The sequence below is a fragment of the Spiribacter sp. SSL99 genome (genome assembly GCF_009805925.1).
GTDB classification, from domain to species: domain Bacteria; phylum Pseudomonadota; class Gammaproteobacteria; order Nitrococcales; family Nitrococcaceae; genus Spiribacter; species Spiribacter roseus.
The window spans coordinates 1-56385 of record NZ_MAOM01000022.1 but is presented as its reverse complement, the minus strand read 5'-3'; the positions used below and the strand labels follow the sequence as shown (position 1 = coordinate 56385).

The window sequence follows — 56385 nt, the reverse complement described above, 5'->3', positions numbered from 1 at the left end:
CGCCCGACCACGACTGAGGCCCCTGACGATGCTCGAGTAATGCGTCGTGACGGATGGGAGCAGACGGTTTTCGTCATCACGCAGCAGATCGCCGGCGATGTTCGCCATCTCGCCATCCCGGCCCGTGATCAGAGCCGTGCCGGGCTCCTGCCGGCGCGGCGCAACAGCGCCGGTCGGTCCATCCAGGGTGCATCGTGGCCCCGTGTAGGCCGTCGTGGCATCGCCCAGTGATGCCAGCAGCTCCCGTCCCGTGCGGGTTGAGATATCCGCGTAAGGGGCCCCATGGTTGATGCGCAGCTCGGGAATCGACCGCGTTCGACGGGTGGCGGCCCGGCCACCGGGGCCGCGACCGATTTCATACAGGCTGATCGGGCTGAAGGCATCGGGCCTGGTGAGGGCCAGCCGGCGCGCCACCGACGCGCCGGCGATGCCGTTACCGATAATGGCGACACTCGACATGTTCACTCCAGACCATACTGCTCGCGGGCATAGTCACCCAGACCCACCGAATCCAGTCGCGCCAGCGGCGCCAGAAAGGTGACCTGAATCACCCCGGGCGCCCGACCGATCTCGATGGCGCCGTTGACGGTGGCGCGGTTGCGCACCTCGGGCACGGACAGCCCGAGCAGCCGGGCCGCGCGTTCCAGCCCGTTATCGATGGCGTCGTTGAGGTTGGCGGCCGTGCCGATCACCGATATGGGTGCGGTCGGCTCAATGGGCCCAGTGCCCCAGCGGTTGGCGAGCCGCTTGCCCCTCGCCTTTTCATCGTCGCTGAATGGCCGGGCCATGGGCGGCAGGTCTTCAACCAGCGGAAAGAGGACCGGGCCATCGATGGGGTAGTCCTTCAGCACCTCCACCTGCAGAGTGACGCTTCCCGCCACGTCCATGGTGTGACCGGCGATTTCGCCATCGCCCTGTCCGGCATGCATGTCCCCCAGATAGAGCCCGCCCCCGTTGACCTTCACCGGCGCCACCAGGATCGCGCCGGCCCGCACCGCATCAATGTCGAGGTGGCCGTCGGTCTTGTGCTCGACCAGCTCCGCCTGGGTGATCGAGTAATCATGGGGCGCGCCCACCAGAAATGCGCCGAAATCGCCGGCGTTGTGACTGTCTGGCAGCGCCCGGGAGGGGCAGCTCCCAAGCTGGCCGAGGAATGGACGCATGCGGATGAGCGTCGCCGGCATGTCGGCCGGGGCGTAATGGAGCACGGAGTGCTGATGGCTGCCATCCGGTAGCGCCGCATAATGATCCGCATCGTGACCCACCGTTTCGGCGGCGGCCGGGGGCAGGGTCACGCCCACATGGCGGCTGTCATCAAAGGCGACGGTATAGCCATGGACGATCTCGAAGGGTTTTACCGGCTGATTGCAGGCATCACAGCGCACCGAGTCCTGTCCGATCCCCTCGATATGCGTCGCCGGCCAGAGGGTGTCGCACTGCGGACAGCGGGCGGCGACGTAGGGGTCACCCAGGCAGAACCCCTCGGGCGAACTGTCGTGGCCCGACGCGGTTGCCAGCGAGGTGACGGTGATGTCGCGGATGCGCACCACAAGCCCGTCTCCCACCCGGGCACCGACAACCTCGACGGGACGGGTGACCTCGTGCCCGCCCCGCAGGCTTGGCGTGATCATCGGGCCCCAGCAGCCGGGCGCCGTATTGGCGATGATGGTGCCACCATCCTCGACCGGACCGAGCATGCGGGCCTCGGGATCGATGACGCTGTTGGTGTACTCGTTCACGACGACACTGCGGTGTCCGGACGCTTTGACCTTGTCGAGCATGGCGACCTCTATTGTTTTGGAAGGGGATCGGTTCTGAGACTACCACCGCCCATCGTGGCTGTCGCGAGTGCTGACGGGCGGCGACCGCCGTCAGGATTTGTCAGTAAATTTCACCGTATTTTTCTGGCTTCGATGGGTACAAACGGGTATTACTAATCTGCGCCGTATTGAACATAAAAAAGGGGAATCGCATTCATGATGGTCCTGCCTTTTCTACTCGTTGCCATCGCGCTCGCGCTGGTCTTTTTCGACAAGCCCGCGCTGGCACACGCGACCTGGGGGGTCGGCCTGCTCTGGACGCTTTACCTGCTGAACGTCCATGCAACCGACAAGCTCAATCTCAACTTCTAGGGGTCGCGAAATGACAGAGTCACTCTCAAAAAACCTCAATGCCCTGGGATTGATCGCGATCACCATCGTGCTGGGGTTCGCATTCACCGATCAGCTAATCAACGATGATCTGCCCTGTCCGCTGTGCCTGCTGCAGCGCGCCGGGTTCGCCCTCGCGGGATTCGGCCTGGTCCTCAACCTGTTTCACGGGCAGCGGGCGCGGCACTATGGCCTCGTGATCCTGGGCGCACTCGCCGGATTCGCCGTCGCCGTCCGCCAGATCTTTCTGCACATCGCTCCCGGTACCGGCAGCTACGGTGATGCGTTCATCGGCCTGCACTTCTACACCTGGGCGGCGCTGCTGTTCGGCCTGATCGTGCTGGGATCGGCGGTGATGCTGCTCATCGATGGCGGATTCCGAACCACCAGCGAGCGGCGCAGCACCCACCCGACCGGGCTCGCATTGCTGGCATTCGGCCTGTTCAGCCTCATCGTCGTCGCCAATGCCGCATCGACCTTCGCCGAGTGCGAGCTGGGCCTGTGCGCCGATAATCCAACCCAGTACGAGCTGCTGGAGAACTAGGGCACCCGCGTATGGAACTCGATCCACTGATCCTGTCCCGGATCCAGTTTGCGTTCACGATGACGTTCCACATCATCTTCCCGTCCTTCACGATCGGGTTGGCGGCGTGGCTCGCGACGCTGGAGGGGCTGTCGCTCGCCACGTCGCGGCCGATCTATCGTGAACTGTTCGATTTCTGGCTCAGGATCTTTGTGATCGCCTTCGTCATGGGGGTCGTCTCCGGCATCGTCATGGCGTTCCAGTTCGGCACCAACTGGAGTGCCCTGTCCGCCCGCACCGGTCCCATTCAGGGCCCCCTGCTGGCGTACGAATCGTTTACCGCGTTCCTGCTCGAGGCGACGTTCTTCGGTGTCATGGTCTTCGGCCGTCAGCGTGTCTCGCGTGGCGTGTACTTCTTCTCGTGTCTGATGGTGGCGATCGGCACCACCGTGTCCTCGTTCTGGATACTCGCCAACAACACGTGGATGCAGGTACCGGTCGGCTACGCCATGCAGGGCAACCAGTTCGTGCCCACCGACTGGGGCGCCATATTTTCCAGCGAAGTCCTGTGGGTCCGCTTCCCGCACATGATTCTGGCCGCCTATCTGACCACCGCGTTCTGCGTGGCGGCGACCGGTGCCTGGTACACCCTGCGCCACCGACACGCCGAGGGGGCACGCGTCATGCTGCGGATGGGGCTGGGGTTGGCCGCGGTACTGATCCCCCTGCAGCTGGTGATCGGGCATCTGAACGGTGAATATGTCGAGGCCCATCAGCCGAGCAAGTTCACGGCCATCGAAGGCCGTTGGCAGACTGAACAACCCGCACGGCTGCTGCTCCTTGCCTGGCCGGATGAGGCCGCTGAGCGCAATGCCTTCGAGATCGGTGTGCCGGTCATGGGGAGTTTTTTCGACAGCCTGACCTTTGACTCGCGCGAGCCCGGCATTGTCACGGTGCCCGTCAATGAGCGTCCGCCGTTTCTCGTCCCCTTCTATGGATTCCGGATCATGGTCGGAATGGGGCTGGTGATGCTGTTCGTGTCGTGGTCAGGCGTCTGGCTGACGCGGCGGGCCCGCATGGACAAAGGGCGCGCACCGCCCCGGTGGTTCTTATGGGCGACGGCGATCAGCTTTCCGAGTGGTTTCATCGCGATCGTCGCGGGCTGGTTTACCGCCGAAATCGGGCGCCAGCCCTGGGTGGTGTTTGGCGCGCTGCGCACCGCCGACGCCGTGACGCCGTCGCTGACCACCAGCGCGGCCCTCACCTCCCTGCTTGTCTATGTGACGCTCTACTCGTTGATCTTCCCGGCCGGGACTTACTACATCTGGCGGGCGCTAAGGGCCGGCCCGGGGGCGGAAAAGATCACGGGCGATCCGGTTGACCGCGGTCTCATCGTCGAACCGGCGCGGGTGTAAGCGTGCCGTTGGATCTGATGCAGACCCTCGCGGCATTCAATCTAGTCCACTTCTGGGCACTGGTACTGGCATTCGCCATCCTCATCTACGGGCTGCTGGATGGCTTTGATCTGGGGGTGGGCATTCTCTTTGGGTTCAATGCCGATCCAGTCCAGCGTGATCAGATGATGCAGACCATTGAGCCGGTCTGGGATGGCAACGAGACCTGGCTCGTGGTGGTGGGAACGGTCCTTTTTGCGGCCTTCCCCGCGGCGTATGCGATCTTCCTCTCGGCGTTCTACCTGCCCGTCGTCATCCTGCTGGGCGCGCTCATACTCAGGGGCGTGTCCATGGAATTCCGTGGCCGCAGCGGGCGCCTGCGGGGACTCTGGAGCGGCTGTTTCAGTGGCGGCTCGCTGGTTGCCACCTTTGTGCAGGGGACGGCGATCGGCGCCCTGGTCGAGGGTATCGACATCAGCAACGGTGAGTACGCCGGCGGCGCCTGGGATTGGCTGTCGCCCTTCGCGCTGCTCGGCGGGTTCGGGCTTGTGGCGGGCTATGCGCTGTTGGGCGCCGGTTGGCTCGTCCTGAAGACCCGCGGCGGGCTGCGCGAATGGAGTTATCGGTGGCTGCCGCGACTCATGGTCCTCACCGTTGCCTGCGTACTGGCAAGCTTCATCTGGACCCTGATGGGATCGATGGACATCAGCCATCGCTGGGCCGACTCACCGGAGTGGGTGATGGTGCCGCTGGTGCTGGTCTTGTTGGGTGCGGGCGGCCTCGCATTGAGTGTGCGTCAGCGCCGGGACCGACTCGCCTACCCCATGGCCGCGATGATCTTCATCGCCGCCTTCTGCGCATTCATATTCAGCTTCTGGCCGTGGATCCTGCCCGGGGACCTGCGCTTCTATCAGGCGGCCGCGCCGCCGGCCTCCCTGCAGTTCCTTTTCTACGGCGCCGGGCTGGTGGTGTTACCCGTGGTGCTGATCTACACCGTCGGCGTGTACTGGATCTTTCGGGGTAAATCGCGACCCATTGACCCATAAAACGCCACTCACAAGCGTCGGGTCAGTTCGTTGTCGCAGACCTCGTCGCGGGAGACGGCGGCAACGTTCTGCAGCGTCACCTCGGCGATCTGGGTCATCGCCTCCTGGGTGAAGAAACCCTGATGGCCGGTGATGAGCACATTGGGGAATGTCAGCAGGCGCGAGAGCGTGTCGTCGGCGAGGATCTCGTCAGACAGATCGCGAAAGAAGACGTCACTCTCCTGCTCGTAGACATCCAGGGCCAGGTGGCCGACCTTCTTTGACTTGAGCGCGGCGATGACCGCCTCGGTGTCGACCAGCCCGCCGCGGCTGGTATTCACCAGCATCACACCATCGCGCATGCGCGCGATTGATTCGGCGTTGATCATGTAGTGGTTGGACTCGGTCAGCGGACAGTGGAGGCTGATGATGTCGGCCCGGGCATACAGATCGTCCAGCGCCACATACTGTCCACCCAGCGCCTTGAACGCCGGGTTTTCGTAGACATCGTAACCCAACAGCGCCACCCCCAGACCCGACAGCACGCGAGCGGTGGCCACGCCGATGCGGCCCGTTCCAATCAGCCCGACGGTGCGGCCGTTGAGGTTAAAACCCAGCAGCCCCTTGAGGTTGAAGTCGCCCTCGCGCACCCGGGCATAGGCCCGATGCGTGTTCCGGTTGAGCGTGAGGATCAGCGCAAGGGTATGCTCAGCGACCGCCTCCGGGGAGTAGGCCGGCACCGAGACCACCGCCAGCCCCAGGCGCTTGGCCTCGGGCAGATCGACGTGATTGAAACCCGCACAGCGCAGCGCCACCGTGCGCACGCCGGCGTCGGCGAGCGCCCGCAGACAGGCCGCATCCAGCGTGTCATTGACGAAGGCACAGATCACCTCGGCGCCGTCGGCGAGCCTTGCCGTGTCGGCATTCAGCGGTGCGTCGGTAAAGGCCAGATCAAAGCCGTGGGCGGTGTTGGCCGCCTCGAAAAAGGCCTGATCATATTTCTGCGCGCTGTAGAAGTAGATACGCGGCGTTGAATCCATCATTTATCCAACATTGACCTCAGATCGGCGAATGGCGAATGGGTGCCCGGGGGCGAACCCTGATCCGACTCGCCCGGCGCGTGATGCGCCTCGAGGGCACGCTGATGCTCATTGTCGTGGCAGTAGATGCACAACAGCTCCCAGTTGCTGCCGTCATCCGGGTTGTTGTGGTGGTCATGATCGCGGTGATGGACCGTGAGCTCGTGGACATTGGCCCGCGTAAACTCGCGCGTGCAGCGGCCGCACACCCACGGGAAGAGCTTGAGAGCCTTTTCCCGATACCCCCGCCTGCGCGCATCGGCCGCCCGGTTGGCATCGCCGACGATGCGATCGAGCTTTTCATGATCCATCGCTCGGACCCTCCCTGCTAACCACGACCGCGGTAGCCTGCGACACCCTGCTCGGGGATCCAGACATCAACCGGCGGTTGCCCGGTCTGATAGAACACATCGATCGGCATACCGCCTCGCGGGTACCAATAACCACCAATCCGCAGCCAGACCGGTTCGAGAAGATCCGCGAGCCGCCGGGCAATGGTGACCGTGCAGTCTTCGTGGAAGGCGCCGTGGTTACGAAAGGCAAAAAGAAACAGCTTGAGGGATTTGCTCTCGATTAACCATTGCCCGGGGACATAGTCGATCACCAGGTGCGCGAAATCCGGTTGCCCCGTCATTGGGCACAACGACGTGAACTCCGGGGCGGTGAACCGCGCCAGGTAGTGCACGTCGGACTGCGGGTTCGGCACCCGCTCGAGTACCGCCTCCTCGGGGTTCGTTGGAATGGGCGACTGACTGCCAAGCTGTGAAAGGCCGGCGGTGGGATCCTCGCTCATGCTGGTCTCTGCTCCGCTGGGTTGTGTGAGGGGAATCGTCATTCATACAGCGAAGGCAGCCCGATGACCAGTCCCACCGCAATCAACAAAAGCCCCGCCACCTGGTTGACCCGCCTCAACGCCGCGGGCGACTGGATCAGGCGTCGCAACCGGTCGATGCCGACCGCGAAGATCATGTTGCCGAGAAACGGAATCACCATCGATGTGACCACGATCACACTGATGTCCAGTGCCGTTACCGTGCCAAGATCGAAAAAACCCGGCAGCAGCCCCAGATAGAACAGCACCGCCTTGGGGTTCCCCAGGATCGCCGCCAGCCCCGCACTGAAGCCTGGCCAGAAACCCGGACGCGTCAGTCGGCCATCGGCCTGAATGGCCCGGTCCGCGTGCCGGATCAGCTGCATGCCCATCGCGGCGAATAAAAGCGCCGCGACCCAGCGCAGTATCACCAGCGTTTCATCATGGGCCGACACAACCCAACTCAGGCCATGGATGGCCGCCAACGGCCAAAGCAGATCCCCCACCACCACGCCAAGGGCCAATGGCAGCGCAGCCGCGAATCCGCCCGAGAGCGTACGCGCCAGTAGCGCCAGCCACACCGGCCCCGGTGTCAGAAACAACACCAGCAGCGCCCCGGCGTAGAGGGTGAGATCCGCGATCCCGATCGTCATGCCGGTCGATGATACACACCGACTCCGCTATGCTGCGCCCCCATGAACGTCACCCGACACCCACTATGACGGGGCTTGCCCAAGCCGCCCGCCATCGACTCGCAGTGGGTCGCCGTGCCGCGCCCGGTGTCGGGATCAGTCTGGCGGTGGCCATGGTGGCGCTGTTCCTCGCCAACCACTACGGCGCACCGGTGATGTTGTTTGCCCTGCTGCTGGGGATGGCGCTGGGGTTTCTGCGCGAGCGCGAGCGTGTGGCGCCCGGCATCCGCCTGAGCACCCGAACGATTCTGCGGGTGGGCGTGGCGCTGCTCGGCGCCCGCCTGACGCTCACCGATCTCACTGCGCTGGGTCTGACACCAGTGCTGATCACACTGGCGACTGTCGCCGCCACCCTGCTTGTCGGTTTTGGGGTGGCGCGCGCACTGGGAATGGGCGGGCGTTTCGCTGTGCTATCCGCCGGAGCCGTGAGTATCTGTGGGGCCTCGGCGGCCCTCGCGATCGCCTCGACCCTACCGCGGGATGAGCGACTACACCTCGATACGGTTCTGGTGGTGGTCAGCGTCAGCACCCTGAGTACCGTCGCGCTGGTGATCTATCCCATCCTCGCGGCGCAACTGGGCATGGACGACGCCCAGGCGGGCGTGTTTCTAGGGGCCACGATCCATGATGTGGCCCAGGTTGTCGGTGCGGGTTTCAGTGTCTCTGAGACCTCGGGGGAAATCGCCACGGTCATCAAGCTTCTGCGCGTTGCCCTGTTACTTCCCCTGGTGCTGGGACTGGCACTGGTGTTGCGCGAGCGCGGTAACCGTCATCCCCCCGGGCAGCCACGAAAGCGCCCCGCCCCACCGATTCCCGGGTTTCTGCTGGGGTTCCTCGCCCTCGTGGGCATCAATAGCCTGGGTTGGCTGCCAGCGCCCTTGATGGCGGTGCTGGCGACCACTTCCACCGCCTGCCTCATTACCGCCGTGGCGGCGCTCGGCATCCAGAGCCAGATCGGCGAAATGCTCAAGCTTGGCTGGCGCCCGATCACGGTGATCGTGCTGCAGACCCTGTTCATGGGGGCAATGGGCGCGATGCTGGTCGGCTATTGGCTCCCCGCCTGAGCACGGGGCTCAGCAATAAGAATGGCGCGCAGGTCATTGACATTGGTGAGGGTGGGACCGGTCATCACCAGATCGCCCAGGGCGGCAAAAAAGCCGTAGGCATCATTGTCGGCGAGCCGATCCCGGGGGTTGACGCCCATCCGACGCGCGCGGGCGAGCGTATCCGGGGTGACGATCGCCCCGGCATTGTCCTCGCTGCCATCAATGCCGTCACTGTCGCCGGCCAGGGCATAGACCGTTTCGGCTCCCTCAAGGGCAATGGCAAGCCCGAGCAGGAACTCGAGATTTCGCCCGCCCCGACCGTCACCCCGCACGGTCACCGAGGTCTCGCCGCCGGACAGCAGCACACAGGGCGGCGCGGCGGGTTGATGATGACGGGCGACCTGTCGGGCAATGCCGGCCATGACGCGACCCACCTCACGCGCCTCGCCTTCGATGGCATCGCCGAGAATGATGGGCCTGATGCCCTGCGAGCGAGCGTATTCCGCCATGGCCTCCAGTGATGTCTGCGAGCGGGCCACAATGATGTTCTCCACAGCATCGAGCCGCGGATCACCGGGTTTGGGCGTTTCCTGCCCGGATGACTCAAGGTGATGGCGCACGGCCGTGGGTGGATCGATCCCAAATCGATCCAGAATCGCTCGGGCATCGCCAAAACTGGTCGGATCTGCGACCGTCGGACCCGAGGCAATCGTCGCCGGATCATCGCCGGCGACATCCGAGATCATCAGGGTGGTCACGCGGGCGGGCCAGGCCGCGACGGCGAGTTGCCCGCCTTTGACGGCCGACAGATGCTTCCTGACGCAGTTGATATCGGCGATGTCAGCACCCGACCTGAGGAGCGCTGACGATACTGCCTGCTGATCCGCCATTGTCAGACCGTCGGCCGGCAAGGTGAGCAGCGCAGAGCCGCCGCCGGAGAGCAGACACAGCAGCTGATCCCCCTCCCCCAATTCATGGGCGATGTCGACCATCCGTTGAGCGGCCTCACGGCCGGCTGCATCCGGTAGCGGATGGGATGCCTCGATGCACTCGATGCTCTCGAGCATCGCCCCATGGCCATAACGGGTGACAACCAGTCCTTGCGGCGCCGGCACGTCCGGTGGCCACGCCTTCTCCAGCGCCTGCGCCATTGCCGCGGCGGCCTTCCCCGCACCGATGACCCGGGTCCGCCCGTCTTTACTGATCGGCGGAAAATGCGGCGCAACCACGCGGGCTGGATGCGCGGCAGCCACACCCGCATCAAATAGACGACGGAGCGCATCCATCGGATGGCTGATCTCAGGCCCATTGATCATCCGGGTCTACGCTCTCATGCTTGTATCGAGTGAATCCTACAAGGTCACCGGTCTCAGGAGTAAACCGCAATGAAGCAATGGATCATCATTTTCATGATGTTATTGGGTAGCTGGAGCGGCAGCGCGCTTGCACAGTCCAGTTACGGGTCGGGCGTCATGCATGGCCCTGGACCGGGAATGATGACGGGAATGATGATCATCCCCATCGTCATCAGTCTTCTGATCATCGTCGTTCTGGTGCTTTTGATCCTCGCGCTTATCAAATACCTGCGTCAGTAATCGGATCGCCGCCGGGGCCGATGCGCATGATGCTACTGCCCCCTGGCACGCAACGCGCCCCGACCGCCATCGACCGGGAACACCTGACCGGTGATCCAGCTGGCGTCGGTGCCCAGCAGGAATGCCGCCATCGCGGCGGAGTCGTCGGCGACGCCGACGCGTTTGAGCGGATGACTGGCCGCGAGCGCCTCGGCCATCTTCTCGTTGGACAGCAGCGAATCGGCGATTTCAGTCTGGCTGATGCTGGGCGCAATGCAGTTCACCCGGACCGAGGGCGCCAGATCGGCCGCCAGCGACCGGGCCAGGGCCTCGACGCCGCCTTTAGCCGCGGCAATCACGGCATGGTTGCCAAAGCCCTGTCCGGCCGCCACCGTCGAGAACATCACGACGCTGCCCCGCGCCTTCTGCAGTGCCGGTGCGGCGGCCTGCACCGCGATTGCCGCTCCCACGGTGTTCAGCCGGTAGCAGTCAAGCAGGTCTTTCTCGGTCAGGTTCTTGAGGGGCTTGAGGACGATATTGCCGACACAGTAAGCCAGTCCGGCAAGCCCTTCATCGGACTGCGCGCTTTGGACCGCCGCCTTGATCGAATCGGTATCCAGCACATCGCAGGCGACCACGTCGGCCCCGAGGGCCTGCGCCAGCGGCAGGATGGTCTGCGGATCACGCGCCGAGAGCACGAGCGGCTGACCCGCGGCGGCCAGGCGGCGGGCGAGTGCTTCGCCGATCCCGCCGCGGGCACCCATTATAAGCGTCGGTGCGGTCATTGATTACGTCCTATTCAACTTCGCTGATCAGTGAGCCATAGCCCGCCGCTTCCATCTCCTCCAGCGGGATGAACTCAAGCGCGGCGGAGTTCATGCAGTAGCGCAGACCCGTTGGTTCCGGGCCGTCGGTAAAGACATGGCCCAGATGCGAATCGGCATGCTGACTGCGGATCTCAGTCCTTGTCATGAACAGGCTGTTGTCCTCGCGTTCAACCACCGCGTCCTCGCGGATGGGTTGCGTAAAGCTCGGCCAGCCGGTGTCAGAGCGGTACTTGTCACGCGACGAGAAAAGCGGCTCGCCCGAGACCACATCCACATAGATGCCGGGGCGCTTCTCGTCGTAATACGGATTGTCATAGGCGGGCTCAGTGCCGTCTTCCTGGGTCACGTAATACTGCTCATCGGTCAGACGCGACTGCAGGAGCGCTTCAGGGGGCTTTTCGAAGGTCGCCGGATCGAACGCTTCCACCGATGGAGAACCTGACTGGCGCTGCGGCTCATACTCGGAGAAATCCACTGACTGATCATCGCCCCAGATCTCTTCGATGAACTGATAACGCCCGGAATTGAATGTATAGAGCCGGTAGCGCACCGGCTTTTCCTTGTAGTAGTCCTGATGACGGGCCTCGGCCTCGTAGAACGCGTCAAACGGGACTACTTCGATTCTGACCGGCTCGTCATAGCGGCCGGAGGCCTCGAGCGCCTCAATTGACGCCTCGGCGGCGCGTTTCTGGGCCTCATCATGGTAAAAGATCGCCGGGCGATACTGCTTGCCACGATCAACGTACTGGCCATTGATGTCGGTCGGGTCCGCCGTCCGCCACAGGCCTTCGAGCAGACCTTCGTAGGTGATTCTGGTGGGGTCGTAGTAAACCTGCACCGCCTCGGTGTGATCCGTACGGCCGCCGGAGACTTCCTCGTAGGTGGGATCCTGCACCTCGCCGCCGCTGTAGCCGGAAACGGCCTCGACCACGCCGGGCACGTTCTTCTCGTAGTACGCCTCAACGCACCAGAAGCATCCGCCCGCGAGTGTCGCGACGGCCAGGTCCGGATCATCCGGGGCAAAGCCCGAGTCACTGGTCTGGGCACTGGCCACTGCCGCCAGCCCCAGACCGATAGAAGTAGCAATGCTCAGTGAAAAGGCTCTCATGGCTTCCCTTGTCGTCCCGCCGGTGAAGGCAATGGGTGAGTATCCTATACGACATCGCGGAACCCGATGAATTCACGGCGCGGCCCGCCGGATGGGCGTCAGCGCAGCAGCCGGCAGATGTCGGCGCCCTCGCGCTGGCAGGCATCACACAGCGGCGCAGTCTCAAATACCGCGGCAATGGCATCTCCGGCCCGACTGAACAGGTTCTGCTCGCCAATCCGGCTGCTCAGCACCGGATGGCGTAACAACCGGAGGGCGTCGTCCTTGAACCCGCAAAGCCATAGCCCACCCCCGCGATCGCGCATGCGCTCGGTTTCCTGGGCCAGCATTTCGGCGGCGGCCAGATCGACCCGCTCGATCGCGCTGCCTTCAATGATGACATGAGAATAGCCGCGGTCGCAGGCCGCCCACAGGCCCTCGCGCACGTGGTCCAGCGATCCGAAGAACAGCGGACCATCAACCCGCAGGATCAGCACTTGCGGGCACTCCGCCAGTCCGCGTTTGTGGGCGTTCCGCAGCGGTCGCCCGGGCCGATCGGTCATGGGCACGACGCTGACCAGGCGGGGTCGGGCGCTGTGCTTGAGAAACAGGAGCAGAGACAGGAAAACGCCCACGTAAATGGCAAACTCGAGTCCCAGGAACAATGTGGCGAGCACCGTCACCGCAAGAATCGTGGTCTCCTCGCGGCTCGCCCGGACGATGTCGCGCAGGCGATGCCAGTCGATCAGGTTCCACGCAATCACGAACACCACCGCGGCCATCGCCGGCATGGGCAGATACCCGGTGACATCCGGGAACCAGACAATCACCGCCAGCACGAACCCGGCTGCAAAAATACCGGCAATCGGTGTTCTCGCGCCGGCGTCGTAGTTGGCGCCGGTACGAGTGAACGACCCCGAAGCCGCATAGCACGAGAACAGACTGCCGAGGAGATTGGAGAGGCCCTGGCCGATGAACTCCTGACTCCCGTCGATGCGCTGGTGCGACCGCATACCCACGGCCTTGGCAATCGCCACCGCCTCGATCAGTGCAATCATGGCGACGGCCAACGCGCCGGATGCCAGCTCAGGCATGCGCTCGAAGGCGATGAGATCGAACGACGGGGGTGGCAGCGCCCCGGGGGTCGCACCAACCATCTGCACGCCCGCGGCGGCGCCGCCTGAGAGCGCACCGACCCCCGTACCCACCGCCATGGCGCTGAGCAGGACCGGCCAGCGCGGGCGATAGGCGCGAACCAGCAGCGCCGTGGCAAGCGTGACACCACCGATGATCACGGCCTGCGGCTCGGTCGCCGGCAGCGCGCCACTGATCGCCCGCAGGCGATCGACCAGTCCATAGCCAGCCTCCAGGCGGATGCCCAGAAAGTGATGGACCTGACTGACCGCAATCACCACGGCCGCTCCGGCGGTAAACCCCACCACCACCGTGTGCGGGATGAAGTTGACCAGCGTTCCCACCCGGGCGATCCCCAGCATCAGCTGGATCACACCGACCATGAAGGTCAACGTCAGCACGTATGAGAGAAACGCCGGATGCTCGGGCGGGACGATGCCACTGACCACGCTGAACACCACAATGGAGATCGCCGCAGTCGGCCCTGACACGAGGTGATGCGATGAGCCGAACAGCCCGGCAATGACCGGCGGGATGATCGCGGTATAAAGCCCGTACTGGGCTGGAAGGCCGGCGATGAGGGCATACGCCACCCCCTGGGGCAGGACAATGATCGCACCGGTCAGCCCGGCGCGCAGGTCGGCAAGCATCTGTCGGCGTCCGAGGCCGGGCCAGGCGCCGATGAAGGGCAGCAGTCGGATCAGGCGGTCAGGCATAGCGTCTCCCAGTCACGCAACGCCGCCCCATCGGGCACCACTCCAAGACCGGGGCCCGATGGCAGTTCCATGGCGCCGTTGGCAATACCCGGGAAGGGTGTCGCCAGCTGCTCGCGCAGCGGGTTGGGGTTGCAATCAACCTCAAGCCGGCCGTCTCCGCCCACGGCTGCCAGGGCATGCGCCGATGCGATCAGGCCAATGCCACCGCCCAGATAGTGCGGGCAGTAACGCCGTCCGGCCTCAAGCACCCGCCGGGCGATGGGCAAGCACGCACTGAACCCGCCCCACTTGGCCAGATCCGGTTGGATCACCGATAGCAATCCGGCTTCCGCCGCCGCGTCGAACCCCGCGACCGAGGCCAGATTTTCGCCACCGGCCAGCGGGATGGCGGAGCACGCGGCCAGCGCCCGCCAGTCAGCCACCGGGGTGTCCACCGGCATGGGCTCCTCAAGCCATTCAAGACCGCTGCCCCGCAGATCGGCCACCATCGCCCGGGCTTCCGGAAGTGACCAGGCCTGATTGGCATCGGCCATCAGATGTTCCTGATCGCCGCGCTCGGCGAGCAGCGCCGCGATCGTGCGTCGGTCCTGACCGGCCTCAAACCCGATCTTGACCTTGAAGGCATCAAAGCCCGACGCCCGGGCCCGCTGCAGGGTGGTGACCGCGCCGTGCGGATTGATGCCGCTGGCATAGACCGGTATCCGGGAGGCGACCGGTCCACCGGCGAGGACCTCGCCAAGCGGGCGGCCCTGACGGCGAGCGGCCAGATCCCAGAGCGCGATATCAACACCGGCCAGGACCTGATCAAGCGGCCCGAACTCACGCGTTTGCAGCGCGAGTACACGGGTCGCCTGCACCAGAAACCGCTGTGCGGCGGACGGATCATCGAAGGATCGGCCGACCAGCTGCGGCGCGACCACTTCGGCGGCCAGACGGGCCCGGTGCTCGGCCCCGCAGACCGGGTAGTTGCACCAGATTTCGCCCCAGCCGGAGGCCCCCTCGTGATCGGTCACCCCAACCAGTACACTAGGCCGATCGGTCATGGTCCCGAATGAGGTCCGCACGGGTTCTTCAATGGGCGCCCGCAGGACATGCAGGGCCACCTGCTCGATCCGCCCTGTGGTCAGCGCCTGCATGCCCATCAGATGCCGCCGGGCGACTGCAGGTACGCCGAATGCTCGGTGGTGTAGAAGTTGACCGCCGACGGACCCACCGAGTAAGCGCCCACGCCTGAGTGGCGAATGCCGCCAAACGGCATGTGATCATCAGGGATCGTGCCGTGATTGACGTGCAGCATGCCGTTCTGGCTTTCGTCGAGAAACCGCTGGATCAGCGCCGAATCGTTGGAGAAAAGCGACGAGGTCAGCCCGAAGTCGACATCATTGAGCAAGCGCATGGCCGTATCGAATTCCGTATAACGCATGACGCTGATGACCGGGCCGAAGACTTCTTCGCGGGCGATCTCCATGGACGGTTCCACGTCGCGCAGGACGGTCGCCGGGTAGAAAAAACCATCGGGGGCACTGTCAACCTGGATCGCCCTGCCACCGGCCACTACGTGGGCACCCGCCTCGACGGCGCGCTCGACAAAGCCGCTGACCCGTTGGAACTGATCCTGATTGATGAGCGGGCCCAGCGTCGTCGCCGGATCGATCCCCGCACCGACCACCTGGGCCTTCGCGCGCGCCCTGAGGCCATCGATCACCGCGTCATGCAGGGCGTCGGCGACGATCACACGACTGATGGCAGTGCAGCGCTGCCCGGCGCATTGGCAAGCCGCGCCAAAAACCTGGTCGAGGCAGCGCTCGAGATCGTCAGTGTCATTGATGACGACCGCGTTTTTGCCGCCCAGCTCGAGCGACAGTTCGGCAAGATTCTGCGCGGCTGCGGCATAGATCCTGCGGCCGGTTTCCACGGATCCGGTAAACGTCACGCCATCCACCGCGGCATCGCTGACCAGCGCCGCGCCTACCTCGCCGCCGCCATGGACGATCTGCAGCGCCCCGGCGGGCAGAAATTCCTCCGCCGCCTCGGCGATCAGACAGGCCGGTGCGGGCGTCAGCTCAGAGGGCTTGAGAATAATGGCATTGCCGTGGGCAAGCGCCGGCGCGATCTTGCGCATGGGCGTGAGGATCGGGAAGTTCCAGGGGGTGATGGCGGCGATGACGCCGCGCGGCCGACGCAGCACCATGTTGCGGCAATCGGGCTTCTGCGCGGGCATGACCGCGCTATGGCCGCGGACCGCCTCGCCGGCCATGAACCGCGCCTCGCGCAGCGACTTGCCGGTTTCACCACGGGATTCGGCAATGGGTTTTCCCTGCTCGAGCGTGACCGCACGGGCAATGTCCTCGGTGCGTGCCTCAACGGCATCCAGCAGTGCGACGACACGACGGCTCCGCTCGGCCGGCGGCAACGCCGCCCACTCGGCCTGCCCGCGGCGGGCGGCATCCATGGCGGTGCGCAGCCCGGCGGTAGAAGTCGGAGAATAGCGACCCACGCAGGTCCCGGGCGCACTTGGGTCAACCGTTTCAAACACCTCGCCGGTGCCGGGCTGCCACTCGCCGTTAATGAACGATCCAAAGGTATACATCAGCTGGACTCCTGTTGATTTCCAAGTATAGGGTTGAAAGCGCTAACATCGCGCTGGCAAAAAAAGGGCTGTCAGGGAAGCGCCGCGTCATGGACCAACACTCGCCCGTTCGCATGGAGGATGTCGCCCGGGTGGCCGGCGTATCGGCCATCACCGTCTCGCGGGTCATTCACCATCCCGACAAAGTCGCCGACACCACCCGCGAGCGGGTCCTCGCGGCAATCGAGACCACGGGCTATGTGCCCAATCGGGTCGCCGGCAGCCTGGCATCCAACCAGACCCGTATCATCGGCGCCCTCGTACCCACCGTGACCAACTCGATCTTTGCCGACACCATCGACGGGTTGACCGACGAACTTGGCGCCCAGGGCTACCAGCTGTTGCTGGGCGCAACCGGTTATTCCCTCGGCGAAGAGACCCGGCTGATCAATGCCATCCTGGCTCAGCGCCCCGCCGGCATTGTCGTCACCGGCCTGCAGCACGAACCGGCCGCAGAAACCCTGCTCCGCGCGGCTCGGATCCCGGTGGTCGAGACCTGGAACGTCGACGGTCGGCCGATTGACATGGCTGTCGGGTTTTCCAACTTCAACGCCTGCCACGCGATGGTCGAGCGTCTCGTGGCGCGAGGGGCACGCTGCATCGGTTATGTCGGTGCCCCGACGCTCGCCAACGACCGTGCCGCCCAGCGCGTTGCCGGTTACCGGGCGGCGGTGACGGCACTGGGACTGGAAGCCTCGGACTCGCTGATCTACGAAGGTAAGTTCTCGTTTGCCGCCGGGGCGGGTCGGCTTCGCGACCTGCTGGCCAGCCGGCCGGATGTCGATGCGGTGTTCTTCGGCAACGATATCCTCGCCCTGGGCGCGCTTTTCGAGTGTCAGCGTCAGGGCATCCGCGTGCCGGCGGATCTGGCGATCGCGGGCTTTGACGATGTGGAGCTGGCCGCCAGTGTCGCCCCGGCGCTGACCACCGTGCGCATTCACCGCTATGAAATCGGCCGCCAGGCCGCACACAAGATCCTCGAGAGGTTGCAGGGCGATACGACGCCACCCGCCCTGAGCGATCTGGGGTTCGAGATCATCGAGCGCGAGACCACGCCCGATGGAGGCGCTGACTGACCGGCCCCACGCGTCGTTACCGTGATGAGGGAAGCTTCTAGCGCTCATCACCCATCGCCGTTTCGCGCAGCGCTGCATACACCGCCGTCCAGTCCTCGGCTCCGCGCCCGTGCCGGCGCGCCAGTCCGTAGGTCTGATGGGCGACTGCACCGAGCCACGCGGGTGCGTCCAGCTCACCGGCCATGGCCAGTGCCAGGCCCATGTCCTTGTGCGCCAGATCAACCATGAAACCGGGCGTCAGATCGCCCTTGAGGACTTTGGCGGGATAGGTCGTTCCCATGTGCCCCTGACCGGCAACCGTGCCAAGCATTACGCTGCGCGCCTGTTCCGGATCGAGACCCGCACTTTCCGCCATGACCAGAGCTTCGGCGGTCAGCGCATTGAGGGCGATGGACATGTAGTTGTTGACCAGCTTCATCTTCTGGCCGGCCCCTGTCGGACCGCAGTGGACAATGGTGTCGCCAAGAGGCTCGAGGAACGCCCTGGCCCGGTCGACGTCGCCTGCCTCGCCACCGACCATGATCAACAGTTTGCCGTCGATGGCATGCTGCGACGACCTTCCAACCGGAGCGTCAACAACGCAGACACCAGCGGCCCGGAGCCGGTGTGCGAACCGCTCGCAATGACTCGGCAGAATGGTGCTCATGTCGATGTAGAGAGTACCCTCCCGCATCGCGGTCGCCGCACCCTGGTCACCGAAAAGTGCCGACTCCACATGCTCACCCCGGGGCAGCATGGTGATCACACAGTCGGCCTCCGAGGCCGCAGCGGCCGCATTGGCGGCCACTTCGGCGCCGTCCTTTTCAAGACCCGCAACCAGTCGCGAGTCTAGATCGAATACGCGGACCCGATGGCCGGCCCGCAGAAGATTGCGGGCCATGGGCCCACCCATGGTTCCGACACCAATAAAACCGACGCTCGCGCCCATTTTTTTCTCCTTGAAAAACCGCGAAATTGAACCCGCCACCCCTGCCGATGAGAGGTGGCGGGGCGTGCTCAACCCGCGATGTTGATGTAGTGCTGCGGATGGAAGTACTCGCTGGCGCGGCGGGGATTGCTGATGCCTCCCTGCTCGACGAAGAAGTCGGTCACCTGGTCAAGCCATTCAGTGACGGTGCCGTCTTCATACCGCGTGAGCCACTGGTCGCGTGAGAACACCCGCTGGGCCTGATACTGGGCCTGCAATTGGTCGAGGCTGACATTCGGGTAGTAGTTGGCCTGGAGAATACCGAGTGCCTCTTCGGGGTTATTGACCAGCATCTCGTTGGCCGGCAGCCAGCCGCGGATGATCTTGTCGATAACCTCGGGATTCTCCTGATAGAAGTCACCGCGTGCGGCCCAGCCACCCACGATGGCGGCTTCGGGGTAGTACGCCGAGGCGTCCACCAGCATTTTTGCCGACGGCCGCTGCTCGGCCACCTGCACGTTAAAGGGCACCCAGAGCGCCACCGCCGGCACGGCGCCGGAGATGAACGAGGTGACCGCGTCGCTCATGCGCTGATTGACCAGCTCAACGTCCCGGTCGGGATCGAGTCCCGCCTCAACCAGGGCACGATGCAGGAACACATGCGCGGTGGTACCCGTGGTGGTGGAGATCTGCTTGCCCTTGAGGTCAGCGATCTCATTGATGCCCGACTCGGGATCGGCCCACAGCTGGGCGGTCCCCTCCTCGACGTTGTTGATCAGAAATGCCTCGCCCTGACCGCGCGCTGGGAAGTTTGAGATCACTGCACCGGTCGCGAGCACATCAAGGCTCCCACCGACCAGCGCCTGGAACAGTTCGAGCCCCGTGGTGAACTGGATGTACTCCATGTTCAGGCCCTGTTCGGCCCACGTTCCCATGTGGTCGGCGAGCCAGATATGGCCGTCCACCGCCAGGGTATGCAGGTAGCCAACCCGTACCGTCTGCCCGCTCTGGGCAAACAGGCTGGGTACGCCGCCCATGGCATACAGACCGGCACCCGCGCCGATCCCCTTCATGAAGTTTCTGCGACTGCTGGAATAGCTCATTTCTCTCTCCTCTTGCGGTAATGAGGCGTTTTCTACGCCTGTCCTGTTGTTTGTTTCTGCCGCGCCTGACTTTCCTGCGCGGCGTACTCCTGCATCACCAGTTCGCGGACCTCGCTTCGCAGATCAGCAAAGGCGGCGGAGTCGCGCAGCTCGGCCGTGCGTGGAAACCCGAACGGCACCTCGATGATGCGGCGGATGCGCGACGGGCGTGCGCTGATGACAAGGATCCGGGAGGACAGATACAGCGCCTCCTCCACCGAATGGGTGATGAGCATCACGGTCTTGCGGACCTCGCCCATCACATTCAGCAGCAGGTCCTGCATTGCGGTCCGGGTCTGAGCATCGAGCGCGCCGAACGGCTCATCCATCAAAAGGAACTCCGGGTTGACCGCATAGGAACGCGCCAGGGCAAGTCGCTGACGCATCCCCCCGGAGAGTGTCTTCGGATAGGCTCGGCGGAATTCGCTGAGCCCCATGAGCTCAATGAAATGGTCGACGATCTCCCTGCGCCGGGCATCGCTGACGCGATTGGCGCGAAGGCGCAGACCGAAGGCAATGTTGTCCTCGACACTCAGCCATGGAAAAACGCCATAGTCCTGGAACATCATGCCGCGTTCCGAACCGGGCCCCTGAATGGGCTGACCGTCCAGCAGCACCGAGCCGGTGGTTGGCTGCATGAACCCCGCTACCATGTTGAGCATGGTGGTTTTCCCGCAGCCTGATGGTCCGACCAGCGAGACGAACTCGCCATCCCCGACACCAAAGGAGACATCCTCGGCAACCTGGATCGAGCCATTGTCGGTGTCGAATACCTTGCCGACGTTCTCGAAACGGATTCTTTCGTTGTACTGACTCATTCCGGCCCCCTCAGTCATTGCGTTCCTGCCAGACAAGCGCACGGCGGGTGAGTCGCCGCAGGGCGACGTCCATGGCCAGCGCGATAAACCCGATGCAGATGATCCCCATGTAGATGGTGTCGAGCTGGAAATACGCGGACGCATCCTGGATCACCGCACCAAGTCCCTGCTGAGCGGCGACCAGCTCGGCGGCCACCAGGGTTGCCCACGCCACACCCAGCGCCACGCGGAGTGCTGTCAGGGCATGCGGCACGGCCAGGGGAATAATCACCTTGCGGAATATTTCGAAATCACTCGCCCCGAGGGTCTGGGCGACCCGGATATACAGCGGTGAAATCTGACTGATCCCCTCGTACATCACGATGACGCTGGCAAAGAACGCCGCGTAGAACAGGATGATCACTTTGGCGGATTCGCCGATCCCGAAGTAAACGATGACCAGAGGGATCAGCGCGATCGGTGGGAGGGCGCGGAAAAAGTTGATCAATGGGTCCATGAACGACCGCAGGCCCTTGTACCAGCCCAGCAGGAAACCGACAGGCACGGCACAGGCGGTGCCAAGCATCACTCCAAGAAAAACGCGCTGGGTCGACATGTACATGTCCAGTGCCAGATCGCCCCCGATCAGCATGTCCCAGAGCCGCGTGGCGACCTGCACCGGCGTCGGAATCAGTGAGGCCTCGAAAAAGCCGGAGTAGCGAACGCCATACCAGAGCGCGAGAATCAGCGCCCAGGGCCCCAGAAAATGGGCGATGCGACGTGCAGTCGCTCCAAGGCGGCCGAATGGCCGTCGGGACGGGCGGGGCGTGGACGATTCAGCGCCCATAGTGATCTCCTCCAGTTGTCTTTCATGCTTTCTGCATTTTTTTATCAGGTCGCAATGTTAGCGCTAACAACCGTCCGATCCGGACCGGCGCATTACGCATTGTCCACGATCACGGTGCGTTGCCGTGATGCTGCGACCTCAGGCTCTCGGACCTGATGTTAGCGCAAACATGGCAGCAGTGATCACACCCTGTCAATACGCCAATCCCGGTAATGCGCGATGAACCCACATTGGTTATACTCGGAGGCGTAAAACAACGGAGGCCATTAGATGTTCAGTTCCCGATCGCTCTCTCATCTGGCTGTTGCCCTCGGATTCGTCGCGCTCAGCCCCGTCGCCATGGCCACCGACTCCATCATCAAGGTCGCCAAGACACCAACCTGCGGCTGCTGCTCGGCCTGGATCGAGCATCTTGAAGCCAACGGGTTCGAGGTAACCGTCCACGACGTCAGCCATCGCCAGTTAAACGCCATCAAGGTCGACCTGGACATCACTCCGGCGCAAGCCTCATGCCATACCGCCATGGTTGATGGCTATTTCATCGAGGGCCATGTCCACGCCCGTGAGATCCGTTCTCTGCTGGCGAGTCAGCCAGAGGCGAACGGACTGACCGTCCCGGGCATGCCAGTGGGATCGCCGGGAATGGAAATGGGCGAGCACCAGGACGAGTATTCAACACTGCTCGTTGAAGATGACGGCAGTACCCGAACCTATCGACAACATGCGACACCCCCCGAGCGCTCCGAGTGATGGAACGATTCCGGGACGAGGGCGTCCAGATGGGGACTTATTCACCATACCATCAGGGGGCTCAGTATGACGCCAGCGAAAGCCTACGGCGCTCAATCGGATCAATCCGGACTCGCACCGCTCAATATCGAACGTCGTGAGCTTCGGCCCGACGACGTCGCCATTCAGATCGACTACTGTGGCGTTTGCCACACCGACATTCATTTCGTTCAGAACGACTGGGGAATGACGCAGTATCCGCTGGTCCCGGGCCACGAGATCGTCGGTCGGGTCTCCGCTGTCGGTGACCAGGTCACCGGGTTCCGTCCCGGCGATGTCGTGGGTGTCGGCTGCATGGTGGATGCCTGCCGCGAGTGTGAGCCCTGCCAGCATGGCCTGGAGCAGTACTGCCTCGAAGGACCGACGCTGACCTACAACGGCCAGGATCGGCGTGACGGGTCCATTACCTTTGGCGGTTATTCAGAGTCGGTGGTGGTCAGCGACCGGTTCGTCGTGCGTGTGCCTGAGGCGCTGGATCCGGCGGCCGCGGCGCCGTTGCTCTGCGCGGGAATCACCACCTACTCGCCCCTGCGTCACTACGGCGTCCAGGCGGGTTACAAGGTCGGTGTGATTGGCATGGGCGGCCTTGGCCACATGGGCATCAAGTTTGCCCGCGCCATCGGCGCTGAGGTGACGGTCTTCACCCGCAGCGAGGCCAAGGTCAGCGAGGCACGGGCCCAGGGGGCCCATCACGTGGTCGTCTCCTCGGACGAGGAGCAGATGCAGGCCGCGGCGGGTTATTTCGATTACATGCTCGATACCGTGCCCGTCCAGCACGACCTCAACCCCTATCTCTCGGCGTTGAAGTATGACGGCACGCATATTCTGGTCGGGCTGATCGAGCCCATCGAGCCACCGGTCCACGGCGGCAGCCTGATCTTCGGCCGGCGGGTACTGGCGGGATCGCTGATCGGCGGGATGCCGGAGACTCAGGAAGTCCTCGACTTCTGCGCGGATCACGACATTGCCTGCGATGTTGAGATGCTTGACATCCGCAACATCAATGAAGCCTACGAGCGGGTGAAAAAGGGCGACGTCAAGTACCGCTTCGTCATCGACATGGAGACGCTGCGCAACACGGCGGATTGATAAAAAAGGCGCCGGGACGTCATCGCCCCGGCGCCTTTTAACTTCAGATCCTGAGCGGCTCAGGCGTTAGAACATGTCCTGCACGTTGGCGCGGGCATCGTCGCTGAGCCAGTCCATCCACACGTCGGTGTTGTTCTGCAGGAACTGCACGACCGCTTCATCGACAGTGGCATCGTTGTTCGCATGCCACGCCAGCAGGCCGTTCATGGTGTCGTTCTCGAACGTCATGTTCTGCATGAGTTCGAAAGCCTCCGGCTCGCTCTCGGCAAGATCGGTGGTCACCACGTTGAACACCGGTGCGGCCGGCCAGCCTGTCTTGCCGACTTCGTTGCACTCGGTGTCCTGGTTGCACTCGTAGGCCTCCTGGTTCACCGGGCCCATATCGACACTGACCATGTCGTACTGACCCAGCGGCGCGGTCGGTCCCCAGTAGTAGCCGAAGTACGGTTCTTCGTTTTCAGCCGCCGACACCAGTGCCGCCTGCAGGGTCTCGCCCGAGCCGTGGTTGAAGACCTCGATGCCATGGTCCTCGAGCTCAAAGGCTTGGACCAGCGAGTCATTCGCGATCCGGCAGCCCCAGCCATCCGGGCAGTTATGGAATCGGGCACCAACCAGCTCCGGGTTATTCAGAATACCCTCAATGGTGGCGAGCTCCGGGTGCTCCTCAACCAGAAAGCCCGGCACCAGCCAGTGCTCGGTAGCACCTTCGCTGAAGGCATCCGATGCCTTGACGACTTTGCCCTGCTCGGCCAGGTCGTAGTATGCCGGGGCGCCGTTCGGCCAGAACTCCGGCACGATGTCCGGCTCGTTGTTCTCGGCCAGCGATGTGATGGCCGTGGTGGTGGCCGATGGCACGACCGTCACATCACAGCCATAACCCTGGGTCAGCAGAAACTCGGTGACACCGGTGATGATGCCGCCCGAGGTCCAGTTCATCTCGGCCACCGAGATCTCGCCGCATTCGGCGTTCGCGGCCATGGGGGCCAGCGCGCCGGTCAATGCCAAAGCGTATAGGGAACGCTTATTCATACATATGCTCCTTTTTCCTTGCGTTTGACCATTCCGTCTCCGGGGTTCAACTCATGGACTGGCGCCTGCGCAGCAGAAGGGACGGAGTACATGCGGTCTAGCGGGAGGAAATTCGCCCGATCAGGCGTCCAGCCTTGTTTAACCATAGACCAATTTTTTTGATCCGTACAACCCGCCGAACCGACAACTTTGCGAGCCAACGCCCGGCAAGGCATCCTGCCGGGGCAATCCAGCGACAGGGACGATTGAACCAGCCAATGACCGACATCGATGGTCGCGGCGACACCATGCCCGATGAACAAAGCCTCGACGCGCTATTGAACGCGAGCGATAACGCCTGCGCCATCATTGATCGGCATTACCGGTATGTCTGGGCCAACACCGCCTATCAGCGGCTGCACCTGGGCGCGCCCAGTGATCTATCGGGGCGGTACGTTCAGGATGTGCTCGGCGGGGCGTTCGAGCGCGTGGATCGCTGGCGACTGGATCGGTGCCTGGCGGGCGAGCCACAGTGCTATCGCACCGAGCGGCATAGCCCGGCACTCGGCTGGCGCACCCTGGAAGTTCGCCATCACCCGCTGAATGCCCCGGCGGCGGTGGTCTCTCAGGTGGGCGTGGTCATTGCGGATATCACCCAGAGTCGGCAGAACGACCACGAAATCCACAAACTCATGCAGGTGGCCCATCTCAACCCGGCCCCTATCGCGATCACCGACGCCCAAGGGGGCATCGAATATGTCAATCCGGCGTTTGAACACAACTCCGGCTATCGTCGCGATGAGCTCCTCGGCGACACCCTGACCTGCATCAAAAGCGGCAATACCCCTGACGCGGTCAATCGCGAGATCTGGGAAACCGTCGAGGCGGGCGGGATATGGACCGGCGAGCTCGAGAGCCGACGCAAGGATGGCGAGCCTTACCGGGAGTACACACTGATCGCGCCCCTCGAAAACGAGGATCGGGCAATCGCCAATTACATCGCCATCAAACAGGACACGACGGCCCTGCGAGCCACCGAGAAGCGCCTTGAGCGCGCAGCGCTGGAAGATCCATTGACAGGGCTGCCCACCCGCACCGGCTTCAGTGAAGCGCTGCAGGAGCAGCTTGATGGGCAGGGCTGGCCGGATAATGGCGTCATCGCCATGGTCGACATCATCAGCCTTCGAGACATCAACGATGCCTATGGCTACGAAGGCGGTGACCGGTTGTTGATCCAGTTCAGCCAGCGGCTGCGCTCGCTTGCCGGTGAGCACGGTCTCAGCGGACGCATCGGCGGTGATGAGTGCACGCTGTATCTGCCGCTGGCGCCGGATAGATCAACGGTGAGTCAGCTCGAGCAGCTCGTCGAGGCGCTCTCCCGACCTTTCGATCTTAATGGCGTCGCCATTCGGCTTGCCATTCGTCTTGGCTACAGTCATCTCGGCCAAACTCCCCGCCCTGCCGAGACCCTGCTCCAGGAGGCTGAGCGGGCACTCTTCCGCCATCGTACCGAATCGACGCTGCCGTGGGTCGCCTACAGCGAGGCGCTGGAGGCCGAAACGCAGGCGCGGGTCGGCCTGACACAGGCCCTGCGACGCGCGCTTGAGAACGATGAGTTTGAAGTCCATTTCCAGCCCAAGGTCGACATGGCCACCGGGCGTGTCATCGCCGCCGAAGCACTGCTTCGCTGGAACCACCCGACCCGCGGGCTGGTCTCGCCCGGCGTGTTCATCCCCATCGCCGAGCAGAGTCAGCTCATCGGACCGATCGGTGAATGGACACTGCGACGCGCCTGCCAGCATCTGAAGGCCTGGAGCGACGCCGGACTGGATCTGGTGCGCGTCGCGGTCAACGTCTCTTTGATTCAGTTTCGCTCGGGCCACTTTCCCGACCAGGTCCGGCGCATCCTCGATGAGTCGGGAATTGAACCACAACAGCTTTCACTCGAGATCACGGAGAGCGTATTCGCCAGCGAATCCACCCTGCTTCTGGAGCAGTTACGCGCCCTGCGGGCAATGAATGTGCGCCTGTCACTGGATGACTTCGGCACCGGCTACTCATCCCTGCTCTATCTGCAGCACTACCCTTTCGACGAGATCAAGATTGACCAGGGGTTTGTCGCCGACCTGATGCAGAAGAATTTCAACCGCAACCTGATCGATGCCGTCAGGCGGCTTGCCCAGGCCCTTGATGCCGAAATCATCGCCGAAGGCATTGAGGCCGCTGACGTCCGCGATGAGCTATTGGCGATGGGCATTCAGTTTGGCCAGGGCTTTTATTACAGTATGCCCCTGGAGGCCGAGGACTTCCGCTGGTTGCTCGAGCGTCGCAGTCACCTTCCTCTGACACGCGAACGAACGGAGTAGATCGTGGAAAAACGCACCACGGGGATCATCGATCTCGATCGGGTGACCCAGGGCGGACTGCCCGCCGGGCAGACAACGCTGGTGCTGGGTGAGGCCGCTGCCGGCAAGACCGTGCTGGCCCTACAGGTCCTTGCCCGGGCCATTGAGCAAGGTGGCGCCGGGGTGTTCGTCTCGTTCGAGGAATCCCCCGCCCAGATCCGGCAGGATGCCGCTTCCTTCAATTGGGGCGAGAGCCTGATTGAGGCCGACTCGCTGGTAGTAATCGATGCCCGCCCGCGCCTGAGCGCGGAGACGGCCGGCGAGTTTGATCTCGAGGGGCTGCTGTCGATCGTGACGGCGACAAGTCGCCAGAAAGGCGCCGCCTGGATCGTGTTCGATGGCATCGACCAGCTGCTCCGCCACCAGGTCGGGCATAACGCCGCCATCAATCAGATCCGACGCGTCGACGAGGCCTGCGCCGAAAATGGCTGGACGCTGCTCCTGACCGGAAAAACCCGGCACGACGGGACCGAGCCGTTCCATCTCGAGGGAATCGAGTTTCTGCTCTCCGCGACGGTCATGCTCTCCGCCCGCATCGTCGACCAGCAGCTCAACCGCTCATTGCGCATCGCCAAATTCCGCGGGTCCGCCCATGTCACCGACGAGCTGCCGATGCTCATCGACGATGACGGGATTGCCTTGCCGTATCACTACGGCAATGAGAACGACAACATCGAAGCGAGTAACGAGCGGCTGAGCCTGGGCGTTGAGCGGCTCGACGCACTGCTCGGTGGCGGCATCTACCGCGGCTCGAGCCTGCTCATCTCGGGACGGCCGGGGACCGCCAAAAGCACCCTCGCCGCCAGGTTCGCGGAGACCGCCGTCGCGCGCGGCCAGAAAACGCTCTATATCAGCTTTGATGAGCTCGAAGGCCCCTATGTCCGCAACCTCCGATCGGTGGGGATCAACCTGCGCGATCCGATTGAAGCCGGGCAGGTGCGCTTTAAGACCTTATCGGCGTATGCGGCGCGAGTGACCGAGCATTTCCTCGTGATCCGGCGCCTGCTGGATGACTTCGAACCGGATTGCCTGGTGATCGACCCCATCTCCGCGCTGCTCAAGGCGAGTGCCACGGAGGGCGCCGAAATGGCCACCGAACGGCTGATCGACATGGTCCGACGCCGCGGCATCACAACCCTTCTCACCTCGCTGACCGGGGTGCGCGACCCGGAAGGGGAAGCCACCCAGGGGCAGATCTCGACACTCGCCGACAGCTGGATCGTGCTCGACTACAACGTCCGCGGCGGTGAGCGGAATCGGTCGCTGTCGATCGTCAAATCCCGCGGGTCTGGACATTCCAACCAGCAGCGCGAGCTGCTGCTGAGCAGCGATGGTATTGATCTCGCCGACGTCTACGAAGACGGCGGCGAGGTGCTGATGGGTACCGCCCGGGTCGAAAGGGCTCAGCAGGACGAGGCGCGCGCCCGGCGCGCGCAGCTGGAGTGGAAGCAGCGTCGCAACGACCTCGAGCGGCGCATCGCTCAGGCCGAAAAGGAGCGTGAGCGCCTTGCCCAGACACTCGAGCTGGAAGCCGAAGAGTACAATGAGGTCACACGGCTTGATGAACAGTGGCGAAACCGGATCCGCCATCGACGCGATCCGGCGACCCGGGATCCGGAACACAGGGATGGTTTCGATGACAACTGAGACGACCACGCAGCATGCGTCGACGCCAGCGCTGATCCTATTCGTGACCGGCGACGCGCCACGGAGCCGCCGGGCGCGGGCAAACCTCGCGAGCATGCTCGAGCGACTGGGTCGAAGTGATCTGTCGCCCCAGGAAATCGATCTTCTGGATCAACCGCAGGCGGGCCTCAGCTACGCCGTCTTTGCGACGCCTTCGCTGCTGAAGCGCGAACGTGAGCGCGATGGCGCGCTACTCTACGGTGATCTGTCGGATTCCGATCGGCTTGAGCGGTTTCTGGCCGATCTGCTGGTGCACGAAGCTGAACCGGGCTAGCGCGGCGACGCCGCGGCTCCAGCCGCCCGGGCGGCTGCGCTGATGGACCTGCTCATCGTGGTGGCAGCCGCCCTGTGCGGCGGCGTCATCAACGCCCTGGCGGGTGGCGGCAGCTTCCTGACCCTGCCCGCGCTGGTGTTCACCGGGGTCCCGCCGGTCATGGCCAATGCAACCGGCACCACGACGCTGCTGCCCGGATACCTGGCCAGTGTCTGGGGCTCCCGCGACCTGATCCGCGCGCCCCATGGCATGACACTACTCGCCGTGATTGCCCTGGGCGCTCTGGGCGGGAGCCTGGGGGCAAGCCTTCTGCTGCTGACCTCCAATGATGCCTTCAGTGCCATCGTACCGTGGCTGCTTTTATTCGCCACCGGCCTGTTCGCGCTGGGCCCGCGCATCCATCGCGCCCTGTCGACTCGTTTCAGCCACCGCCACAGCCTGCCGGGACGCCTCAGCGTGCTGGCCGTGAGCATTTATGGCGGTTACTTTGCCGGTGGCATGGGGATCGTGATGCTGGCTGCCTTCCGTCTGCTGGGGGTGGACGACCTGAACCTCGCCAACGCCCTCAAAAACCTGCTATCCGCAGTCCTGACGGTGATCGCGGTGACCGTCTATGCCATCGGTGGCGCCATCGCCTGGGGCGAAGTCCTGCCCATGGCCATCGCCGCGAGCATCGGCGGGATGGCCGGGGCAAAAATCGGACGCCGGCTGCCCCCGGCGGTCCTGCGCGCCGGGATTGTCGCCGTGGGCGCGCTTACCACCGTGGTGTTCTTTGTGGACTGATCACCGGCTCCCGACCACCGCACCCATCGATGCGGCGTCTTCGGGGATCTGGCGCTCCAGATAGCGGGCGCAGCAGACCCGCAGCAACGAAGCGAGGTTTCTTACCTCGCCCTGGCGGGCCAGCACCTCATCATGAATCTCGGTGATGAACTGCGGCACACTCAGGTGCTGCTCGGCACTGAGCTTTTCCAGGATCCACCAGAACTCGTTCTCAAGCCGAATACTGGTGACAAACCCACTGAGCCGAACCGAGCGGGTACTGGAGTCGTACCGCTCGTGTGGCGTCGACGCGTACACCTCACACATCACTCTCTCCTCGCTGGCTATCCAGTATTTTTTTAGTTTGTAGTAGCACGCTACTACCCCATGAGCAATCGCGCATCACACAATCGACTCAAGCGCTTCACAGAAAGGCGCCAGTCACGGGGCAGATGCCCCGTGCGCCATGCTCATTCAGGAGGAGAAGCCAACCATGTTGGATCAGTCCATGAATCGTCGCCGCTTTCTCAAGGGGAGTGGCTCGACGCTGATGGGCACGCTGGCGATGACCAGCATGCCCATCGCCATCCTTGCCCCGTCCCGGTCCTGGGCCCTCGAGCTCCAGCAGCTCGACGCCCACCAGGGCGAGGTACTACTCACGCTCACCCGTCACATCTTTCCTCATCCAACGCTCGAGGATGCGGTCTACGCCCTTGTGGTCAAAGACCTGGACGCCGAAGCGGCCGCCAACCCCAGCACGGCCGACACCATGCGCTCGGGCATCGCCGCACTGGACAACCGCGCCGGTGGCGACTGGCTGGCCCTGGATGACGAGCAGCAGGGCATGCATGTCCGTGCCATTGCCGGGTCCGACCTGTTCCGCAAGGTCCAGTCCACCGCCGTCGTATCGCTCTACAACAACGAAATGGCGTTCCGCCACTTTGGCTATGGCGGCGAGCGCGGCGATGCCGGATACCTGTCACGTGGCTTCAATGACCTGACATGGCTGCCCGACCTGCCAGCCAGCGCGAGCGGCCCCGTCCCCGGGATGAACGGCTGAGGAGATTGAACGATGGAAAATTACGATAACCAGACCACCTTCGCCCACGATGACGACAACGTCGTGGTGATCATCGGATCGGGTGCCGGTGGCGGCACACTCGCCAACGAACTCGCCCAGAAAGGCATTGACGCCGTTGTCCTCGAGGCCGGGAAACTGCATACCCGCGGCGAATTCATTGCCGATGAGTGGGCCTCGTTCGGGCAGCTCGCCTGGCTCGATAACCGCACCACCAGCGGCACATGGCGCGTCGCCCGCGACTTTCCCAATCTGCCCTCCTGGATCGTCAAGGCGGTCGGCGGCAGTACCGTCCACTGGGCCGGCGCAAGCCTGCGCTTTCAGCCCCATGAGTTTCGTGCGGCCAGCGAGTATGGCGACATCCCGGGAGCCAACCTGCTGGACTGGCCCATCGACTACGACGATCTGGCCCCCTATTACGACCGGGCCGAGGACAAGATGGGCGTCACCCGCACCAACGGCATTCCGGGTCTGCCCGGCAACAACAATTTCAAGGTCATGCACGCCGGGGCCACCGCCATCGGCTACAAGAATTGTCATACCGGCAATATGGCCATCAACAGCGAGCCGCGGGATGGCCGGGCGAGCTGCGTTCAGCGCGGGTTCTGCTTCCAGGGCTGCACGACTGGCGCGAAGTGGTCGACCCTGTACACCGAAATCCCGCGGGCACTGGCGACGGGTCATGTCGAGCTGCGACCCGAATCTCAGGTGGCGGCCATTGAGCATGACGACCGCGGGCGTGTGAACGCCGTGGTGTACTTTGACGCCGAGGGCCTCGAACAGCGCCAGCGCGCCCGGGCGGTCGCCGTGGCCGGCAATTCCATCGAGACTCCGCGCATGCTGCTCAACTCGGCATCCAGTCAGTTCCCCGACGGGCTCGCGAACTCGTCCGGTCAGGTGGGCCGCAACTACATGCGGCATATGACCGGCTCGGTCTATGCAAGCTTTGACGAACCGGTGCACATGTACCGCGGCACCACCATGGCTGGCATTGTCCAGGACGAGGCCCACCATGATCCGTCGCGGGGCTTTGCCGGGGGCTACGAGATCGAGACCGTCTCACTCGGTCTGCCCTTCATGGCGGCGTTCTTCGACCCGGGCGCCTGGGGCCGGGATTTCACCGAGGCCATGGATCAGTATGCCCATATGGCCGGGATGTGGCTGGTTGGTGAGGATATGCCGCAACAGCGCAATCGGGTCACCCTGAATACCGACGTCAAGGATGCCTACGGACTGCCGGTACCCAACGTGCATTACGATGACCATCCCAACGACGTCGCCATGCGCCAGCATGCCTTCCAGCAGGGGACCGCGATCTACGAAGCAGCGGGCGCCAATAAGGCGTATCGCACGCCGCCCTACCCGTCGACCCACAACCTGGGCACCTGCCGCATGAGCACCCATGCCCGTGACGGCGTCTGCAACGGGTATGGCCAGACCCACGATATCGATAACCTGTTCATCTCCGACGGCAGTCAGTTCACGACCAGTGCCGCCGAAAACCCGACGCTGACCATTGTCAGCCTGGCGATCCGGCAGGCCGATTACATTGCCCGGCAGATGGCGGATCGTGCGATCTAGCAACAAGGAGTGACCGCAATGCCCTTTACCAGCGAGCAGTACCCCGGCGTGGTCGAGTCACGCCCCGAAGCGACCCGGGGGTTCGCGCTCAATCACAGCATGATGCGCATCAAGGATCCCGAGCGCTCACTGGCGTTCTACACCGGCGTGGTCGGGATGCGCGTGCTCAGGCGGCTGGACTTCGAGGAACTCAACTTCTCGTTGTATTTCCTCGACTGCCCCACTGAGGGGCAGTCCACGCCGCCGTCCGATGTGGGCGAGCGGACCGTATGGACCTTTTCACAGCGCGGTCTGCTCGAGCTCACCCACAACTGGGGCAGCGAGGATGATCCCGACCTGCAGTTCCACGACGGCAACTCCGAGCCGCAGGGCTTTGGGCATATCTGCGTCTCGGTGCCCGATTTGGACGCCGCCGAACGGTGGTTCGATGACAACGGGGTCGAGTTCATCAAGCGACCCGATCAGGGCAAGCTGACGGATGTGGCCTTCATCCGTGACCCGGACGGGTACTGGATCGAGATCGTCGAACCGGCCCGCCTGAGCGATCTGGGGCGCTGACGCCAGGCCCCCTTTACGCCCCCGTGTTCTTTTGGAGCCGGGGGCTCACTCATCTGATCGGCACGGCGCTCCACAGGGTGCGCACGCACCACTGTCGAGCTGGGAATAGCTCGTGGTCACTCCAGCCTGCCCACTATTGCGGGCAAACGTCGCCGAATGGAAATGATCCGCGAGGATCACGATAAGCAGACCGACGAGGACCAGGATCACTCGTCCCCGCGTATAGTCCCGGTTTCCGCTCATCGTCCCTCCGGCTGGTCCAGACCGAACCATGGGCGCAGACGAATCCCCAGGATTGAGCCCGCAAAAGCACAGGCAAACCAGATCCAGCCATGAAGGCTGGCTGAGGCAATGCCACTGAACATCGCGCCGATGTTGCAGCCGAATCCCAGCCGGGCCCCATAACCCATGGACAGACCACCGACGACCGCCGCCAGCATTGAGCGGCCACTGAGCGGTTTCTGGCTCGCCCGATTGAAGCGTCCCGCCAACCCGGCCGCCAGCATGGCCCCCAGGAGCAGCCCGAAGTTCATGACCGAGACCACATTAACGAGCAGGCTGTCCCGTAGCGCGAGGGCTGGGTAGTCCCATGTCCAGAATGACCACTGCGCCATGTCGACACCGGTAGCCTGAAGGATCTTTGCGCCCCAGAGACCGAAGGCAAAGGTCACCCCCCATGGATAGCCGGCGACCAGAAGCGTTGCGAGATTCAGCACTGCCAGGGCGATTGCGCCCCAAAGCAACGGCCAGCCACCCTTGAACAGAGTCGTGACGGCACCGGTATCCCGAGGCGCCATCAGGGCACGGTCTACCGACCCATGACGACGCCGCTCAAGCCAGAGCACTGCCGAGGCGAGTATTCCAATCACCGCGAGCTGCGTCCCGATGGTCGCGAAAACCCCCAGCCGTTCCGTTAGATTGACGGGGTCAATACCCGGTCGCTCCAGCCACCAGGGAAGGTGCATGGTCCCGATCACCGATCCGACTACGAACATCAGCAGTGTGATCATCATGCGCAGATTACCGGCTCCGACCGTAAATAACGTCCCTGAGCCGCAGCCGCCCCCGAGCTGCATTCCGAAGCCGAATAACAGCGAACCTACCACCAGCGAAACGCCGACCGGCGCGAGTGTTCCACTGATGCCGGTCAACCCAAGACCCTCCGCCCAGCCGAGCACTGGAACGAACAGCACCGTCGCGATGGCCAGTAAAAGCAGCTGGGCCCGCAATCCACCGCTACGCCGGCGGGTGACCATATTCCGCCAGCCGGCCGTGAACCCGAATGCGGCGTGATACAGGGCGATGCCCAGACCCGCCCCGATGAGCAGTAACCACACACGGTCAGCGGGCGCCTCCAGGGCGATCAGACCTGCCATCACGGCAAGCCCCGTGAGCGCCGTCGTGACGATGAACCGATCGATCGGCCGGGCGGTCGCGGGGGCCGCGGCGGCCACAGCGGCATTCCCCATCATCAGCCTCCGAAGAATTCGAGGATCCGCGCGAGACCGCGCTTGGCAACGTCGACCGGGCGGGATTCACTTGCGGTCCAGGCGACCATGGAGCCGTCGTAAAGGCCCACATCGTCGATGCCGCGGACTTCCGACAGGGCAAACCAGGTCGTCGTTGCCCAATGACCGGTGTTGCAGAACGACACGGGGCGGCGGCCTTCTGTGAGGGTGTCCGCATCGATAGCGCTGTTGACGCTTGCCGGGTCGAAGCGCCAGACCTCCTCCTGACGGATGAAATCTTTGTGGGGCAGATTGATGGCCCCGGGAATGGTCCCAGCAACGCGCGCACCGGGATGCTGACGATCGCCCTCGAAGAATTCCGCAGGGCGGGCATCGATCAGCTGCAGACCTCGATCATCAGCTTGTTCGACATCGGCTGTGGTGACGATCATGTCAGTCTGCAGGTCGGCGTTGAATTCTCCCGGAGCGACCGAAACAGCTCCATCGGCGGTCCCATGACCTGCTTCGAGCCATCCCTGGTAACCGCCATTGAGTATGGTCACCTGCTCATGACCAAGCGCCTTGAAGGTCCAGTAAACCCTTGCCGCACTGCCGAAGTCAGTCGCGCCGGTACCGGCCGGAACGATCACCACGGTGTCCGCGTTGTCGACTCCAAATCCTTCAATCAAGCCCTCGAGCTGTTCCACGGGCGGCAGCTGGCCGGTTACACCCTCCTGCTCCGCGCGCCAGGGATGTCGTGTATAACCCGCATCCACGGCGCCGGGGATATGCCCTTCGCTGAACGCCACACGGTTACCGTCATCGATGGGACTGCGCACATCGAGAATTGCGACATCATCCTGGTCGAGCCTGTCCGCGAGCCACGCAGGCTCCACCAGCGATGGCACGCTGGCGAGCGCGGGCGCCGCGGTTATCAGAGCGCCAAGGGCGACACCCGGAACAGATAGACGAGTCAACATTGTCTGTACTCCTTCGATGGATTTCGAACCCGCGCCATTAGAGTATGTTGATATGATATTTACAATTGCCTTTTAATATTTATTTGTTATACCGCGAGTCAGATAGGTTCTATGGCAACCCCCCGGCATTCCTCACTGATACGCTATCGGATTGTATTGGCATCTGGAGCATCCCATGAATAACGTCCAGCCTGTCTGCGTGATCAACGGGGTCGGACCGGGTAACGGCGCGGCATTCGCCCGCCGTTTCGCTGCGGCCGGCTACCGTGTCGCGCTGATCGCCCGGTCGGCGGATTTCTGTGACTCGCTGGCCGCGGAGATCGGCGACAGCGCGCACGCCTATCAATGCGATATCGGCGATCCCACCGGGGTCAGCGAGACCTTTGCGCGGATCCGCGAAGCACTCGGCCCGGTAGAGGTACTGCTGCACAACGCCGGTGCCGGCATCTGGGGTGACTTCGAGTCACTCGAACTCTCGGCGTTCGAGCAATCCTGGCGGGTCAATACACTCGGTCTGGTGGCGGCCGCGCGCGCTGTCGCACCGGACATGCGCCGTGCCGGTCACGGCAGCATCGTCGTCACCGGCGCCACCGCATCACGCCGGGGTGCGGCAAAGACCGCCGCGTTCGCGAGCGCAAAAGGGGCCCAGCGCAATCTCACTGAGTCACTGGCCAAGCAGCTATGGCCCGACGGAATCCACGTCTCCACCATCATGATCGACGGCATCGTGGATCTGCCGCGCACCCGGGAACGCCTGCCCGACAAGCCCGATACGTTTTTCCTTGATCCGAATGATGTCGCGGAAACGGCATACTGGCTCGTCCAGCAACCGCGCTCGGCATGGTCCTTCGAGGTGGAAGCCCGGCCCTTCGGCGAGTCCTGGTAGGCGATGGCAGCGTTCATGGACGCGATTCATGGATGTTATCGTATACCTATCAATGATTGGAGGAATCAGCCATGGATCTGCAGCGCCTCATCGATACGTTCAACTTCCTCGACAACTGGGAAGATCGTTATCGCCTGTTGATCGACATGGGTCGCGAGTTACCGGAACTGCCCGACGAGGCACGCACCGAAGCCAACCGCGTCGATGGCTGCACCAGTAATGTCTGGCTCGAGACGACGATAAGTGACGAGCACCCGCCGCGGATGTTCTTCACTGCCGACAGCGACGCCTTCATCGTCAAGGGACTGGTCGCCATCCTGCTCAAGGCCTACTCGGGGAAGACGCCTCAGGAAATCCTCAACACCGACATCGAGTCGCTCTTTGATGACCTGGGGCTCTCGCAGCAGCTGACCGCCAATCGCCGCGACGGCTTTGTCGCGATGGTCAAACAGGTCCGCAACCGCGCCCAGGCCGTCCAGGCTGACGAGACCGCGGGCGCGCCGGGTTAGGAGTCCGTCCGCCGGCTCAAGGCCGCAGGACAGCGCCGGCGAAGTGCTCCGTCGACATGTCGATCAGGGCCTCGGCCATTGCCCCGGCAACGGCCTCGGCCGAACGGGATTGGCCACCGGCAAGCGCCTGGTCGAGGTAGTCAACATGCGGCAGACCGCAACGACGCGCTGCCTCAAGATGGGTGCGGATGCCCGGGGTATCCACCAGTCCCGGCTGAAACAGTGCGACGTCGGGCTCCGTCACCGCCGACCGGGCGAACTCCATCGTCAGCTGCTCGAATAAGCGCGCCAGCGCCTTTTTGCTGATGCCGTAACTGCCAGTGCCCGGCTGGGGGCGATCGGCTATCCCGGCACCCACCATGAGCACCCGTGACGGATACGCCGCCCGCAGCAGCGGCAGAAGCCCCTGGGTGAGGGCGAGCGGTGCCGTGACATTGACTGCCAGCGCCTGGGCCAGGTCGTCGGGATCAGTGCCCTCAATGCCGGTCGCCGGTTCCCCCACCCCAGCGTTGTGCACCAGATAACGCAGCCGCGCCCCGGTCGGCTCAAGGCGCTCGCCGAGCTTTGTGATCAGACGCTGGCGATCATCCCTGATGGCGATGTCGCCGGGCAGGACAAAACCTGTCGCGCCCTCCGGCAGTGACGCGCATGTGCGCTCGAGTGCATCGCGGCGCCGACCGATCAATGCCACCGAGAGCCCCCGGTCGGCGAGTTCGACGGCGAGCGCCGCGCCAATACCCGAGCCTGCCCCCGTGATGACGGCCACGTCAGTCGCCATGTCACCTCCTTACGGCACGAGTTTTGCAGATCTTCGCGGTGAATCCTCGACGCGGAGATCCCATGGACCAACTCCCCATTTTCATGAACCTTCAGGGTGAATGTTGTCTGGTCGTGGGCGGCAATGCCGTTGCCGCCCGCAAGGCAGAGCTTCTCAAAAAAGCCAACGCAGAAGTAACACTGGTCACCCGCCAGCTTGAGGGCGAAGCCCAGCGAATGGTTGCTGACGGCTATCTGGAATGGCGTGACGCCTCATTCCAGCGCCGCTACCTGGACCACGTACGCCTGGTAATCGCTACCACGGACGACGAGGAGGAGGCGCGCCGCGTCTATAACGCCTGTGTCGAGCGGGGCATTCCCGTCAACGTTGCGGACGTCCCGTCGATGTGCACTTTCATTCTCCCCGGTATCGTCGATCGCAGTCCAATGACCATCGCGGTCTCCACCGGCGCACGATCGCCCGTTCTGGCTCGCCTGGTCAGGCGGCGACTGGAATCGCTCATCCCACCCTCGTACGGACGCCTCACCCGGCTGCTCGAGAGATTTCGGGAAAAGGCCAAGCGGTGCATCGAGGGCGTTGATAATCGACAGCGCTTCTGGGAAGCGGTTATTGAAGGGCCCATCGGAAACATGGCGATGGCAGGCCGTGAGGAACAGGCCGCTGCCGCGCTTGATGGGCGTCTCGAAAGCGGCATCACCGAACCGGATACCGGCGAAGTGTATTTAATTGGCGCCGGTCCGGGCGCCGTCGATTTGCTGACGAATCAGGCACAGCGTCTTCTAAGCTCCGCAGACATTGTCATCTATGACCGTCTGGTTTCACCGGCAATCGTCGACCTCGCCCGCCGCGAGGCCGAGCGCGTCTATGTGGGCAAAACCGCCGGACGACATGCCATGGACCAGCAGTCAATCAGCCGGCTGCTGGTCGATAAGGCCCGGCAGGGGTGCCGTGTGGCCCGACTGAAAGGCGGTGACCCTTTCATTTTTGGTCGTGGGGGCGAAGAGCTCGACGCCATCGTGGAAGCCGGCATCGACTTTCAGATTGCCCCGGGGGTGACCGCCGCCAGCGGCTGTGCGAGCTATGCGGGCATTCCACTCACCCATCGCGACCACGCCCATTCGGTCCGGTTCATCACTGGCCATCGCCATAGCGGCGTGTTGCGACTGCCGTGGTCCGATTTAGCCCAGTGTTCAGACACATTGGTTTTCTACATGGGTCTCGGGAGCTTGCCTGAAATATGCGCAGGCCTGGTTGAACACGGCCGCAAGCCAGCCACTCCTGCCGTTGTGATCGAGCAGGGGACAACAGCCAACCAGCGAGTGATCCGCGCCACGCTGGCGGATCTTGATCAACACGTGGCAGACGTCCGCCCCCCTGCCCTATTGATCGTCGGCGAAGTTGCACATCTGTCGAGACGCTTTGCCTGGTTCGCCGGCGACCGGGAGCAATCAGCTTTCATGCCCGGTTACTGCATCGACGGCCGAGGCCCGCATGACCCCACACAGGCGAGGATTGGACTCCATGATGACGAAGATTCAACCACAGCCGTTTGAAGGCTACCGGATCGCCATTCTCGAGACACGGCAGGCCACAGAGCTGGCAGGGCTTCTCGAGCGTCGGGGTGCCGTTGTCGAGTATTGCGCGCTGATTGGGATCAAACCGACACCCGATACGGACCGGGTCGATAGGTGGCTCAAACGGTTCATCAACGATCACGCAATCAACGATCTAGTGATCCTCACGGGAGAGGCCATTCGCCGACTCCATGATCGCGCCCAGCTGATCGGCATGGATACCGCACTGCGCGACCGTCTCGCCGCAGTCAATCTGCTCACGCGCGGGCCAAAGCCTGGGCGCGCCCTGCGTCAGTGGGGCCTTTCGGAAACCACCCGGAGCGACACACCGACCACCGATGGAGTAATCCGGACTCTGACTGCACAGGGCGTCAGATCAAGTGCCGTCGGCCTCGCTTTATACGGCACCGAACCCAATCTGCCCCTTCAGAACGCCATTAAGGCCCTCGGCGCTGAGCCGGTTCCCGTCTGGCCCTATGTCTACACCGACCACAATGACGAGTACCGCGCGAAGGCCCTCGTAGAGCGCATTATCAGCGGCGAAGTCGATGCCATCATTTTCTCGACAAAGCGCCAGGCAGACGTGCTGATGCAGATCAGTCAGGCACAGGGCGCGGAGCAATCCCTCCGGGACGCCCTCGCCGCCATGACCGTCGGAGCGATGGGGCCGGTTGTCGAGAACAAGCTCCGCTCACTCGCGATCCATGTCGATGCCGCACCGGCCGGGCGATATTTCATGCGGCCATTGACTGATGCGCTCGCGCGCGCGATGGCCGCTCAGTGAACCAATCTGGAAGTCGTGGTGCAGCAACTGCACCAACGTTGGTCAGAGTGGCGTGCTGCGGACTTCTCAACCGCGACAATATCCGACGTACTGGTTGGCACGAATCATGCCCTACCCCGGGCAAGGCCACGCAATGGAGCGTCGACGATGAGTGATCAGCCGCTCTTCTCTCAATTGACCGACGAGCAGCGCGAGTACCTCAAAGGTTTCGCTTCCGGGGTTGATGCCCGCCGTGAAAAGGCGGGACTGGCAAAGCTGTTCGAGCCAAATGGAGACGCGGCGGGAACGCGGGTTCATAACCACCCGGACGCGCTTCAGCTCGACGCGCAGGAACGTGCCGAGGCGGCTGGTGAGAAACTCGTCCCCGAGGAGATCGCCAAGCGCGATGCACCGCCACTGGATATGTGGCCCACGATTCGAGCCAATGCCGCCGAGGGGACCGTGCCGAAGGGCACCGAGGTGTTCCGTTATAAGTATCACGGTCTGTTTTATACGGCGCCCAATCAGGATGCTTTCATGTGCCGCTTGCGGGCACCCAATGGCCACTTCACCGGCAGGCAGGCCATGGGTATCGCGGACGTCGCCGACGAGCATGCCGGCGGTTACGCCCACGTCACCACCCGCGCCAATCTCCAGATCCGCGAAATCGGTCCTCACAGCACTGATCAGGTGCTTTTGAGGCTACAGGAGCTAGGCATCATCACGCGGGGCGCCGGTGCCGACAACGTCCGCAACATCACCGGAGATCCGCTTGCCGGGATCGACCCACAGGCCTACTTCGACACCCGGCCGCTATGCCGCGAGATGCACTACCACCTGATCAACACCCGTGCGCTTTACGGGTTACCACGAAAGTTCAACATCGCCTTCAATGGCGGCGGACTGGTCCGAGGGGTTTCGGACACCAACGACATCGATTTCAGTGCCGTCATCAAGCCGGACGGCGACGTCGGGTTTCAAGTGGGCATTGGCGGCATTCCCGGACACGATGCCTTTGCCAGGGCCACCTCATGGGTCTTAACACCGGAGCAGTGTGTGCCGGTGGCCGACGCCATCCTACGCGCATACGCCGATCGCGGCTGTCGCAGCGATCGCAAAAAGGCACGCATGAAGTACGTGCTCGACGAGATGGGCGATGACGCGTTCATGGATGCCGTGCTTGGTCTCCTGGCCTTCCAGCCCGATCAGTTCGAACCCGACGATCTCAGGATACCCCCTCACCCCAGCCCGGATGCCCATGTCGGTGTCCACGCCCAGGACGACGGCGCGCACCATTGGATTGGCGTTTGGACGCCTTTCGGCTATTGCAGCAGCGACCAGCTAAGGGGACTTGGCCGGATTGCTGACGCGGAAGGCGATGGGCTGGTCCGGCTCACGGTATGGCAGAACGCGATGATCGGCGGCATTCCCACAGAGCGCCTCGAGGCCGTCAAAGCAGCACTGGCGGGCCTCGGACTCGAGTATGACGTATCCACATTCCGTGCCGGCATGGTGGCCTGCACTGGCAACGTCGGATGCAAGTTCTCCAATACCAACACCAAAAGGGATGCGGGAGCACTGGCCGACTATCTCGAGAAACACCTGAAACTGGACTATCCGCTCAACATTCATGTCACGGGATGCCCCAACTCCTGTGCGCAGCACAAGGTGGCGGATATCGGGTTACTGGGTACCAAGGTTGAGCCCGAGGACGAGGATGACGAGCCGCTCGAGGGCTATCACCTTTATGTCGGCGGCGGCGTGGGTGAGAAACGCGGTCTGGGCGAAAAGATCACCGGTCCGCTGACCACCGACAGTGTCATTCCGCTGATCGCCGATGTGCTGAATGTCTATCACGACAGCCGACTCGGCCCTCACGAGTCGTTCCGGGACTTTGTGGGCCGCAGTGGGACGGCGGTTTTCGCTGCGGCCGTCAAATAAACGCTGGATAGGAACACTGGAATGCAAGCACCCAGACTTCCGGACAATGCGCCCTTCGACCCCGGCTATCGAGCCTGGCTCAACGGCTATCTCGCCGGTCTGACCTCGACGGGTGAGGATCTTGAACTGGATGTCGATGGATCGGCCGAGCCAGTTTCCACTCAAAATGCCATCGACCTGGATGAAGCGGCCTGGCACGACATGAGCCTGCCGTTGGATGAACGGATGAACCTGGTCGCCGAAGATGCCCCGCTGCACCACCGTCTGATGGCGGCAATGGCACAACAGGACTGCGGCCAGTGCGGCTACGACTGCAAAGGCTACTCGGGTGCGCTCGCTTCCGGCGAAGAGACCGATCCCGGCCTGTGCGTACCGGGCAGTGCCAAAACCCGCAAGAAGGTCAAGGCACTGCTCGAGACCAGCGATACCGTCAGTTCGGCGAACACACCCTCAACACCAGAAATGCCAGTCATGGGGTATGCAAAAAACCACCCCTATATGGCTCATCTGAAATCGGTTCATTGCTTGAATGGACAAGGCTCGCCCAAGGAGACCGTCCACGCGGTCATCGACCTCAAGGACAGTGGCCTCGAGTACAGCCCCGGGGACTCCCTGGGTGTCTACCCGAGAAACAGCCCCGGTCTGGTAACCGGCATTCTCTCGGCGCTCAGTCTGGATGCCCGGGCGTCAATTGCGCTTCGGGAGGGAGAGTACACCGCTCACGAAGCCCTTTGCGGTTTGCTGGATGTGACATGCCCCAGCGACGAGGCACTCGAGTGTCTCGCACAGTCGGCCACCCGGCCGGCTGACCGGGAGGCCCTCGAGGCCATCGCCGAGGAGTCCCTCGACGACTCCCCACTGGATCTCTATGACATGCTCAGTCGCTACCCAAGCGCACGGCCGGATCCCGTCGAGCTCCTGAGCCGGCTCAATCCCCTGCGCCCGCGTCTGTATTCGATCTCATCCGCCTTTCGCCACAACCCTGACGAGGTGCATCTAACCGTTGCGGCCGTCCGCTACGAAGCGGAGGGACGGCAGCGAGAAGGCGTCGCATCGACGTTCATCAGTGATCGCGCCCTGGGCAAACCGCTGCCGATTTATTTTCAGAAGGCACATGACTTCGGCCTACCCGATGATGATCAAACGCCCATCATCATGATTGGGCCGGGGACCGGCATTGCACCCTTTCGCGCTTTTCTACAGGAGAGAGCCCATCAGCAGGCGGCAGGCGGCGCATGGCTATTCTTTGGCAATCCCCATGAGCGCACCGATTTCCTGTACCGCGAGGAGCTTGAAGCCTGCATGGACGGTGGAGCACTGACCCGGCTGACCACCGCTTTTTCACGGGATGGGACGGAAAAGGTTTACGTACAGGACCGTCTCATCGAGCAGTCACACGATCTCTGGCAGTGGCTTGAGGCCGGCGCTCATATCTACGTCTGTGGCGATGCGACGCAGATGGCCGCTGCCGTGCATGAAGCACTCATTCACGTCATTCAAAAGGAGGGCAGATACGAAAAGGCTGACGCATCCGATTATTTGGCTGCGCTCTCAAAAAACGGGCGCTATCAACGCGATATCTACTGAAACCGCAGAATGGAGACATTGATGACAGCTAAAGACGCCGTACGCGAGGCAATCCTGAGTGCAAAGGCCGACAAAGCGATAAGCTGGGAAGAGATCGCCAACCATGTTGGCTGCTCGCCGGTTTTCCTCACGTCCGCCTGTCTCGGCGAAAACAGCCTGACCGAGGATCAGGCCAGTGCGGTCACCGCGCTGCTGGGGCTCGACAGTGCCCATATTCCAGCGCTGACCAGCTGCCCGGCCAAGGGGCAGCGTATCCATGAGCTGGCCAACGATCCGCTGGTCTACCGATTCCAGGAGATTACTGCCGTCTATGGAGAGACGCTCAAAGAGCTGATCCACGAGAAAGCCGGTGACGGAATCATGAGCGCGATCGATTTCACCATGGAAGTTGAAAAAGTTCCGGATCCGAAAGGCGACCGGATTCAGGTCACGATGAACGGGAAGTTCCTCCCATACCGTCGCTGGTGATACTGGCACTCACGCTCAAGGCATGTCTGCACCCGACATGCCTTGAACCAGACCACATTCAAAGACCGGAAGATAATCGATGTCCTACTTACAGCCGAGCGAATTTGTAACGAAGCTGGTGGACCAGGGCGAGTCCAAGGTGTACATGAGCGAGCGGGATACCGTTCTGCGGGGTATCATGGCCGGGGCCACCCTTGCATTGGCCGTTCTTTTCGCAATTTCCATCGCCGTTAATACCGGCAACTTCCTGATCGGTGCCCTGTTGTTTCCGGTTGGTTTCTCAATGCTTTATCTGATGGGATACGACCTGCTCACGGGTGTATTCACCATCGTGCCGCTGGCCTGGCTCGACGGCCGTCCCGGCGTGACCATCCCACGCATGCTGAAATGCTGGGGGTTGGTGGGCCTTGGTAACCTCATCGGCTCGCTGTTCATCGCCTTTTTTGCCTATCTCTATCTTTCTCAGGGGTTCGCCAATGAGGTGAACGCGATCGGCGAGCAGATGATGGCCGTCGGCGAGAGCCGTACGAGCATGTACGCCGATGCCGGCGCCTGGGGGATGGTCCATCTTTTCATGCGGGGTATGTTCTGTAACTGGATGGTCTCCATGGGGGTCGTCGGCGCGTCGATCTCGACAACGGTGCCCGGCAAGATTCTCGGTATGTGGATGCCGATCATCGTGTTCTTCTATCTGGGCTTCGAGCATTCCGTCGTCAACATGTTTCTCTTCCCGCTAGGGCTCATGATGGGCGCCGAGTTCACGCTGGGCGATTATCTGATCTGGAACGAGATCCCGACGGTGTTGGGTAATCTTGTCGGCGGCCTGCTACTGGTCGGCCTCGTGCTCTACACCACCCATGTGCGCACGGGTGCCAGAAAGGAGTTCAACGACTCCTGATTCAGTACTGGATCGTAGAACGTAACGCAGGGGCCGGTGCCTGACATCGGCCCCTTTTTCATTGCTCAGGACGGATTATTGTGTGCGCTCTGAAAATTGACTTCGGACAGTGGACGGCAGCCGGTGAGAAGGCTGTCAATCAGGATGCCTGCGCCGCGCGGATCCCCGTCGGCCCTGATCTGGATACCAAGGGCATCACCATCGCAATCGCCGACGGCATCGGGTCAAGCGAAGTCAGTGACATCGCAAGTCAAACGGCGGTCGAAGCGATTGTCAGCGACTACTACTCCACTTCCGCGGCCTGGTCGGTAAAAAACGCGCTCAGCAAAGTGGTCAACGCCACTAACGGCTGGCTGCATGCGCGCACCGACAACAGCTGGGCGCGCTACGACAAGGATCGTGGATACGTCTGCACGCTGACGACGCTGGTCCTCAAAGGCCGCACGGCGCACTGCGTGCATGTCGGAGATACCCGGGCCTGCCGATTCACCCCAACGGCGGCCGAGCCACTGACAAGGGATCATCATGCGGTCGGGGTCGACGGTAAGGCCGCGCTGTCGAGGGCCATCGGCGTCCAGGCGGCCGTTGAGCTGGACTACGCAACCAGCCAGTTCGATATCGGCGACTGGTTTGTCCTGACCACCGATGGCGTCCACGAATTCGTCAGCGAACAGGCGCTCGGCGCCCACCTGCGAAGTGATCAGAGCTGCCAGGACATTGCCCGTGCCCTGTGCCAGACGGCCCTCGAAAACGGCAGCAACGATAATGTGACAGCCCAGGTGCTACGAATTGAGCAGGCACCGGACAAAGACACCGATGAATGGCTGCGGGGTAGCGAGACGCTGCCGCTCCCACCCGATCTGCAACCCGGCGACCCGCTGGACGAGTTCCGGGTCATCCGCGAAGTCCATCGATCCCACCGCAGTAGCGCCCTTCTCGCCCAACACCGGGATTCCGATCAGTACGCGCTCATCAAGGTCCCATCGGTGGAGCTGAGGGATGACCCGGCGGCGATGGAGCGCTTCATCGCCGAGGAATGGATTGCGGCCCGCGTGTCGAGCGCGTTCGTCCTCAGGCCGTTCCCGCGAACGCTCAAGCCGCAATACCTCTACGCCGCGTTTGAGTACATCGAGGGACTGAGCCTGCGCCAATGGATGCGCGATCATCCCAGACCCTCGCTCGCCGAGGTACGCGAGATCATCAGTCAGATCGGATATGGCCTGCGCGCCATGCACCGCCAGGAAATGCTCCACCAGGACCTTCGACCGGAGAACGTGATGATTGACGCGCAGGGAGAAGTCAAAATCATCGACTTCGGCGCCGTCGAAGTCCGTGGCGTGGCGGAAAATCATCAGGAGCGACCCCGACAGATCCTGGGAACCCAGCAGTACAGCGCACCCGAGTACTTTCTCGGTTCAAACGGCACCGAGCGTTCCGACACTTACTCGCTGGGCGTCATCGCCTATGAAATGCTAACCGGTGATATCCCCTATGGCCCCGCCGCGGCTCAGGTCCGGCAGGTCAGCGATCTCAGGAAGCTCAGATACCAGCCCTTGCAACGGAAGCGGCGGGAATGCCCGGACTGGTTGAACGCGGTTCTATCCACCGCCTGCCATCCGCGATACGAGCAGCGCTATGCGGATGTATCGGAATTCATTCACGCGCTCTACCACGGTAACGATCTCGGCTACACTGCCCGCAGGCAGCCGCTCATCGACCGCGATCCAGTGACATTCTGGCAGGTGGTCGCGGTGCTGCTCTCTTTATTGATCATACTGCAGTGGGCCATGCTCTAGCGGGTGCCCCGACGAGCGACAAGACAACACTCCTCATGCGTTTAATCCTCATCCGTCACGCCCAGACCGTCGCCAACGACGAAGGGCGCTGGCAGGGTCACAGCGACTATCCGCTGACTCCCGCCGGACAGGCCCAGGCCCAGGCGCTGGCCGATGCCCTGGCCCATGAGCAGGCCCGGCAACCCGGCGAGTGGATAAACCCGGTCCTCTACAGCTCATCGCTGGGGCGGGCTCTCGCCACCGCACGCCCGATCGGGCAGGCACTGTCTGTGCCCATCGCCTCCCGCGATGCCCTGCGTGAGTATGACGTGGGGGTTTTCTCAGGGTGCACGGCCACCGACCTGGATCGTGACTACCCGCAGATCATCGAGGGATTTCGACGGGACGGTCATTGGGACGATGTGCCCCAGGCGGAGCCGGTCGCGGCACGGGCGCAACGCGCCGAGGCGGTTATCAATCAACTGCTGGCGGATCATGCCGACGGGCAGACCGTCCTTGCTGTCACCCACGGTGGGTTCATGCAATACCTGGTGGCCGCGCTGCTGGGTACACGCCGCATCTGGGGGTTTCGGCCCGAGAACACAGCACGCTTTGAATTCACCCTGTCGGCGGCGGCCCAACGGGAGGACCTCGGCTCACCGGGCGGCCTCAGCACCTATCGCTGCCGCATCAACCGATTCAACGACTGCGCGCACCTCAACTCAGCCAGCCGGCGCTGAGCGGGCGCGCTGCTCCAGATCGGCAAGGATGGCGGCATCCAGATCGATGGTCTGGTCGTGCCCGTGACGGGCCGCCAGCCGCCGTTCCCCGGGCAGCCGAACCCCCGGTTCCTCAGCCATTGTCGAGAGCATCGCCTCAACGCGCCGCAAGAAGTCGTCCCCACCCGCAAAAAACCCGGGATCCAGCAGCACAAACAACTGCCCCAGGGCGCGATGGCCGCCGAAATACCCGCCTCGATGGCGGGATAGGCGAATCCCGTCGACGCATCCACACCCACCACCGAGCGTGCATTATCAGCGCGGGTCCCGCTACGCTCGAGCGCCGCACGGGTAAGGGATTCAAGGTGAGGGATCGAGCGTTCCATGATCAACCGCATCCTGTCCATCGTCAGCCAGCCGCGCAAGCCCTGTCCTTGACCTGACAACGTATCCGCTACTCGTCGACCTTGGTAGTCTATTGGTCGGTCACCAACGATTCGCTCTGCGGAGGCGCTCATGGATACAACACACCGGCCGCCTGCCTACTGGCTGTTCCCTGCCGGACTGCTGATCTCGCTGGGGATCTCGCTACTCCCGGGTCAGTGGCCGCTTTATGCCGTGCTCGCGCTCAGCACCGCGGTGCTGGGCCTGCCCCACGGCAGTCTCGACACGGCGGTGGCGAAACGCTATCTGCACCTGGATAACGCGCCGCGCATGCTCGGTTTTCTGGGCGGGTACATGGCGCTGAGCGCGGCGGTGATCGCGATCTGGCTGCAGGTGCCCAACATCGCGCTCGCCGTCTTTCTGCTCTACTCCGCCGTGCATTTCGGTGACGATGTCGCCCATCGCCTCGGGCGCATCGGCGGAATCGGCTACGGGCTGTGGATCCTCGGCCTGCCGGTCACTTTCCACCCCGCAGTCGTCGAGCCGCTGTTCGCCATGCTCGGCGCTGATCAGACCGGACTGATCATCGCAGCCGCGCCCTGGGCGCTGGCGCTCGGTGGCGGTATCCTGCTGGCCGCACTGATCCTCCATCCGGAACGGGCAATGAGTGACTGGCGCGACCCGCTGCTGCTCGCCGTGGGCGCGGCGGTGCTGCATCCGCTGGCCTACTTCATCGCCTACTGGTGCTTTCTGCACAGCCCGCGGCATCTGACCATCGCGGCGCGCGATCTCAACCTCGACAGCTGGGGAGCGCGGCTGCGGGCGGTGGCGCCGACAACGCTCGCCACCTACGCACTGGCGGCAGCGGCCGTGCCCTTTCTCATGGACATGCCGAGCGATGCGATACTCATGCAGGTCATCTTCATCGGTCTGGCTGCCCTGACGGTGCCGCATATGATCCTGGAACTGATCGCCAGCCCCAATCGCGTGGAATAGGCGGTGCTCGACGCCGCCCTTCAACCCCTGCAGCGCCGGGCCCTGACGCCCATCGCCCGATTCATGGTGGCACGCGGGATCGGTGCGGACACGGCCACTCTGACCGGCTTCGCGATGGGCATCATCGCGCTGCTTTTCATCGCCAATGGAGCCTATCTGGCAGGGCTGTCATTCATCCTGCTCAACCGGCTTCTTGACGGACTGGACGGGGCCATCGCCCGGCTGACCCGGCCCACCGACCGGGGTGCGTTTCTGGACATCGCCCTTGATTTCTTTTTCTACGCCACCGTCCCGCTCAGCTTTGCGGTGGCCGACCCGGCCGCCAATGCCCTGCCCGCCGCCGTGGTCATCACTGCATTCGTCGGGACCGGGTCATCGTTTCTTGCCTTCGCGGTGATCGCGGCCCAGCGTGGCCTGCCCGCCTCGGCGTTCACCGGCAAGGGGATCCACTATCTGAGCGGACTCACCGAAGGCACCGAGACCATCGCATTCTTTGTCGCAATCTGCTTATTCCCCGGCTACTTCGGCGAAATCGCCATCGGGTTCGCACTGGCCTGTCTGATCACCACGTTCACCCGATGGGTCCAGGGTATCCAGACTTTCGGCGAGCAGGAGTCAGCTTCATGAACAGCCGACATCACCGAGTCCGTGCGCGCTCACTGATACTGCTCCTGGCCATCGCTCTGGTGACGCCGGCCACTGCCCAGACTGGTGAGGATACCGGCTCGGACTGGGCACAGACGCTGCGCGAAGCCGAGGGTCAGACGGTGTACTGGAATGCCTGGGCCGGCGATCAGCGCACCAATGCCTTCATCCAGTGGGTCGGCAAGCAGACCGAGGCGCGGTTCGATGTGGCGGTCCGCCATGTCAAGCTCTCCGACACCGCTGAGGCGGTAACGCGGGTGGTGACCGAAAAGGCGGCCGGCCGCGACGAGCAGGGATCAGTGGATCTACTCTGGATCAACGGCCCCAACTTTCTGGCGATGAAGGAGCAGGACCTGCTGCACGGGCCGTTCGTGCGGGATCTGCCCAACAGCCGCTATCTCGACCTCAGTCGCGGATCAGCCAATACCACCGACTTCACGGTCCCGACCGAGGGGCTCGAGAGCCCGTGGCGACTGGCACGCTTTGTCTTCAATTACGACGCCGCCCGGGTCGAGAATCCACCGCGGACCATGCCGGCCCTGCTGGAGTGGGCGCAGGCCAACCCGGCCCGCTTTACGCACCCGCACCCGGATAACTTCATGGGCGCGACATTCCTCAAACAGGCGCTGATCGAGCTGACGCCCGACCCGGCGGTCCTTCAGGCGCCGGTGGAGGAGGCCGACTTCGCCACAGCAACCGCTCCACTGTGGGACTGGTATGACGCCATACAGCCGCACTTGTGGCGTGGCGGCGAGACCTATCCGGCCAACGAATCCGAGCAGCAGCGGCTGCTCAACGACGGGGCCGTTGATATCGGGCTGTCATTTGACCCGGCCTCTACGGCCGCCGCCATCAAGCAGGGATTGCTGCCGCCGACAGCGCGGGTACTGATTCCGGAGGCGGGCAGCATCGGCAATGTCAGTTTCGTGGCGATCCCCTACAACGCCCGGCATACCGCCGGCGCCAGGGTTGTCGCCAACTTCCTCCTCTCACCACGGGCCCAGGCGCACATGCAGAACATCGAAGTGCTGGGTGCGTTTTCGGTGCTCGACTTCGATCGGCTGAGCGCCGAGCAGCGCGCCCGCTTTGAAGCCCTGCCCGACGCGCCCGCACTGCCCAGCCGCGAGGCGTTGGGCAGGACGCTGCCTGAACCGCATCCCAGCTGGATGACACGGCTCATCGAGACCTGGGCGCAGCGCTACACCCGCTAACGCTCGGTGGCGGCTGTCCTGCGCACCGGGCTGCGGATCCTGATCATTGCGGTACTCATCGGTCCGGTGCTGCTCGGGTTGGCGCAGACCCTCGGCGCGGCGTTCGGCTGGCTGCCCGCGCTTGGCGAGCGCAGTATCGGACTCGCCCCCTGGCGGACGCTGCTTGACCAGCCGGGACTCGCAACCTCGATCCAGCTCACCCTGTGGACCGGGCTGAGCGCCACCGGATTCGGCTTTGCCCTCGCCTTTGCGCTGGTCGCCAGCCTTCACGGCCGATCCATTGGCCGCTCCCTCATGCCCTGGCTGGCCCCCTTTCTCGCCGCGCCCCACGCCGCCATCGCCATCGGCCTTGCGTTTATCCTTGCGCCCTCCGGTTGGTTACTGCGGCTCGTGGCGGCGCCCCTCGATCTGACCCGGCCCCCCGACTGGGCGCTGGTGGGCGATCCGATGGGCATCGGCCTGATCCTGGGCTTACTGGTCAAAGAGGTGCCGTTTCTGGCGTTGATCATGAGTGCCTCCGTCAGCCATCTGCCGGTCCAGCGCTGGCTGGTCCAGGCAGGATCACTGGGATACTCCCGATCGGCCGCCTGGATCCGCGTGGTTCTGCCCCTGATGTGGCCCCAGATCCGGCTGCCGACGCTGATCGTGCTCAGCTATGCGCTCTCGAACGTCGACATGGCGCTGATTCTGGGGCCCGCCAATCCGCCGGTGCTCGCCGTCACGGTGTTGCGGGCCTATACCGCGCCCGAACTCTCGAGCCTGTTGACCGCGGGGGCCGGGGCCCTGCTGCAGGCGATGGTGGTCCTCGTCACCTTCGCCGGCGTCTGGACGATCGAGCGCATGACCGCCCTCATTGGCCGTGTGGCGCTGCGGCGCGGGCGCCGGGGATGGTTGGCGGGCTTTGGCCTGGGGCTCGCCAGGGCGCTCAATCCGGTCCTGATGAGTCTGGGGAGTGCGGCCATCCTGGCATTGATGGTCTGGTCGGTGACCTGGCGCTGGCCGTGGCCCAGCCGCCTCCCCGATCAGCTTTCGATGGCCGCCTGGCGGCAGCCGGGCGATAGCTGGATCGGGCCACTGGGCCATAGCCTGCTGTTCGCGGGGGTAACGACCGCACTGGCATTGGCCCTTGCCATCGCCTGGCTTGAGAGCGAGCACCGCCGCGGGGCGACGCTGCTGGCCGGAATCCTCTACCTGCCGTTGCTGCTGCCTCAGATCGGGTTTCTGCCCGGGCTGCAGTTCGGCTTCCTTCAGTTGGGAATCGGCCCCGGGCTGCTTGCCGTAGGCTGGGCACACCTACTGTTCGTCTTCCCCTATGTGCTTCTGATTCTGGTCGGTCCGTGGCAGGGGTATGACCCGCTTCTCAGCCGTCAGGCCGCGAGCCTGGGGGCCGGGCCGCTGCGACGCCTTTTGCGGGTCAAGCTGCCGGTCCTGCTGGGACCGGTGCTGGCGGCTGCCGCCATCGGCGTGGCGGTCTCCATCGCCCAGTATCTGCCCACGCTGGTCATGGGCGGCGGGCGCATCAACACCCTCACCACCGAGGCAGTCAGTCTTGCGAGCGGGGCGGATCGCCGCATCACCGCGGTCTATGCCATGCTCCAGATGCTGATCCCGATCGCCGCCTACGCCATCGCCATCATGACGCCGCCGCTGCGCGCACGGCGCCGTCGTTTTCTCAGGGAGTCGCCTTATGCCGCTGGCGATTGACTCACTCGCCATCCGGGCTCCAAGTGGCGAGCCATTGTTTGCGCCGCTCACCATCCAGGTCGAAGCGGGCAGCGTGACCACCGTGATGGGCCCCTCGGGTGTGGGCAAGACGACGCTGTTGCAGGGGATTGCCGGGCATCTGCCCGCCGGCTTCGCGCTGACCGGTCACCTCGCGCTGAATGGCCGCCCCCTCAATGGCCTCCCCGCCGAACAGCGGCGCATCGGCATGATGTTTCAGGACGCCGGGCTTTTTCCGCATCTGAGCGTCGGTGACAATCTGGCGTTCGGTCTGCGGGCGACGGTGCGGGGACGACGGGCGCGTGCACGGCTGGTCGACGAAGCCCTGTCCACGGCGGGCCTCGAGGGCATGGGCGACCGAGACCCGGCGACGCTGTCCGGCGGCCAGCGGGCCCGCGCCGCGCTGATGCAGAGCCTGCTGGCCGAGCCCGAGGCAATCCTGCTGGACGAGCCCTTCTCGCGGCTCGATCAGGCGCTGCGCAACGAGATTCGCGGGTTTGTGCTCGACCACATCCGGGCCCGGTCGATCCCCGCCCTGCTGGTCACCCACGATCCGGCCGATGCGCAGGCCGCCGGCGGCCCGATGATCCCGCTGGACCCGGCGGGCGTGGTCAACACCTAGCCCAGACGGGCGCGCTGCGCCTCCAGGGCCTCCCAGCGGTCATAGGCCGCGGCGAGCTCGGCCTCGGCCTGCTCGAGGGCGTCCAGAGTGGCCTGAACGGTGGCTGCGTCCGCTTGGTAGAGGGTGGGATCATTGGCCTTCTCACGCGCGGCTTCGGCGGCAGCCTCCAGCGTTTCGATGCGCGCGGGCAGTTCATCGAGCTCCAGGGCCTCGCCATAACTCAGCTTACGCGGCTTTTTCGGCGACGATGCCGGCTTACTGGCGCGACGCTTCGCCGGCTCCCGGGGCGCGGCGTCTGCCTGACTCTGCCGCCGCCAGTCCTCGTAACCGCCGACGTATTCCCCGATATGGCCACCGGCCTCGGGAACGAAAACACTGGTGACGACATTGTCGAGAAACGCCCGATCGTGCGAGACCAGCAGCAGCGTGCCGGTGTAGTCCACCAACCGCTCTTCGAGCAGCTCGAGGGTCTCGACATCCAGGTCATTGGTGGGCTCGTCGAGGATCAGCAGATTCGAGGGGCGCGCAAACAGCTGCGCGAGCAGCAGGCGATTGCGCTCGCCCCCCGACAGCCGGCTGATCGGGGCATTGGCACGCTCGGGCGAGAACAGGAAGTCCTGCAGATAACCCATTACATGACGCCGTTTGCCATCCCCCAGATCGATGAAGTCCTCGCCGCCGGCCACGTTCTCGCGCGCCGTGCGGCGGTCGTCCAGCGACGCACGGTGCTGATCGAAGTAGGCCACCTGAAGCCCTGTCCCCAGTTTGATCGACCCGCTGTCCGGCGCCAGCTCGCCGACCAGCAGCCGGATCAGGGTGGTCTTGCCCACTCCGTTGGGGCCAAGGATACCGATCCGGTCACCACGAATGATGCGGGTGCTGAAATCGGTCACCAGCGGCTTGCCGTCGATGGCATAGCTCAGATGCTCGGCCTCGATGACCCGCTTGCCGGAGCGCTCGCCCTCGGCCATTGTCAGCCGCGCCTCACCGGGCCGCTCACGGCGTTCGGCGCGCGCCTTGCGCATGGCCTTGAGGGCCCGCACCCGGCCCTCGTTGCGGGTTCGCCGAGCCTTGATGCCCTGACGGATCCAGGCCTCCTCCTGTTTGAGCTTTTTATCGAAACGCGCCTGCTCCTCGGCCTCGGCATGATCGCGCTCCTCGCGGCGTCGCAGGTAGTTCGCATAATCGCCTGGCCAACTGGTGAGCTGACCCCGATCGATCTCGACGATGCGGGTGGCGACGGCCTGCAGAAAGGCCCGGTCATGGGTGACGAATACCACGGCGCCATCGAATTCGCGCATGAAGTTCTCGAGCCAACGGATCGCCTCGATATCCAGGTGGTTGGTGGGCTCGTCGAGCAACAGCACGTCGGGGCCCGGTACCACCGCGCGTGCCAGCAGGACACGCCGCTTGAGACCACCGGAAAGCCCCGAGAAAAGGCTGTCCGCCGGCAGCCCGAAGCGGGTCAGCACGGCATCGACGCGCTGCTCGATCTGCCAGCCGCCCGCCGCCTCGATGCGGGACTGCAGATCGGTGAGCTCGTCGATGTCGCCCTCACCGGCGCCGATCGCCATGGCCAGATCATGGTGGCGGGCAAGCAGCTCCCCCAGCGATCCCAGGCCTTCGGTCACCACATCGAACACCCGACCGTCGAGATGATCGGGGACGGCCTGCTCGAGGCGTGAGACCTTCGCCGCCTCACCACGCTGCACCCGTCCGGCATCCGGTTCGATCGCGCCCTCGATGATGCGCAGCAACGTCGATTTACCGACACCATTGCGGCCGACCAGGCACACGCGTTCGCGATCCTCAATGGTCAGCGATGCATCCTTGAGCAGCGGCGGACCACCGACGGAAAACTCGATTTCATCAACGCGGATCAGACTCATGGATACTCCTCTGGACAAGCCGCCAGTCTAACAGAGGCAATTTCGCCGCATCGCCGCGCTGACGTATGCTTGGCGCATGACCGCACTCGATCGTCTCGTCGCCCTCTACCAAACCGGCGGACCGGTGATCGGCCTGCTGCTCGCGATGTCCGTCACCGCGCTCGCCATCGTGCTTGCCAAGATCGCGCAATCCGTGCTCACACGCAGCCATCGACTCGGCGAGGCGCGGGCCGCGGTCCATGCCTTCACCGCCGGTGACATCGATCAGGCCACCGATTGCGTCAGTGCCGCGCGCAGCCCCGCCGGGCAGCTGGTCGCCCGGGCCATCCAGGGACTGCAGAAGGCCGATACCGATGAGGCCCGACTCCGCGAGGATCTTGCCCGACTGGGCCAGGCCCAGCTGCGACGCCTGCGCGGCGGGCTGCGGCCGCTTGAACTGATCGCGAGCCTCGCCCCGCTACTGGGACTGCTCGGCACCGTGCTCGGCATGATCGATGCGTTCCAGGCGCTTGAGCAGACCGGGACTGGCAGCGACCCGGCAGTGCTCTCAGCCGGCATCTGGCAGGCCCTGTCCACCACCGCCGTGGGGCTGGCGGTCGCGATCCCGGCGGTGGCCGCCGCGACCTGGCTGGAAGCACGCGTCCAGCACCTGGGCGAGGAAATGGACAGCCTGGTCACCGAGCTCTTCACCCGGCGTCCAGCGCGGCTCGATCAACGGGCCTCGTAATGGGCGCTGGCCCCCGAATTGCCCTCGATACCCCACCGCGTCACACACTGATCCGCCTGACGCCACTGATCGATGTCATTTTCATCCTGCTGATATTTTTCATGCTCGCCTCGACGCTCGAATCGCGCCAGCAGGTAGCCGTCGGTATCGCCCCGCCCGCCGGGGCCGGCACGACCGCCTCTGACATCCTGCGGGTCAGCCTCGAGCCTGATGCCGCGATCATTGAGGGGCGGCGCGTGCCCGCTGCAGGAATGATGGATGCCGTTGAGGCGGCCGTGAATACGCGCGATGTCCGCGGCATCCACCTCCAGCCGCGGGCGGGTGTCTCGTTGCAGACCACACTTGAGGCGCTCGGTGAAATGCAGCGCCTTGATATCGAGGTCTCGCTACTGAAAAACGGGGAGGACGCATGATCGGACTGCAGACTCCCCCTCGGCGGCGATCCGCCGACCGCGAGGCCGGTCTGCTGCCACTGATCAATGTCGTGTTCCTGTTGCTGGCGTTCTATCTGATTGCCGGTCACCTGAGCCCATCGGCACCGTTTGCCGTCACGCCCCCGGAACAGGACGGTGCCGCCCTCGAAACCTCGGCGGACACTGTCATCCACATCGCGCGGGACGGTTCGGTGGCGATCGACGGCGAGAGGGTCGATGCCGACGCCCTCTCCCGGTCCATTGCCGCCATGGACCGTCAGGGCGCCCGGGGCGTCGCGACGATCCGCCTCGTCGCCGATGCGCGGGCTGACGCCGCCCAGGTTGTGGCAATCCTCGGCCGGCTGCGCGATGAGGGTGTCGAGACGGTGGACCTGGTAACCCGAGCGCCATGAACCGCGGCGGCGGGATCTGGATCTTGGCTTTTCTGCTGGCGGGTCTGGCCCATGCCGGGCTGCTGGGGCTTACTCCACCCCTCAGTCCGCCGGAATCGCTCGCGCCGGGCGCTGCCGACGATCGGCTGCGGATCGAGCTTGGCGCGGCCCCCTCGCCATCCATCGCCGAGACGCAAAAGGACATTGCGGAGGCGCCAGAGCCCGCGCCCAAACCAGAGCCCCAGCCCGATCCTGAACCAGAGCCCCAGCCTGAGCCTGAGCCTGAAGCAGAACCGTCCCCGGCCCCGGCACCAGAACCTGAGCCTGCGCCCGACGCCAGTACCCGGTCAGAGCCTGAGCCAAGCCCACAGA

Annotated in this window: 57 protein-coding genes (1 of these 57 only partly in view); 34 read left to right on the top strand and 23 right to left on the bottom strand. The window is 63.8% G+C overall.

Features of this window, described 5'->3' with window-relative positions; translation table 11 throughout:
• Positions 1–459: the start of an NAD(P)-binding protein gene (locus tag BA899_RS09660; RefSeq protein ID WP_159300464.1), read on the bottom strand. Its footprint begins 732 nt before the window's first position; the window shows 459 of its 1191 coding nt (coding positions 1–459); it begins with the start codon at positions 457–459; the stop codon falls past the left edge of the window.
• 2 nt (positions 460–461) lie between these two features.
• The gene (locus tag BA899_RS09655; protein ID WP_159300463.1) at positions 462–1781 is read right to left on the bottom strand and encodes an acetamidase/formamidase family protein; all 1320 of its coding nucleotides are present in this window, start codon (positions 1779–1781) and stop codon (positions 462–464) included.
• 195 nt (positions 1782–1976) lie between these two features.
• On the opposite strand from BA899_RS09655, the gene BA899_RS09650 reads away from it, so the two are divergent.
• Genes BA899_RS09650 through cydB form a run of 4 tightly spaced genes read left to right on the top strand, consistent with a single transcriptional unit; the run spans position 1977 to position 5113 of the window.
• Entirely contained in the window at positions 1977–2132 is a 156-nt protein-coding gene (locus tag BA899_RS09650; protein ID WP_159300462.1) for a DUF5993 family protein, read from the top strand.
• A gap of 10 nt (positions 2133–2142) precedes the next feature.
• The gene (locus tag BA899_RS09645) at positions 2143–2694 is read left to right on the top strand and encodes a disulfide bond formation protein B (RefSeq protein ID WP_186295116.1); all 552 of its coding nucleotides are present in this window, start codon (positions 2143–2145) and stop codon (positions 2692–2694) included.
• 11 nt (positions 2695–2705) lie between these two features.
• The gene (locus BA899_RS09640) at positions 2706–4088 is read left to right on the top strand and encodes a cytochrome ubiquinol oxidase subunit I (RefSeq protein ID WP_159300461.1); all 1383 of its coding nucleotides are present in this window, start codon (positions 2706–2708) and stop codon (positions 4086–4088) included.
• 17 nt (positions 4089–4105) lie between these two features.
• Complete coding sequence (gene cydB, locus BA899_RS09635; RefSeq protein ID WP_148122744.1) at positions 4106–5113, top strand: cytochrome d ubiquinol oxidase subunit II; 1008 nt, start codon at positions 4106–4108, stop codon at positions 5111–5113.
• A gap of 8 nt (positions 5114–5121) precedes the next feature.
• Here the strand turns inward: cydB and BA899_RS09630 are convergent, their stop codons facing one another.
• From BA899_RS09630 to BA899_RS09615, 4 genes are read right to left on the bottom strand one after another with little or no spacing between them, the layout of a single operon-like run.
• The gene (locus BA899_RS09630) at positions 5122–6135 is read right to left on the bottom strand and encodes a 2-hydroxyacid dehydrogenase (RefSeq protein ID WP_198515264.1); all 1014 of its coding nucleotides are present in this window, start codon (positions 6133–6135) and stop codon (positions 5122–5124) included.
• Positions 6132–6482, bottom strand: coding sequence for a YajD family HNH nuclease (locus BA899_RS09625; protein WP_110882699.1), 351 nt, complete (start codon positions 6480–6482; stop codon positions 6132–6134). The genes BA899_RS09630 and BA899_RS09625 overlap by 4 nt, the downstream gene beginning before the upstream one ends.
• A gap of 17 nt (positions 6483–6499) precedes the next feature.
• Positions 6500–6964: a preQ(1) synthase gene (queF, locus tag BA899_RS09620; protein WP_144348340.1), complete on the bottom strand. Its 465-nt coding sequence runs from the start codon at positions 6962–6964 to the stop codon at positions 6500–6502.
• A gap of 38 nt (positions 6965–7002) precedes the next feature.
• Positions 7003–7635, bottom strand: coding sequence for a LysE family translocator (locus BA899_RS09615; protein WP_144348341.1), 633 nt, complete (start codon positions 7633–7635; stop codon positions 7003–7005).
• Positions 7636–7700: 65 nt separating this feature from the next.
• On the opposite strand from BA899_RS09615, the gene BA899_RS09610 reads away from it, so the two are divergent.
• The gene (locus tag BA899_RS09610) at positions 7701–8738 is read left to right on the top strand and encodes a YeiH family protein (protein ID WP_159300460.1); all 1038 of its coding nucleotides are present in this window, start codon (positions 7701–7703) and stop codon (positions 8736–8738) included.
• Here the strand turns inward: BA899_RS09610 and BA899_RS09605 are convergent.
• Positions 8720–10036 (bottom strand): glycerate kinase, encoded by a 1317-nt coding sequence (locus BA899_RS09605; RefSeq protein WP_235013353.1) that lies wholly within the window; start codon positions 10034–10036, stop codon positions 8720–8722. The two genes, BA899_RS09610 and BA899_RS09605, sit on opposite strands and share 19 nt — an antisense overlap.
• Before the next feature lie 69 nt (positions 10037–10105).
• Between BA899_RS09605 and BA899_RS09600 the strand changes: the two genes are divergently transcribed.
• Complete coding sequence (locus tag BA899_RS09600; protein ID WP_198515265.1) at positions 10106–10315, top strand: hypothetical protein; 210 nt, start codon at positions 10106–10108, stop codon at positions 10313–10315.
• Positions 10316–10347: 32 nt separating this feature from the next.
• On the opposite strand, the gene BA899_RS09595 is transcribed toward BA899_RS09600, so the two are convergent.
• The 5 genes from BA899_RS09595 to BA899_RS09575 form a co-directional block, all read right to left on the bottom strand.
• Entirely contained in the window at positions 10348–11079 is a 732-nt protein-coding gene (locus BA899_RS09595; protein WP_144348343.1) for an SDR family NAD(P)-dependent oxidoreductase, read from the bottom strand.
• 10 nt (positions 11080–11089) lie between these two features.
• Positions 11090–12229 carry a peptide-methionine (R)-S-oxide reductase MsrB gene (msrB, locus tag BA899_RS10135; RefSeq protein WP_159300459.1) on the bottom strand — a complete coding sequence of 380 codons (1140 nt, stop codon included), beginning with the start codon at positions 12227–12229 and terminating at the stop codon, positions 11090–11092.
• Between the two features lie 98 nt (positions 12230–12327).
• On the bottom strand, positions 12328–14058 hold the full coding sequence (locus tag BA899_RS09585; RefSeq protein WP_159300458.1) for a SulP family inorganic anion transporter: 1731 nt from the start codon (positions 14056–14058) through the stop codon (positions 12328–12330).
• Positions 14043–15200: a mandelate racemase/muconate lactonizing enzyme family protein gene (locus tag BA899_RS09580; RefSeq protein WP_198515266.1), complete on the bottom strand. Its 1158-nt coding sequence runs from the start codon at positions 15198–15200 to the stop codon at positions 14043–14045. The genes BA899_RS09585 and BA899_RS09580 overlap by 16 nt, the downstream gene beginning before the upstream one ends.
• Positions 15200–16648, bottom strand: a complete 1449-nt coding sequence (locus BA899_RS09575) for an aldehyde dehydrogenase (protein WP_159300457.1) — start codon at positions 16646–16648, stop codon at positions 15200–15202. Before BA899_RS09575 ends, BA899_RS09580 begins: the two co-directional genes overlap by 1 nt.
• A gap of 89 nt (positions 16649–16737) precedes the next feature.
• On the opposite strand from BA899_RS09575, the gene BA899_RS09570 reads away from it, so the two are divergent.
• Positions 16738–17763: a LacI family DNA-binding transcriptional regulator gene (locus BA899_RS09570; RefSeq protein WP_144348347.1), complete on the top strand. Its 1026-nt coding sequence runs from the start codon at positions 16738–16740 to the stop codon at positions 17761–17763.
• 37 nt (positions 17764–17800) lie between these two features.
• Here BA899_RS09570 and yihU read toward each other — a convergent pair whose 3' ends face one another.
• The 4 genes from yihU to BA899_RS09550 all read right to left on the bottom strand — a co-directional run bounded on the left by yihU (position 17801) and on the right by BA899_RS09550 (position 21456).
• Complete coding sequence (gene yihU, locus BA899_RS09565; RefSeq protein WP_148122092.1) at positions 17801–18691, bottom strand: sulfolactaldehyde 3-reductase; 891 nt, start codon at positions 18689–18691, stop codon at positions 17801–17803.
• A gap of 68 nt (positions 18692–18759) precedes the next feature.
• Positions 18760–19773, bottom strand: coding sequence for an ABC transporter substrate-binding protein (locus tag BA899_RS09560; RefSeq protein ID WP_148122093.1), 1014 nt, complete (start codon positions 19771–19773; stop codon positions 18760–18762).
• Positions 19774–19805: 32 nt separating this feature from the next.
• Positions 19806–20630: an ABC transporter ATP-binding protein gene (locus tag BA899_RS09555; RefSeq protein WP_159300456.1), complete on the bottom strand. Its 825-nt coding sequence runs from the start codon at positions 20628–20630 to the stop codon at positions 19806–19808.
• A gap of 10 nt (positions 20631–20640) precedes the next feature.
• Positions 20641–21456 carry an ABC transporter permease gene (locus BA899_RS09550; protein WP_144348351.1) on the bottom strand — a complete coding sequence of 272 codons (816 nt, stop codon included), beginning with the start codon at positions 21454–21456 and terminating at the stop codon, positions 20641–20643.
• A 270-nt stretch (positions 21457–21726) separates the two neighbouring features.
• Here BA899_RS09550 and BA899_RS09545 point away from each other — a divergent pair, with 270 nt between their 5' ends.
• Positions 21727–22206 (top strand): DUF411 domain-containing protein, encoded by a 480-nt coding sequence (locus BA899_RS09545; protein ID WP_148122094.1) that lies wholly within the window; start codon positions 21727–21729, stop codon positions 22204–22206.
• A gap of 66 nt (positions 22207–22272) precedes the next feature.
• A complete protein-coding gene (locus BA899_RS09540) occupies positions 22273–23334 on the top strand; it encodes an NAD(P)-dependent alcohol dehydrogenase (protein WP_159300455.1) in 1062 nt (353 codons plus the stop codon).
• A gap of 66 nt (positions 23335–23400) precedes the next feature.
• Here BA899_RS09540 and BA899_RS09535 read toward each other — a convergent pair whose 3' ends face one another.
• Entirely contained in the window at positions 23401–24333 is a 933-nt protein-coding gene (locus BA899_RS09535) for a glycine betaine ABC transporter substrate-binding protein (RefSeq protein WP_235013352.1), read from the bottom strand.
• 287 nt (positions 24334–24620) lie between these two features.
• Between BA899_RS09535 and BA899_RS09530 the strand changes: the two genes are divergently transcribed.
• Genes BA899_RS09530 through BA899_RS09515 form a run of 4 tightly spaced genes read left to right on the top strand, consistent with a single transcriptional unit; the run spans position 24621 to position 29490 of the window.
• The gene (locus BA899_RS09530) at positions 24621–26708 is read left to right on the top strand and encodes a bifunctional diguanylate cyclase/phosphodiesterase (protein WP_235013351.1); all 2088 of its coding nucleotides are present in this window, start codon (positions 24621–24623) and stop codon (positions 26706–26708) included.
• Positions 26709–26711: 3 nt separating this feature from the next.
• Complete coding sequence (locus tag BA899_RS09525) at positions 26712–28394, top strand: ATPase domain-containing protein (protein ID WP_235013350.1); 1683 nt, start codon at positions 26712–26714, stop codon at positions 28392–28394.
• Positions 28384–28707 (top strand): circadian clock KaiB family protein, encoded by a 324-nt coding sequence (locus tag BA899_RS09520; protein ID WP_159300454.1) that lies wholly within the window; start codon positions 28384–28386, stop codon positions 28705–28707. Before BA899_RS09525 ends, BA899_RS09520 begins: the two co-directional genes overlap by 11 nt.
• A 42-nt stretch (positions 28708–28749) precedes the next feature.
• Positions 28750–29490, top strand: a complete 741-nt coding sequence (locus tag BA899_RS09515) for a sulfite exporter TauE/SafE family protein (RefSeq protein WP_198515267.1) — start codon at positions 28750–28752, stop codon at positions 29488–29490.
• On the opposite strand, the gene BA899_RS09510 is transcribed toward BA899_RS09515, so the two are convergent.
• Positions 29491–29796: a ribbon-helix-helix domain-containing protein gene (locus BA899_RS09510; protein WP_110882686.1), complete on the bottom strand. Its 306-nt coding sequence runs from the start codon at positions 29794–29796 to the stop codon at positions 29491–29493.
• A 181-nt stretch (positions 29797–29977) separates the two neighbouring features.
• Between BA899_RS09510 and BA899_RS09505 the strand changes: the two genes are divergently transcribed.
• From BA899_RS09505 to gloA, 3 genes are read left to right on the top strand one after another with little or no spacing between them, the layout of a single operon-like run.
• Positions 29978–30529, top strand: coding sequence for a hypothetical protein (locus BA899_RS09505; protein WP_198515268.1), 552 nt, complete (start codon positions 29978–29980; stop codon positions 30527–30529).
• Positions 30530–30541: 12 nt separating this feature from the next.
• Positions 30542–32128, top strand: a complete 1587-nt coding sequence (locus BA899_RS09500) for a GMC family oxidoreductase (protein ID WP_148122097.1) — start codon at positions 30542–30544, stop codon at positions 32126–32128.
• 18 nt (positions 32129–32146) lie between these two features.
• Entirely contained in the window at positions 32147–32686 is a 540-nt protein-coding gene (gene gloA, locus BA899_RS09495; protein WP_159300453.1) for a lactoylglutathione lyase, read from the top strand.
• A 239-nt stretch (positions 32687–32925) separates the two neighbouring features.
• On the opposite strand, the gene BA899_RS09490 is transcribed toward gloA, so the two are convergent.
• Complete coding sequence (locus tag BA899_RS09490; protein WP_148122746.1) at positions 32926–34155, bottom strand: YeeE/YedE family protein; 1230 nt, start codon at positions 34153–34155, stop codon at positions 32926–32928.
• A 2-nt stretch (positions 34156–34157) separates the two neighbouring features.
• Positions 34158–35114 (bottom strand): sulfurtransferase, encoded by a 957-nt coding sequence (locus tag BA899_RS09485; protein WP_159300452.1) that lies wholly within the window; start codon positions 35112–35114, stop codon positions 34158–34160.
• A gap of 175 nt (positions 35115–35289) precedes the next feature.
• Between BA899_RS09485 and BA899_RS09480 the strand changes: the two genes are divergently transcribed.
• Together BA899_RS09480 and BA899_RS09475 are read left to right on the top strand one after the other, a co-directional pair.
• A complete protein-coding gene (locus BA899_RS09480) occupies positions 35290–36000 on the top strand; it encodes an SDR family NAD(P)-dependent oxidoreductase (RefSeq protein ID WP_148122747.1) in 711 nt (236 codons plus the stop codon).
• A gap of 71 nt (positions 36001–36071) precedes the next feature.
• Positions 36072–36509, top strand: coding sequence for a SufE family protein (locus tag BA899_RS09475; RefSeq protein WP_159300451.1), 438 nt, complete (start codon positions 36072–36074; stop codon positions 36507–36509).
• Positions 36510–36525: 16 nt separating this feature from the next.
• Here BA899_RS09475 and BA899_RS09470 read toward each other — a convergent pair whose 3' ends face one another.
• Positions 36526–37287 carry an SDR family oxidoreductase gene (locus BA899_RS09470; RefSeq protein ID WP_159300450.1) on the bottom strand — a complete coding sequence of 254 codons (762 nt, stop codon included), beginning with the start codon at positions 37285–37287 and terminating at the stop codon, positions 36526–36528.
• A gap of 62 nt (positions 37288–37349) precedes the next feature.
• On the opposite strand from BA899_RS09470, the gene cysG reads away from it, so the two are divergent.
• The 8 genes from cysG to BA899_RS09430 all read left to right on the top strand — a co-directional run bounded on the left by cysG (position 37350) and on the right by BA899_RS09430 (position 47033).
• A complete protein-coding gene (cysG, locus tag BA899_RS09465; RefSeq protein WP_159300449.1) occupies positions 37350–38840 on the top strand; it encodes a siroheme synthase CysG in 1491 nt (496 codons plus the stop codon).
• Complete coding sequence (locus BA899_RS09460; protein WP_159300448.1) at positions 38809–39645, top strand: uroporphyrinogen-III synthase; 837 nt, start codon at positions 38809–38811, stop codon at positions 39643–39645. The genes cysG and BA899_RS09460 overlap by 32 nt, the downstream gene beginning before the upstream one ends.
• A 15-nt stretch (positions 39646–39660) precedes the next feature.
• On the top strand, positions 39661–41565 hold the full coding sequence (locus BA899_RS09455; protein WP_159300447.1) for a NirA family protein: 1905 nt from the start codon (positions 39661–39663) through the stop codon (positions 41563–41565).
• A gap of 21 nt (positions 41566–41586) precedes the next feature.
• Entirely contained in the window at positions 41587–43152 is a 1566-nt protein-coding gene (locus BA899_RS09450; RefSeq protein ID WP_159300446.1) for a sulfite reductase subunit alpha, read from the top strand.
• A gap of 21 nt (positions 43153–43173) precedes the next feature.
• On the top strand, positions 43174–43620 hold the full coding sequence (gene cynS / locus BA899_RS09445) for a cyanase (protein ID WP_148122748.1): 447 nt from the start codon (positions 43174–43176) through the stop codon (positions 43618–43620).
• Positions 43621–43699: 79 nt separating this feature from the next.
• Positions 43700–44518: a formate/nitrite transporter family protein gene (locus BA899_RS09440; protein ID WP_148122105.1), complete on the top strand. Its 819-nt coding sequence runs from the start codon at positions 43700–43702 to the stop codon at positions 44516–44518.
• Between the two features lie 80 nt (positions 44519–44598).
• Positions 44599–46314 (top strand): bifunctional protein-serine/threonine kinase/phosphatase, encoded by a 1716-nt coding sequence (locus BA899_RS09435; RefSeq protein WP_159300445.1) that lies wholly within the window; start codon positions 44599–44601, stop codon positions 46312–46314.
• Between the two features lie 35 nt (positions 46315–46349).
• A complete protein-coding gene (locus BA899_RS09430) occupies positions 46350–47033 on the top strand; it encodes a histidine phosphatase family protein (protein ID WP_159300444.1) in 684 nt (227 codons plus the stop codon).
• Here BA899_RS09430 and BA899_RS09425 read toward each other — a convergent pair.
• The gene (locus tag BA899_RS09425; protein ID WP_159300443.1) at positions 47016–47153 is read right to left on the bottom strand and encodes a hypothetical protein; all 138 of its coding nucleotides are present in this window, start codon (positions 47151–47153) and stop codon (positions 47016–47018) included. The genes BA899_RS09430 and BA899_RS09425 overlap by 18 nt on opposite strands.
• A 375-nt stretch (positions 47154–47528) precedes the next feature.
• Here BA899_RS09425 and BA899_RS09420 point away from each other — a divergent pair, with 375 nt between their 5' ends.
• Genes BA899_RS09420 through BA899_RS09400 form a run of 5 tightly spaced genes read left to right on the top strand, consistent with a single transcriptional unit; the run spans position 47529 to position 52592 of the window.
• A complete protein-coding gene (locus BA899_RS09420) occupies positions 47529–48392 on the top strand; it encodes a Brp/Blh family beta-carotene 15,15'-dioxygenase (RefSeq protein WP_110882669.1) in 864 nt (287 codons plus the stop codon).
• A 3-nt stretch (positions 48393–48395) separates the two neighbouring features.
• Positions 48396–49019, top strand: a complete 624-nt coding sequence (locus BA899_RS09415; protein WP_159300442.1) for a CDP-alcohol phosphatidyltransferase family protein — start codon at positions 48396–48398, stop codon at positions 49017–49019.
• On the top strand, positions 49016–50248 hold the full coding sequence (locus tag BA899_RS09410; protein WP_159300441.1) for an ABC transporter substrate-binding protein: 1233 nt from the start codon (positions 49016–49018) through the stop codon (positions 50246–50248). Before BA899_RS09415 ends, BA899_RS09410 begins: the two co-directional genes overlap by 4 nt.
• 6 nt (positions 50249–50254) lie before the next feature.
• Complete coding sequence (locus tag BA899_RS09405) at positions 50255–51952, top strand: ABC transporter permease (protein WP_159300440.1); 1698 nt, start codon at positions 50255–50257, stop codon at positions 51950–51952.
• A complete protein-coding gene (locus BA899_RS09400) occupies positions 51936–52592 on the top strand; it encodes an ATP-binding cassette domain-containing protein (protein ID WP_159300439.1) in 657 nt (218 codons plus the stop codon). The genes BA899_RS09405 and BA899_RS09400 overlap by 17 nt, the downstream gene beginning before the upstream one ends.
• Here the strand turns inward: BA899_RS09400 and BA899_RS09395 are convergent.
• On the bottom strand, positions 52589–54481 hold the full coding sequence (locus tag BA899_RS09395; protein WP_159300438.1) for an ATP-binding cassette domain-containing protein: 1893 nt from the start codon (positions 54479–54481) through the stop codon (positions 52589–52591). The genes BA899_RS09400 and BA899_RS09395 overlap by 4 nt on opposite strands.
• Positions 54482–54557: 76 nt before the next feature.
• On the opposite strand from BA899_RS09395, the gene BA899_RS09390 reads away from it, so the two are divergent.
• Genes BA899_RS09390 through BA899_RS09380 form a run of 3 tightly spaced genes read left to right on the top strand, consistent with a single transcriptional unit; the run spans position 54558 to position 56034 of the window.
• Positions 54558–55208 carry a MotA/TolQ/ExbB proton channel family protein gene (locus BA899_RS09390; protein WP_159300437.1) on the top strand — a complete coding sequence of 217 codons (651 nt, stop codon included), beginning with the start codon at positions 54558–54560 and terminating at the stop codon, positions 55206–55208.
• Positions 55208–55621 (top strand): biopolymer transporter ExbD, encoded by a 414-nt coding sequence (locus tag BA899_RS09385; protein WP_159300436.1) that lies wholly within the window; start codon positions 55208–55210, stop codon positions 55619–55621. The genes BA899_RS09390 and BA899_RS09385 overlap by 1 nt, the downstream gene beginning before the upstream one ends.
• Positions 55618–56034, top strand: coding sequence for a biopolymer transporter ExbD (locus BA899_RS09380; protein WP_159300435.1), 417 nt, complete (start codon positions 55618–55620; stop codon positions 56032–56034). The genes BA899_RS09385 and BA899_RS09380 overlap by 4 nt, the downstream gene beginning before the upstream one ends.
• The last annotated feature ends 351 nt before the right edge of the window (positions 56035–56385 follow it).

Bases quoted from the DNA above. Each gene is read 5' to 3' on its own strand.
- BA899_RS09655 (WP_159300463.1), bottom strand. From the start codon at position 1,781: ATGCTCGACAAGGTCAAAGCGTCCGGACACCGCAGTGTCGTCGTGAAC.
- BA899_RS09650 (WP_159300462.1), top strand. From the start codon at position 1,977: ATGATGGTCCTGCCTTTTCTACTCGTTGCCATCGCGCTCGCGCTGGTC.
- BA899_RS09645 (WP_186295116.1), top strand. From the start codon at position 2,143: ATGACAGAGTCACTCTCAAAAAACCTCAATGCCCTGGGATTGATCGCG.
- BA899_RS09640 (WP_159300461.1), top strand. From the start codon at position 2,706: ATGGAACTCGATCCACTGATCCTGTCCCGGATCCAGTTTGCGTTCACG.
- cydB (WP_148122744.1), top strand. From the start codon at position 4,106: ATGCAGACCCTCGCGGCATTCAATCTAGTCCACTTCTGGGCACTGGTA.
- BA899_RS09630 (WP_198515264.1), bottom strand. From the start codon at position 6,135: ATGATGGATTCAACGCCGCGTATCTACTTCTACAGCGCGCAGAAATAT.
- BA899_RS09625 (WP_110882699.1), bottom strand. From the start codon at position 6,482: ATGGATCATGAAAAGCTCGATCGCATCGTCGGCGATGCCAACCGGGCG.
- queF (WP_144348340.1), bottom strand. From the start codon at position 6,964: ATGAGCGAGGATCCCACCGCCGGCCTTTCACAGCTTGGCAGTCAGTCG.
- BA899_RS09615 (WP_144348341.1), bottom strand. From the start codon at position 7,635: ATGACGATCGGGATCGCGGATCTCACCCTCTACGCCGGGGCGCTGCTG.
- BA899_RS09610 (WP_159300460.1), top strand. From the start codon at position 7,701: ATGACGGGGCTTGCCCAAGCCGCCCGCCATCGACTCGCAGTGGGTCGC.
- BA899_RS09605 (WP_235013353.1), bottom strand. From the start codon at position 10,036: ATGATCAATGGGCCTGAGATCAGCCATCCGATGGATGCGCTCCGTCGT.
- BA899_RS09600 (WP_198515265.1), top strand. From the start codon at position 10,106: ATGAAGCAATGGATCATCATTTTCATGATGTTATTGGGTAGCTGGAGC.
- BA899_RS09595 (WP_144348343.1), bottom strand. From the start codon at position 11,079: ATGACCGCACCGACGCTTATAATGGGTGCCCGCGGCGGGATCGGCGAA.
- msrB (WP_159300459.1), bottom strand. From the start codon at position 12,229: ATGAGAGCCTTTTCACTGAGCATTGCTACTTCTATCGGTCTGGGGCTG.
- BA899_RS09585 (WP_159300458.1), bottom strand. From the start codon at position 14,058: ATGCCTGACCGCCTGATCCGACTGCTGCCCTTCATCGGCGCCTGGCCC.
- BA899_RS09580 (WP_198515266.1), bottom strand. From the start codon at position 15,200: ATGGGCATGCAGGCGCTGACCACAGGGCGGATCGAGCAGGTGGCCCTG.
- BA899_RS09575 (WP_159300457.1), bottom strand. From the start codon at position 16,648: ATGTATACCTTTGGATCGTTCATTAACGGCGAGTGGCAGCCCGGCACC.
- BA899_RS09570 (WP_144348347.1), top strand. From the start codon at position 16,738: ATGGACCAACACTCGCCCGTTCGCATGGAGGATGTCGCCCGGGTGGCC.
- yihU (WP_148122092.1), bottom strand. From the start codon at position 18,691: ATGGGCGCGAGCGTCGGTTTTATTGGTGTCGGAACCATGGGTGGGCCC.
- BA899_RS09560 (WP_148122093.1), bottom strand. From the start codon at position 19,773: ATGAGCTATTCCAGCAGTCGCAGAAACTTCATGAAGGGGATCGGCGCG.
- BA899_RS09555 (WP_159300456.1), bottom strand. From the start codon at position 20,630: ATGAGTCAGTACAACGAAAGAATCCGTTTCGAGAACGTCGGCAAGGTA.
- BA899_RS09550 (WP_144348351.1), bottom strand. From the start codon at position 21,456: ATGGGCGCTGAATCGTCCACGCCCCGCCCGTCCCGACGGCCATTCGGC.
- BA899_RS09545 (WP_148122094.1), top strand. From the start codon at position 21,727: ATGTTCAGTTCCCGATCGCTCTCTCATCTGGCTGTTGCCCTCGGATTC.
- BA899_RS09540 (WP_159300455.1), top strand. From the start codon at position 22,273: ATGACGCCAGCGAAAGCCTACGGCGCTCAATCGGATCAATCCGGACTC.
- BA899_RS09530 (WP_235013351.1), top strand. From the start codon at position 24,621: ATGACCGACATCGATGGTCGCGGCGACACCATGCCCGATGAACAAAGC.
- BA899_RS09520 (WP_159300454.1), top strand. From the start codon at position 28,384: ATGACAACTGAGACGACCACGCAGCATGCGTCGACGCCAGCGCTGATC.
- BA899_RS09515 (WP_198515267.1), top strand. From the start codon at position 28,750: ATGGACCTGCTCATCGTGGTGGCAGCCGCCCTGTGCGGCGGCGTCATC.
- BA899_RS09510 (WP_110882686.1), bottom strand. From the start codon at position 29,796: ATGTGTGAGGTGTACGCGTCGACGCCACACGAGCGGTACGACTCCAGT.
- BA899_RS09505 (WP_198515268.1), top strand. From the start codon at position 29,978: ATGAATCGTCGCCGCTTTCTCAAGGGGAGTGGCTCGACGCTGATGGGC.
- BA899_RS09500 (WP_148122097.1), top strand. From the start codon at position 30,542: ATGGAAAATTACGATAACCAGACCACCTTCGCCCACGATGACGACAAC.
- gloA (WP_159300453.1), top strand. From the start codon at position 32,147: ATGCCCTTTACCAGCGAGCAGTACCCCGGCGTGGTCGAGTCACGCCCC.
- BA899_RS09490 (WP_148122746.1), bottom strand. From the start codon at position 34,155: ATGGGGAATGCCGCTGTGGCCGCCGCGGCCCCCGCGACCGCCCGGCCG.
- BA899_RS09485 (WP_159300452.1), bottom strand. From the start codon at position 35,114: ATGTTGACTCGTCTATCTGTTCCGGGTGTCGCCCTTGGCGCTCTGATA.
- BA899_RS09480 (WP_148122747.1), top strand. From the start codon at position 35,290: ATGAATAACGTCCAGCCTGTCTGCGTGATCAACGGGGTCGGACCGGGT.
- BA899_RS09475 (WP_159300451.1), top strand. From the start codon at position 36,072: ATGGATCTGCAGCGCCTCATCGATACGTTCAACTTCCTCGACAACTGG.
- BA899_RS09470 (WP_159300450.1), bottom strand. From the start codon at position 37,287: ATGGCGACTGACGTGGCCGTCATCACGGGGGCAGGCTCGGGTATTGGC.
- cysG (WP_159300449.1), top strand. From the start codon at position 37,350: ATGGACCAACTCCCCATTTTCATGAACCTTCAGGGTGAATGTTGTCTG.
- BA899_RS09460 (WP_159300448.1), top strand. From the start codon at position 38,809: ATGATGACGAAGATTCAACCACAGCCGTTTGAAGGCTACCGGATCGCC.
- BA899_RS09450 (WP_159300446.1), top strand. From the start codon at position 41,587: ATGCAAGCACCCAGACTTCCGGACAATGCGCCCTTCGACCCCGGCTAT.
- cynS (WP_148122748.1), top strand. From the start codon at position 43,174: ATGACAGCTAAAGACGCCGTACGCGAGGCAATCCTGAGTGCAAAGGCC.
- BA899_RS09440 (WP_148122105.1), top strand. From the start codon at position 43,700: ATGTCCTACTTACAGCCGAGCGAATTTGTAACGAAGCTGGTGGACCAG.
- BA899_RS09430 (WP_159300444.1), top strand. From the start codon at position 46,350: ATGCGTTTAATCCTCATCCGTCACGCCCAGACCGTCGCCAACGACGAA.
- BA899_RS09425 (WP_159300443.1), bottom strand. From the start codon at position 47,153: ATGGCTGAGGAACCGGGGGTTCGGCTGCCCGGGGAACGGCGGCTGGCG.
- BA899_RS09420 (WP_110882669.1), top strand. From the start codon at position 47,529: ATGGATACAACACACCGGCCGCCTGCCTACTGGCTGTTCCCTGCCGGA.
- BA899_RS09410 (WP_159300441.1), top strand. From the start codon at position 49,016: ATGAACAGCCGACATCACCGAGTCCGTGCGCGCTCACTGATACTGCTC.
- BA899_RS09400 (WP_159300439.1), top strand. From the start codon at position 51,936: ATGCCGCTGGCGATTGACTCACTCGCCATCCGGGCTCCAAGTGGCGAG.
- BA899_RS09395 (WP_159300438.1), bottom strand. From the start codon at position 54,481: ATGAGTCTGATCCGCGTTGATGAAATCGAGTTTTCCGTCGGTGGTCCG.
- BA899_RS09390 (WP_159300437.1), top strand. From the start codon at position 54,558: ATGACCGCACTCGATCGTCTCGTCGCCCTCTACCAAACCGGCGGACCG.
- BA899_RS09385 (WP_159300436.1), top strand. From the start codon at position 55,208: ATGGGCGCTGGCCCCCGAATTGCCCTCGATACCCCACCGCGTCACACA.
- BA899_RS09380 (WP_159300435.1), top strand. From the start codon at position 55,618: ATGATCGGACTGCAGACTCCCCCTCGGCGGCGATCCGCCGACCGCGAG.